We start from the raw sequence: 57,671 nt of genomic DNA on the forward strand, positions 1-57,671 counted from the left end.
CCACCCATCCCGGCACGGTCGCCACGACTACCACCGCCACTCACCCCGGCACGGACAGAACCGCTACCGCCACCCATCCCGGCACGGTCGCCACGACTACCACCGCCACTCACCCCAGCACGGACAGAACCGCTACCGCCACCCATCCCGGCACGGTCGCCACGGCTGCTACCGCCCGTCCCGGCACGGTCAGCACGACTGCCGCCACCGGCCTCGGTCCCGCCGGCACGGCCGCCACCGGCCTCGGTCCCGTCGGCACGGCCGTCACCACCCCCGCCCCTCACGACACCCTCCGCAACGACACCAGATCCGCCAGCTCCGCATCAGACAGTTCCGTCAGTGCTGCCTCGCCGCCGCCCAGGACCGCGTCCGCCAGTGCCTGTTTCGCCGACAGGAGTTCGGCGATGCGGTCCTCCACCGTGCCCTCCGCGATCAGGCGGTGGACCTGGACCGGCTGGGTCTGGCCGATGCGGTAGGCGCGGTCCGTTGCCTGTTCCTCGACCGCCGGGTTCCACCAGCGGTCGTAGTGGATGACGTGGCCCGCCCGGGTGAGGTTCAGGCCCGTGCCCGCCGCCTTCAGGGAGAGGAGGAACACCGGGGCCTCGCCCGACTGGAAGCGGTCCACCATCTCCTCCCTTCGCGGCACCGGCGTACCCCCGTGCAGGAGCTGCGTGCCGATGCCCCGCCCCGCCAGGTGGGATTCGAGCAGGCGCGCCATCTCCACGTACTGCGTGAAGATCAGGACCGCGCCGTCCTCCGCCAGGATCGTGTCCAGGAGTTCGTCGAGCAGCTCCAGTTTCCCCGAGCGGGAGCGGCCCCCGCGCGTCGTGATCTCGCCGTCCTTCAAGTACTGCGCCGGGTGGTTGCAGATCTGCTTCAGCGCCATCAGGAGCTTCATGACCAGGCCCCTGCGCGCGATGCCCTCGGAGGCCTCGATGCGGGCGAGCGTCTCGCGTACGACCGCTTCGTAGAGCGACGCCTGTTCGCGGGTGAGCGTCACCGGGTGGTCCGTCTCCGTCTTCGGAGGCAGCTCCGGGGCGATCCCGGGGTCCGACTTCTTGCGGCGCAGGAGGAAGGGGCGGACCAGGCGCGCCAGACGCGCCATCGCCTCCTCGTCCTCGCCGCCCTCCACCAGGCGGGCGTGGCGCGCGCGGAACGACTTGAGCGGGCCGAGCAGACCCGGCGTCGTCCAGTCCAGCAGGGCCCAGAGCTCGGAGAGGTTGTTCTCGACCGGGGTTCCGGTGAGGGCGACTCGCGCCTGCGAGGGGATCGTGCGCAGCGCCTTCGCCGTCGCCGCGTGCGGGTTCTTGACGTGCTGCGCCTCGTCCGCGACCACCAACCCCCAGGCGCGGGCAGCCAGTTCGGACGCGCTCGTACGCATCGTGCCGTACGTCGTCAGGACGAAGCCGCCCGCCAGGTCGCCGTCGAGACTGCGGCCCGTGCCGTGGAAGCGGCGCACCGGCACGCCGGGCGCGAAGCGCTCGATCTCCCGCTGCCAGTTGCCGAGCAGCGACGCGGGGCAGACCACCAGCGTCGGTTCCGTGCGGGCCCGGTGCAGGTGGAGGGCGATCAGGGTGACCGTCTTGCCCAGGCCCATGTCGTCGGCAAGGCAGCCGCCGAGGCCGAGCGACGTCATCCGGTCCAGCCAGGCAAGGCCCCGCAGCTGGTAGTCGCGGAGGGTGGCGGCGAGCGCGGGCGGCGGGACGACGGGGTGCAGGTCGTCGGTCAGGCGTCCCCGCAACCGGGCCAGGGCGCCGATCGGGACCACCTCGACCCGCTCGCCCTCCACCTCCGCCGCCCCCGTCAGCGCGACGGACAGCGCGTCCACCGGGTCCAGGAGGCCCAGATCCCGCTTACGTGCCTTGCGTACGAGTTCGGGGTCGACCAGGACCCATTGGTCACGGAGGCGTACGACCGGGCGGTGCGCCTCCGCCAGGATGTCCATCTCCGCCTCGGTAAGAGGCCCCCCGTCGCCGTCCCCATCACCGTCGGCGGGACACAGCGCCAACTGCCATCGGAATTCCAGCAGTTGCTCGGTCTTGAAGAAGTCGAAGTTGTCGGCCGCCGTGCCGGGCGCGGGACGCACGACCGCGGTGGCCGTCAGGCCGCGCGTCAGCTCGCGCGGCCAGTGCACGGCCACGCCCGCCGCGCCGAGCCTGGTGGCCGCCGTGCCGAGGAGTTCGTACAACTCCGCCTCGCTCAGCGGCAGTACGTCGGGACGCGGGCGTTCCAGAAGGCGGGTCAGCGGCGGCCACACGCGGGCCGCGCGCCGCACCGCGAGCAGCGTGTCGACGCGGGCGCGCGGCCCGAAGTGGTCAGCTCCCGACCAGAGTTGGGACGCGTCCGCGACGAGGGTGGGGTCGGCGAGGCTGTGCACCTGCACCACGGCCGCCGCCGGGCTCGCCATGCTCTCGCGGGGCCCGCCCGCCTGGCCGCCGGACGCGCCGCCGTCGGACACGTATCCGGATACACCTCCGGATGCGGCATCGCCGGGCGTGTCGTCCGTCGCTCCGTCGAACACCTCATCCGCCTGGAGGTCGAACACCTCATGCGCCTGGAGATCGAGCCGCAGTGACACCCGCACCCCGGCGTCCATCCCGGCCGCCACCTCCGCGGCCCACTCCCGCGCGCCCGGCAGCCGCTGCGGCTCCCGCGCGGCGAAGGGTGCGCCGACCGCGTGCGCCGCGGCGGGCGTACGCGGCAGGGTGTCGACCACCGCGTCGACGAAGGCCCTGACCAGGGCGAACGGCTCGGGGAGCAGGAGGGGCTTGCTGCCGGGCAGGGGTACGGCGTGCGCCTCCGCCGGCAGCGCGGCCGCGATCGCCCGCAGCTGCGTGACGTCGGCGGCGTCCAGTGGCCCGGCCCGCCACGCGTCCAGGTCGTCGCCCGTCAGACCGGGCAGCAGCCTGCCCCGCGCGGCCAGGTGCAGGGCGTGCCGAGCGGCGGCGGCCCAGCAGGCGACAGCGGGGTGCGCGGGCCCGGCGCGCAGCAGGAGCGCGGCGGCTTCGGCCACCGGCAGGATCAGCGCGGGGACGGTACGCGTGCGGACGCCCTTGCCGTGGGGGCGTACGACGGCGATCTCGCCCTCGGCGGCCCCGGACAGCCGGCCCTCGCCCTCGGCGGCCCCTGGCAGCCCGCCCTCGCCCCCGCCGGACGACTCGGATGGCTCGGATGGCTCGGACGGTGCGGGCGATGCGGGCGACGCGGGCGAATCGGAAGACTCGGCCACCCCAGCCAGCCTGGCCGCACCCCCGGAAAGCCCGGCAGGCAGCTTCCCCTCCGGCGCCCAGAACGCGAGCCGCCCCTCCCTCGGCACCTCGGCCGGGAGGAACACGGCGGCGCAGGAACGCATGAGCTCCCCGAGCCTCCCGGCGGCAGACGGCATCTGCCCACCGGTCACCCCCTGCCCGCCATCCGGCATCTGCCCGCCGGCCGATCCCTGCCCGCCACGACGCATCCGCCCGGCCGAAGGCATGCCGGTGGCGGCATTCGTGGCCGCGGCAACCCCCGCCATCACGTTCACCACCTCGCTCACCCTCAGTCACCCGCACATCATTCCCGCACGCCACCCTAGGCCAGCCGTCCCGAGGCGAGTGGTGGTAGGAAACTTTCCTAACAATTATCGGGCGAAGTCATTGACGCGCACATGACGCCTCGACAAGATGCCTGCGAATGGCCTACGCACCGCTCACGGCCCCCCACGCCGATCTAGGAGACGGACATGCCGCCCACCCCCCGCGCCATGAACTCCCGCACCGACAAAGCCCGTTGGAACAAGACCCGTTGGGCCGTCCCGCTGGCGGCGGGCGCCTCGCTCGCCCTCGTCGGCGGGGTCCTCCTCTGGTCCCCCGCCGGCGAGGCCGACGCCGCGCCGAGCGGCAAGGACAACGCGCGGGCCGCCTTCACCGCGGTGGCCGCCGGAGACATCGCCGAACAGTGCACCTCGGACGACAGCGGCTGCGCGCACCCGAAGACCGCCGCGCTCGTCGAGAAGCTCAACCCGTCCTTCGTCCTGACGATGGGTGACAACCAGTACGACGACGCCCGGCTTCAGGACTTCGAGGACTACTACGACACCAGCTGGGGCGCGTTCAAGGACAAGACGCGCCCGGTGCCGGGCAACCACGAGACGTACGACCCGGACGGCGCCCTGGAGGGCTACAAGTCCTACTTCGGGGACATCGCCTACCCCAAGGGCAAGAGCTACTACAGCTACGACAAGGACAACTGGCACTTCATCGCCCTGGACTCCAACAGCTTCGACGACAGGGCGCAGATCAACTGGCTCAAGGCCGACCTCGCCGCCAACTCCAAGAAGTGCGTGGCCGCCTACTGGCACCACCCGCTCTTCTCCTCGGGCGAGCACGGCAACGACCCGGTCAGCAGGCCGATCTGGAAGCTCCTGTACGCCAACAAGGCCGAGCTGGTGATGAACGGCCACGACCACCACTACGAGCGGTTCGCGCCGCAGAACCCGGACGGAAAGGCCGACGCCAACGGCATCGTCGAACTGCTCGGCGGCATGGGCGGCGCCAACCCGTACAAGATCGAGGAGGTCCAGCCCAACAGCAAGAAGCGGATCACCAAGACCTACGGCGTGGTGAAGCTCAACTTCACCGACACCGGCTTCTCCTGGAACCTCGTCGGCACGGACGGCTCGACGAAGGACAGCAGCCCGTCCTACAACTGCCGCTGAGCCGCCGAGATGTATCTGGCATCGACGGACGCGGTCGCCAAGGCCAAGACCAAGGCCGGAGCCGAGGCCGAAGCCGGAGCCGAGGCCGGAGCCGAGGCTGGAGCCGAGGCCGAGAGCACCGAGCCCAAGCCCAAGCAGCGCGCCAAGACCAGGCGCGGCCGCGTCGCCGGTCCCGTCATCGCCCTCGGCGCGGTCAGCCTGGTCACCGACATCTCCTCGGAGATGGTCACGGCGGTCCTTCCGCTCTACTTCGTGCTCCAACTCGGGCTCTCGCCACTCCAGTTCGGTTTCCTCGACGGTCTCTACAACGGCGTCACGGCCTTCGTGCGACTCCTCGGCGGGTACGCCGCCGACCGCGGCGGGCGGCACAAGCTCGTCGCGGGCAGCGGTTACGCCCTCTCCGCGCTCTCCCGGCTCGGTCTGCTCCTCGCGGGCGGCGCCACGGCCGGGATCGGCGCGGCGCTCGCCGCCGACCGCATCGGCAAGGGCGTGCGGACCGCGCCGCGCGACGCGCTGATCTCGCTCAGCAGCCCGCCGGACGCCCTGGGCAGGGCGTTCGGCGTGCACCGCGCGATGGACACGACGGGCGCGCTGCTCGGGCCGCTCGCCGCGTTCGCGCTGCTCTGGGCGACGGCGGACGCGTACGACGCCGTGTTCGTGGTCAGCTTCTGCTTCGGGCTGCTCGGCGTGCTGATGCTGGTGGCGTTCGTGCCGGGGCGGGGTGACGCGCCGCCGACCCGGGCGTCGCACACGGGGACGGCATCGCACCGTGGCAAGGTGGCCGACCTCCTCCGCCTGCCCGACTTCCGGCGCATCCTCGGCGCCGCGTCCCTCCTCGGCGCCGCCACCATCGGCGACGCCTTCCTCTACCTGCTCCTCCAGCGGCGGCTCGACTTCGCGGTCAGCTGGTTCCCGCTGCTGCCGCTGGGCGCCGCCGCGGTCTATCTGCTGCTCGCGGTGCCCGCCGGGCGTCTCGCCGACCGCACGGGCCGCCGCGTCCCGTTCCTGGCCGGACATGTCGCGCTGCTCGGCGGATACGTCCTGCTGCTCTCCCCCGCCGACGGCTGGGCCCTGCTCATCGGCGTACTCCTGCTCCTCGGCATCTTCTACGCGGCCACCGACGGCGTCCTGATGGCGCTCGCCACGCCGGTGCTTCCGCAGGGGCGCCGGGCCAGCGGCATGGCGGTCCTGCAGACGGGCCAGGCGCTGGCCCGCCTCGTCGCGGCCGCCGGGTTCGGCGCGGCCTGGACGCTGTGGGGCATCGGCCCGGCGCTGACCTGCGCGGCACTCGCACTGACGGCGGCACTGGCGGGGGCCACGGCGCTCCTCCCTCGCCGGGAAAGGCAGACACAGTCATGAAGCCCCCCACCTCCTCCGAACCGAATCCGGAACCGAATCCGGAACCGAAACCGGAACCGGAGCCCGAACCCCAACCCGACACCGACCTCAGCCCCATCCCCAGCCCCAGCCCCGACCCTGAAGCCGGCCCCGGCGCCACTCTCACCCCCAACTCCCTCCGCACCCGCATCATCGCCGTCGCCGCGGCTGCCGCCCTCCTCGCGACCGTGGCCGTCGCCTACACCCTGCGCGCGGCCGAGCGCGCCGAACCGACCGCCGCCACCTCGGAGTTCGCACTCGACTCCGGCCACCTCTACTTCCGCAGCACGGAAGCGGGCGCGGGCCGCGTGGCCCGTATCAGCACCCCGTCCGGCGCGGGCCCCCAGGAACCCCGTGGCCCGCGCGGCCCCTCCTGCGAGCGGTTCTACGCCGCCGCGGGCACGGCGCTCTGCCTCCAGCGCCGCTCCGGCATCCCGCCCAAGTCGTACGCCCTCGTCCTGGACCGGCAGTTGCGCGAGAAGCGCCGCATCGCGCTGACCGGCATCCCCAACCGGGCCCGGGTCTCGGCGTCGGGCCGGATGCTGTCCTGGACGATGTTCGCGACGGGGGACTCGTACGCGGGGTCGTCCTTCTCCACCCGTACCTCGATCCTGGACACCCGCACGGGCTACTTGATCAAGAACATGGAGGAGATCCCCCTCACCCTCGACGGCCGTCGCTACCACTCCCCCGACGTCAACTACTGGGGCGTCACCTTCGCCGAGGACGACAACCGCTTCTACGCGACCGTCTCGACGAAGGGCAAGACCTACCTGGTCCAGGGCGACATGAAGAAGTGGGCGGCCCGCACCCTGCGCACGAACGTGGAGTGCCCCTCGCTCTCCCCCGACAACACGCGCATCGCCTTCAAGAAGCGCGTACGCAAGGGCACTTCGGACCCCTGGCGCCTCTACGTCCTCGACCTCCGCACGATGCGCGAACACTCCCTCGCCGAGACCCGCAACGTCGACGACCAGGCCGCATGGCTGGACGACGACACCCTGGCGTACGCCCTGCCGGGTGCGGAAGGCAGAAAGCAGGACATCTGGACGGCACGGGCCGACGGCGAAGGCGCCCCGAACTTGCTGGTGAGGGGCGGGACTTCACCGGCGGAGGTGCGCTGACACGCGTGCGGCCGGCGCTCGCGCGGAATTCGGATGCGCACGGCGGCCCGACTCCCGCAGGATCGGACCCATGACCACCACTCGCCGCACCGTCGTGCCCACCCTCTTCCCGCCGCCCGGATACGCTCACGCCGCCGTCGTCGAGACCGGCACCAGGATCGCCTTCATGGCGGGCTCGGTGCCGCTCGACCCCGGGGGGAATCTCGTCGGGGAGGGTGACGTCGCGCGCCAGACCGAGCAGGTCGTCGCCAATCTCGACGAGGCCCTGCGCGCGATCGGCAGCGACCTGACACAGGTGGTGGCCAGCACGGTGTACGTCGTGAGCGACGAGCCCGGCCCGCTGACCGAGGCGTGGGAGGTCGTCCGCGCCTCCGACCTGCTCGCGAAGGGCCCGCACACCTCGACGCTGCTCGGCACGACGTGCCTCGGCTACCCGGGCCAGCTGGTGGAGATCACCGCCACGGCCGTGGTCCCGTAGCACCCGGGGAAGGGGCAGGAGAAGGAATTACCCCTTCCTGGGCGCCCCAGTAGACCCCCGCACCACCAGCTTCGGATCGAGCACCGCCTCCCGGGGTTCCAGGCCCTTCCCCTCGAGCCGCTCCACCACGAACCGCACCGCGTGCTCCGCCAGGAGCGCCGCGTCCTGGCGGACCGTGGTGAGGCCGACCGGCATCAGGTGCGAGAGGTGGCTGTCGTCGTAGCCGACGACGGAGACCTGGCCGGGGATGTCCACGCCGGCCCGCGTGAACGCCATCAACAGGCCGAGCGCGCAACGGTCGTTGCTCGCCAGGACCGCGGTCGGCAGGCTCTCCTCGGCGAGCAGCAGGCGGGCCGCCTCGACGCCCGCCTCCTCCGTGTGACGTCCGGCCACCACCCGGCTCTCCGCCGTCAGGCCGTGGCGCCGCATCGCCGCGCGGTACGCCTTGCGGCGGTCCGCCGAACCCGCGTCACGGCCGCCGTCGACGTGCACGATGCGCCGGTGGCCCAGCTCCACCAGGTGGTCCATGGCCTGGCGCACCCCCTTCGCCTCGGCCGTGTGGACGTTGTCGAGCCGCGCGTCGGGGACCCTGCGGCCCACCGAGACCGCGACCGTGCGCCGCCCCACCTCGTCGAGCTCCGCGGGCTCCCCGCCGGGGCCGAGCAGGATCAGCGCCTCGCAGCGGTGGCTGAGCAGGGCCTCGATCGCCTTGCGTTCGCTGCGGCCCGGTGCGTTCGCCGACAGCAGGACGTCGTAGCCGAGCTTCTCCGCCTCCGGGTAGACCGCTTCGACCAGGTCCGCGTCGAAGGGCTGGTGGACCGTCAGCAGGACGCCGAGGGTGCGGCTGTGGCCGCGGGCCAGCAGCCGGGCCGCGTTGTCGGGGCGGTAGCCCAGCTCCTCGGCGACGCGGCGCACCCGGGCGCGGGTCTCCTGGCTCGCCCCGGGCTGGTCCCGGAAGACGATCGAGACCAGCGCGCGCGACACCCCCGCCTTGGCGGCGACATCCGCCATCGTGGGGCGCCGATTGCCCGATACATCCGCCTGTGAACCCATCCGCGTCGCCGTTCCCCGTCTCACAACCTATTGACATGTCATTTGAGCAAGGATCATCCTACTGCCACTAGAGCGCACTACTAGAGCGCGCCAGTCGCCGGGGGCTGAGGCCCGGGCGCCTCACGCCTTCAGCCCTGCGCCTTGGCCCCGCGCCTTCAGCCCCGTACCTTCAGCCCCGCGCCCTGCTCGCGAGCCCGAGCGCGTACTGCGGCCACCACTGCCCCGCCCTCGGCCCGCCCCGGCAGGTTCCGTCGGACTCGCCGGGCCGCTTGATCCACAGGTAGGCGTCGAGGGCGGGGTCGCCGGTGGCGGTGGTGGGCGGGATGCCGAGGGCCCGCCCCGGCGGGTTGCACCAGGCCTCGTCGCCGCCTCCGGTGTAGGGGCCGTTGCCGTTGCGGCTGCTGTCGACGACGAAGTGCTTGGCGCCGCCCAGTGCTGCGGCGATGCGGTGCCCGTACTCCGAACTGGCCGCATTGGTCTGGTAGTTGGACACGTTGACGGCGAAGCCGTCGGCCCCGGCGATCCCGGCCTGCCGCAGCGGGGCCACCAGCCGGCTCTCGTCGGGGATCCAGCCTGAGTTGCCCGCGTCGAGGTAGACCTTGGCGTGCGGACGGGCCTTGAGCCGCTCGACGGCGTAGGCGAGAAGGCCGTACCGCTCGCGGGCGTCGGCCTTCGCGCAGCCCGCGATCTTCTGCGCGACGGCGTCCGGTTCGACGATGACGTACGCGGCGCGCTCCCCGATGCTCGCGGCGAACTCGTCGATCCACCGCCGGTACTCCGCCGCGGTCGCCGCCCCGCCTCCGGAGTAGTCACCGCAGTCGCGGTGCGGGATGAAGTAGGCGACGAGCACCGGGGTTCTCCGCGCCGCGGCCGCCGCCTCCGTGGCCGCGCGGACCGTGGACCCCGGCCCCGGGCTGTGCAGCCACACGGCCTGGGGGCGGCCCGCGATGCGCTCGATGAGCCGGGCGTCGGCGGTGCGGCCCTGGCTGCGCCACGCGATGGCCTGGCGGGCGGCGTTACTGTTCGGGTCGACCCAGAAGGCGGTCTCGGGGGCGGCCCCGGTCGCGGTGGCCGCTCGGGGGTCGGGCCCTGCCGCCCGCGCGCCGCCGGACGCCGCCGCGCTCAGGAGCAGCGCGGCGGCGAGGAACCGGGCAAGGCGGGGGCGAGCACCACGGGTACGGGTGCGGGAACGTTCAAGTGATCGGAAGGGCGGCTGCGACACCGGGCACCTCCAGCTGCTCGGCACCGGATGGCCCCGGCGCGTTCCCCGGAGTCTGCGGTCGCCCGGCCCCCGCGAAGCCCCGTACACCGCCGTACCGGTGACAGTTCACCCGAAGAATCACTCCGACGGCGGCGCCCAAGTACGCGCGTTCGGGAGGGATTTGGCATACCGGTCCGTCGCCGCCACCAGCTCGTCCGCGATCCCCCGCGCCCCCGCGTTGTGCCCGGTGTCCCCGACCAGGATCAACTCAGCGTCCGGCCAGGCCCGCTGAAGCCGCCAAGGAATCCCCACCAGATTCCCGAAGTCGAGAACCCCCTGCACCACCGTCCCCGGAATCCCGGCCAGCGCCCCCGCGTCCCGGAGAACGACCTCGTCCCCGCCCAGCCAGTGGTCATGGGCGAAGTAGTGCGTGACGGTCCGGGCGAACCCCGCCCGGAACTCCTCGTCCTCGTACCGGGGAACGGACCGGGGCGCCTGCGACGCGAACGCGGTCTCCCAGTCGGTCCACGCCCTCGCGGCCGCGGCCCGCACCCCCGCGTCGGGAGACTCCAGCAACCGGTTGTACGCGGCGGCCAGATCACCGTCCCGCTCCCCCTCGGGAACCCCGTCCCGGAACGCCTCCCACGCCTCCGGGAAGATCCGGCCGACGCCCCGGGTCAGCAGCTCCACCTCGGCGCGGCTCCCCGTGGCCAGCCCCGTGAGCACCAGCTCCGACACCCGCTCGGGATGCTTCTGCGCGTACCGGAGTCCCAGGACCGACCCCCAGGACGCGCCCCACACCAGCCACCGCTCGATCCCCAGATGCCGCCGCAACAGCTCCAGATCGGCCAGCAGGTGCCCGGTCGTGTTGACGCTCATGTCGGTACGGGGATCACTCGCGGGCGGCGTCGACCGCCCGCACCCGCGCTGGTCCAGGAGCACCACCCGGTACGCGTCGGGGTCGAAGTACCGCCGGAAGAACGGCGTGCACCCCGACCCCGGCCCCCCGTGCAGCACCACCGCCGGCTTCCCCAGCGGATTGCCGCAGACCTCCCAGTACACGCGGTTTCCGTCGCCGACTTCGAGCATGCCGTGGTCGTACGGCTCGATCTCCGGATAAAGGCCCATCGGCCGAAGATAACCCGCGCCCCGCACACCCCACCGGCGGCATCGACCGCCGACATCGACCGCCGACACCGACCGCCTATCCGGCCCGCAGCCCCCGCATCCGCCCGTACGCGTACACGCACCCGGCGAGCGCCAGGTCCGAGAGCAGCATGAAGCCGATCGAGTACGAGTCCTTGGCGCTGTAGATCGCCCCCATGACCAGCGGCGGGACGAAACCTCCCAGGCCTCCCATCGCCCCGACGATGCCCGTCACGGACCCGACCTGCGCCTGTGGCGTCACCTGCGAGACGAGCGCGAAGACGCTGCCGCTCGCCGTGCCGAGGCCCGCCGCCATCACCAGGAAGCAGATCGTGCCGCCCGGATTCAGCGACGGCTCGAAGGCCTGCGCGATGGCGAAGACCGCGACGACGCACAGCGCGACCGAGGTGACCGTCGCCGGGTGGATCCGGTCGGAGAGCCAGCCGCCGATGGGCCGGAAGATGACCGTGACCAGCGCGAACCCGGCGGCCTTGGTGCCCGCGTCGGTTGGCGAGAGGTCGTACCAGGTCTTCAGGTACGTGGGCAGATAGACGCCGAACGCGACGATGCCGCCGAACCCGATCGCGTACAGCGCGGACAGCTCCCACGTCACCCGCAGCCGCCCGGCCTCCCCGAGCCGGGTCGTCAGCGGGCTCGTCGGCACCGGGCGGTCGGGCCGGTCGGTGATGAGCAGCGCCGCGAGCACGGCGAAGGCCGCCAGGCCTACCGCCACGACCAGGAACGGCAGGTTGTCGCCGTGCTTGGCGATCCGCGGCGTGAAGTACCCGGAGAGCGCCACGCCTCCCATGCCCATCCCGAAGACGCCGAGCGCGAAGCCCCGGTGGGCGGGCGGGAACCAGGAGTTGACCAGCGGGATGCCGATCGCGAACGTCGTGCCGCCCAGGCCGAGCAGGAAGCCGACCGCGAGCATCGCGACGTAGTTGTCCTTGGCCGGGATGATCAGCAGCACCGGCACGATCGTGAGCGCCGAGACCAGCGGGAACATCAGCCTCGCGCCGTAGCGGTCGGTGAGCGCGCCGACCGGGACGCGGCCGAGCGAGCCGACGATGACCGGCACGGCGACCAGCAGGGACTGCGAGAACGACGAGAGCCCGAGCCGGTCCCCGAAGTCGCTGCCGAGCGGCGCGATCAGGTCCCACGCCCAGAAGGTGAGCGTGAACCCGACCGTGGCGACCGCGAGGTTGCGATAGGCGGCGGCCGATGGCCGAACGGTTTCGTTGGGGGTATGCGTCATGTCATCACCGCTCCGAGCGCCACGAACACGCAGATCAGTACGAACAAGATGGCGAGCAACGGCCAGACGAAGCGCAGGTACTTGTCGTAGCCGACTTTGGCGAGTGCGACGCCGCCGATGGTGACGGCCGTCGTCGGCACCCAGAGGTTCATCCAGCCGCTGGCCGCCTGCCAGGCCGTGACGACGACCGAGCGCGAGACGTCGGCGAAGTCGGCGAGCGGGGCGAGGATCGGCATGGCGAGGGTCGCGTGGCCGGAGGTGGAGGGGATCAGGAAGGCCAGCGGCAGGTTCACGACGAAGACGATGATCGCGAAGAGGCCGGAGGACGTGCCCTTCACCACGCCCTCGATGGAGTGCAGGACGGTGTCCGTGACCTTCGCGTTGTTCATGATCACCGTGACGCCGCGCGCGAGCACGATCACCAGCGCGGGCGAGATGAAGTCGGCCGCACCCTGGATGATCGTCGAGCTGAGCTTCTGCTCGCCCATCCGTGCCACGCATCCCACGAGCACGGCCGCGCAGAAGAAGAGCGCCGCCAACTGCGGGAAGGACCAGCCGAGTTCGAATCCGTACGGCTTGGCGTCCGCGTCGCCCGTGAGCGCGCTCGCCCAGGGCACCACCGAGAAGATCATGAAGGCGAAGACCAGGCCGACCAGGACGAGGACGGCCTTGTGCAGGCGCGTCAGCTCCGGCACCTCGCCCGCGTCGTCGGCGGTCTGCTCACGGTCTCCGGGCAGGAAGCCGCTGAGGGAGCGCTCCGGGTTCTTCTGTACGCGCTTCGCGTAGCGGATGACGTAGGCGATGGTGACCGCGGTCAGGACGACCCACATCACGAACCGCAGCACGATGCCGTCGCCGAGCGAGATGTCCGCGGCGGACGAGGCGACTCCGGTCGCGAACGGGTTGACCGTCGAGCAGAGCACGCCGATCCCGGCCCCCAGGATGATCGCGCCGACCGCGACCATCCGGTCGTAGCCGAGGGCGAGCATCAGGGGCACGATCAGGCCGTAGAAGCCGAGCGTCTCCTCCGCGAACCCCTCGACCGTGCCGAGGACGGAGAAGACGAGCATCACGCCCGCGATCAGCATCGCGCCGCGGTCACGCAGCCGGTGCGCGAGACGGCCGATGCCGCGGTCGAGGGCGCCGGTGGCGAAGACGACGGTGATGAACGCGCCGATGGCGAGCACGAACAGGAACACGCCCGCGCTGCCGTAGAGCTCACCGGCCAGGTCGGGCCCGACGACGCCCGACTTCTCGTCCTGGATGCCGTACAGGCCGTTGACCGGGGCGAGGAAAAGGTCGTTGAGCCGGTCGACGAAGCTCTGGTCCGAGTCGACGCGGTGGTAGCTGCCCTCGACCGGGGCGCCCTTGCCGTCACGGTCGTAGGCGCCGGAAGGAATGAGGAAGGCGAGCAGCCAGACGGCCACGGTGACGATCGCGAGGATGGTCAGAGCGCTGGGGAAGGTGAACTTCCGTTTGTGCTGCGGCTCTTCGGTGCCGGGATCGGTCGCTGTGGTGCTCATGCTCGGCTCTCCCCGGCGGCACCGGAGCCGGTTCCGGGGCCTGAGCCTGAGCCTGAGCCGTTGAAGTCGGCCGCGTACTCACGCACGAAGGCGGCCATGGCGACGACCGTGTTGCGCAGCTCGGAGAAGAGGACACGCTCGTTCGGGGCGTGCAGATTGCACATGCTGTCCTGGGCGCCGAAGAGCAGCACCTCGGCGCCGGGTGCCGCCTGCGCGAGGCCGTTGACCAGAGGGATGGAGCCGCCGGTCGCCACGTACGAGGCGTCCTCGCCCCAGGCCTCCTTGAGGGCGGCGCGCGCGGCGCGGTAGGCGGGGCCGCCGGTGGCCGCCTCGTAGCCGGGGCCGGTGTCGCCCGGCGTGACGGTGAGGTGGACGCCGAAGGGAGTGAGCGAACGCAGGTGGTCGACCAGCTTGCCCTGCGCCTCCCTCGCGTCCTGACGGGGATGGAAGCGGAGGTTCAACTTGGCGCGCGCGTACGGCACGACGGCCGACGCGGCGTGCTCGACACTGGGTGCGTCCAGACCGATCACCGTGATCGCGGGGCCGCTCCAGAGCCGCTCGCCCAGGCTGCCGCTGCCGATGAGCGGCACCCCGTCGCGCACACCGGCGAGCGAGCGGAACTCGTCCTCGGTGTAGCTGGTGCCGCTCCAGTCCTCCCGCCGCAGCCCTTCCACGGCCACGTCTCCGTGTACGTCGTGCAGGGTGGCCAGGGCCTTGAGGAGCACGAGCAGCGCGTCGGGTGCCGCACCGCCGAACTCACCGCTGTGGCGCGGCTCGTCCAGGGTGCGCACCTCTACGACCACTTCGGACGCGCCGCGCAGCGCGGTGGTGAGCGTGGGGGTGCCGGGCCGGAGGTTGCCGAGGTCGGCGACGACCATGGCGTCGCAGGCGAACCGCTCCGGGTCGGTGGGCGGATAGTCGTCGAAGGCGCTGCCGTACTCCTCCTGGCCCTCGATGACGATCTTGATCCCGACGGGCGGCCTGCCGCCGTAGGCCCGCAGCATGCCCAGGTGCGCGATGACGTTGGACTTGTCGTCCGCGATGCCCCGGGCGCGCAGCCCGCCCTCGATCGGGGTCGGCTCGAAGGGCGGCGACTTCCACAGGCCCTCGTCGCCGGGCGGCTGGACGTCGTAGTGGCCGTAGAGCAGCACCGTCGGAGCGTCGGGGGTCGGCGGCGGGATCTCTCCGTAGATCACGGGTGAGGTGTCCGGCAGGTCGAGCCGCTCGACAGTCGGCACCCCCGCTCCCCGCAACAGCTCGACCAGCAGGTCGTGCGCCTCCTGCACCGGTGCGGCCGGGAAGCCGGGGAAGGCGATCGAGGGGATCGCGGCGAGCCGTTCGAGGTCGGCGCGCAACGTGTCCATCAGGTCATCGACGGTTGCTTCGAGCTTCATAGGCGGCACCCCTGGGTCTGCATCCGGCTTTGTGGTGATTAGCCCGAATTATCAGACTCCGAGGGGAGCGGTATCCGAACGGCTCGCCGTGCGGCCGGGGATGCCGCACTGCTGCCGCACAGCGCCCGGCCATGAACCACCGGGCAGGCACTAAAGTCGGTGCATGGCTTCGGAGACTTCAGGCGGTGGCGACAGCGGCAACGGCAACGGCAGTAACGGGGCCGGTGGCGCTCCGGCAGGCGCGGGTCCGGGAGCAGGTCCGGGCGGGGGCGCGGGTGCGGCCGGGGGTTCCGTGCGGGCCGACGTCTGGATCTGGTCCGTCCGTCTGGTCAAGACCCGCTCCATGGGCGCGGCGGCCTGCAAGGGCGGCCATGTGCGGGTCAACGGCGAGCGCGTGAAGCCCGCTTACGGCGTGCACGTCGGCGACGAGGTACGCCTGCGTCACGCGGACGGCCGCGAACACGTCGTCGTCATCAAACGCCTCATCCGCAAGCGCGTGGGCGCTCCGGTGGCCGTCGAGTGCTACATCGACAAAAGCCCTCCGCCGCCGCCCCGCGAGGCCGTGGCCCCCGCGGGCGTACGCGACCGGGGAACGGGCCGCCCCACCAAGCGCGACCGCCGGGAGATGGAACGACTGCGCGGCTTCGACGGCTAGCCCCCGCCACGGGAGGGCTAGCCCCCACCACGGCCCCGTCCCCGCATCGAGGGCTCACCCGGCAGTGCGGGGTGGACCCTCGACACGGGGACGGAACTCCACCCCGGTGCGCCGTCCTTCACTCCCCGCGCCGCAGGACGAGACGGACCAGCTCCGCCGTCTGCCCGCGCCGCGCCCAGGCGATCCAGGCCAGCGGCAGGATCAGGACGAGCGGCGTGGCGGCGTTCTCCCCGCCGAGCGCGGTCACGCTCACGATGAACGCGCCGACCATCAGCCCGATGAGAGCCGTCGCCCCGACGGAACTGAGCACCGGAACCAGCAGCGCGATCCCGCCGAGCACCTCCAGCGCGCCGATCGTGTACATCCCCGGATCGCCCCACCCGAGCTCCTCGAAGGCCTCGACCGCCGTGGGGTGCGCGATCAGCTTCGGCGCCCCGCTCGCGAGCCCGAAGAACAGGGCGGGCACCACCTGAAGCGTGCGCAGCGTGATGCGGACGGACCGCCGACCGGCCTCGGCGGAGCCGCCGGTGACAGTGGCGGTGCTGACGGAGGCGCTGGGGGCGGAGGCGGCGGCGGTGGTGTCGGTGGCCGTGGTCATGGTGATCTCCTCGGTGAACAGGGGCTGTTGTGCTGTCACCGAGATAGACCGCCCCACCGCGCAGAACTCATCGCCCTGCGGCACCCAATCCCCACACCGGAGACACGGGGCCTCAGGAGCCACGGGGGTCATAGGGGTCATGGGAGTCATGGGAGTCATGGGGGTCACCAGAGCCACCAACACCGTTGACGCCACCGAGGTCACCGGAGCCACCACACCGTTGATGCCACCGGAGCCCCCGCGGCCCGCGTCAGCGCACCGGCACCGCCCGCACCCAGATCCCGTCCTCCGTCAGGTACTTGTCGACCCTCAGTCCCGCCTCCTCCAGCGCCTGCTCGAACTGCTCCTTCGTGAGCGGCCGGGCGCGGAACGTCTGGGTCCATACGGCGTCCGGGAAGACGTACTCCGCGTGCACCTCGTTCACCCCGTCCCCGACCGGCTCCGCCGACACGATCCGCACCGTGTATCCACCCGGATCGACCCGCTCCCTCGGCAGGTTCGTGTGGTAGTCCGCCCCCTCCCGCTGGATCAGCACACAGCCGTCGTCCGTCACATGGCTCCGGCAGGCCCGCAGCATCCCGCGCCGCACCGCCACGTCACCGGTGTGCACGAGGAACGACGCGAGCGTCACCACCTCGAACCGCTCCCCCAGGTCGAGCGTCTCGATCGGGCTCCGGATCGTGCGCACCCGCCCGTCGAGCGCGGCGACCTTCTCCAGCATCTCGGCGGACTCGTCCACGGCCGTGATCCGGAACCCCCGCTCGAGCAGGGGCCGCGTCACCCGCCCCGCCCCGCTGCCCAGCTCCAGAATGTGCGCCCCAGCCGGCACCGCACCGGCGATGACATCGGGCTCGTCCCCGGCGGTCATGCGCGCGTACAGCTCCACCGCGCAGCCGTCCGGCGTGATCGCTCCGGGGCCCGTCCCCTCGTATCCCTCACGCATCTCAACAGTCATGCCCCCTCAACGAAGCTCTCCGAGGCCCCGTTCCCACCTCTCCCCGTGGCCCCAGGGTCTACAGCGGGAACCAGCCACGCCCCCCGTAAGTACGTCCAGCACGGCCTTACCCCCGATCGACACATCTACGATCTTGAAGCCTCCGCCCCTTCCGGTCCACCACCCACGGGTGGATCCTGGAAGGTGGAGACGCGCAGGAAGCAGGGTGGAGAGGGAGGAGACGGCCTCTCATGATGCGCACAGGCAGTGAACCGGTGACCGCGCGCAGTCCGCTGCGCATGCGCTTCTGGCTCAGCGTGTGGGGCCTGATCTGGGCCACGTTCGGCACGATCGCCTTCGCCTTGGTGGGACGCCCCGAATGGGCCGCGGCCTGCGGCGTGCTCTGGCTGATCATCACCGCCGACATGGCGATGATCCTTCGCCACATCCATCAGGGCCCGCACTACCAGCCGGGCCGCGACATTCCGCCGTACGAGCCCCCGTACGAGACGCCGAGGACCGGTTAGCCCTCGGCACCCGCCCGGCCGGCGTCGCCGTCGTCGAAGCGCGCCGCCGCCAGATACTCCGGCTGCGGGTCGAGCGCCGCGGCCAGGCGGAAGTGGCGCCGGGCCTGGTCGGGCCGCGCCGCGCGTTCGTAGGTGCGGGCGAGCGCGAAGTGGGCGAACGCGTTGTCCGGCTCGCGCTCCAAAACGATGCTGAACTCCAGCTCGGCGGCGCGCAGTTGGGCCGCGGCGAAGAAGGCACGGGCCCGCAGCAGCCGCGCGGCCGTGTTCTCGGGGTGGGCCGCGATGACCGTGTCGAGCAGCTTCACCGCGCCTCGGGGGTCCCGCGCGGCAAGGAGCTGCTCCGCCGCACGGAAGTCGATGACATGGGTCTCCGGGGTAATTTCGGGCACGCGTGACTCCTTCCCTCGCTGCTCTGCGTCAACGCCCGTCACGCCGACGCCTATTCCGTCGATTCTCCCCGTGACGCGGCCCCTACACTCCGGCACCCGCCACTCACCATCCGGGACTCACCGTCCGGGACTCGCCCTTTAGGGGCCACCCCATCCAGGGCCCATCACCCTGGACTCACGGCGCCAGGACCGCCAGCGCGAGCCCGAGCACCACGACTGCCGCGCCCACCGCCACGAATCCGCGGTCGACGCCCCTGCGCTCGCGCCCCAGCAGGACGGCCTCCCGAGGGTCGTCACTGTCGTACGCGATGCGCACCCGCTCGCCCGCGGCGAGCGGCCGCTTCCTGCTCGGCGGCACCGGCGAGACGACCTCGACCACGCGCCCGTCCCCCGTCTCGAACTGCAGCAACGGCCGCTCGGCGCCCGGTCGCACCTCCTTGACCAGGGCCTGTGCCACCTCGCCCGCGGCCGTGACGCGCCGGGTCCGCCGCAGGCCGTACGCACCGGCAAGGAGCGCGACCAGACCGCCCAGAGCGGTGAACACCCCCAGTACGACCACGCCCCGCCTCCTCCTAGGCCGCCCGAGCCCGCCGCGCGAGGTCCGCCCATACGGCGCCGACCCGCTGCTCCAGGCCCTCGATCGGGCCGTCGTTGTCGATCACGACGTCGGCGATCTCCAGACGCTTCTCGCGGGTGGCCTGCGCGGCCATCCGCGCGCGGGCGTCCTCCTCGCTCATGCCGCGCAGCCGCACGAGACGGTCGAGCTGGGTCTCGGGGCTCGCGTCGACGACGACCACTAGGTCGTACAGCGGCGCCAGGCCGTTCTCCGCGAGCAGCGGCACGTCGTGGACCACCACCGCGTCCCGCGAGGCCGCCCCCTCCAGCTCGGCGGAGCGGGCGCCGACCAGCGGATGCACGATCGAGTTCAGCACGGCGAGCTTCTCGGGGTCGGCGAAGACGATCGAACCCAGCTTCGGCCGGTCGAGGGTGCCGTCCGGAGCCAGAATCTCCTGCCCGAAAGCCTCAACGACCTTCGCCAGACCCGGAGTTCCCGGCTCCACCACCTCGCGCGCGATTTTGTCGGCGTCGATCAGCACGGCTCCGGACGCGACCAGGAGACGCGATACTTCACTCTTGCCGGCGCCGATACCGCCGGTCAGGCCCACCTTCAGCATGACCGGCAGCTTAGGGGGTGGCGCCACGCGCCGCCCTCCCGGCCACACCCAGCCCTCCCAGCTACGCGTCGCCCTCGCGCTCGGCGAGGAAGCGCTCGAATTCCTGGCCGATCTCGTCGGCCGACGGGATGTCCACGGGCTCCGCGAGCATGTTGCCGCGCGCGTCGGCGCCTGCCGCGGCGTCGTACTGGTGCTCAAGTCCCTGCACGAGGGCGACCAGTTCCTCGTCGCCCTCCTGGATCTGCCGGTCGATCTCGGTCTGGGTGCGGTGCGCCTCGGTGCGCAGGCCGTGCGCGACGCTCGGCAGCACGAGGCCCGTCGCGCCGGTGATCGCCTCGAGGACCGTGAGGGCGGCGTCCGGGTACGCGGAGCGCGCGATGTAGTGCGGGACGTGCGCGGCGACGCCGAGCACGTCGTGACCGGCCTCCAGGAGGCGGTACTCGACGAGCGACGCGGCACTGCCCGGCACCTGCGCCTCGTCGAAGGGGCTGCGGTGTCCCGGCACCAGGTCGGTGCGGTTGCCGTGCGGGGTGAGGCCCACGGGACGGGTGTGCGGCACGCCCATGGGGATGCCGTGGAAGTTCACCGAGAGGCGTACGCCGAGCCGCTCCACGATCTGCCGGATCGCGGCGGCGAAGCGCTCCCACTCGATGTCCGGCTCGGGACCGGAGAGCAGCAGGAAGGGCGCGCCCGTGGCGTCCTGGAGGAGCCGCACGTCGAGCGTGGGCACCTCGTAGTCGGTCCAGCGGTCGCGTCGGAAGGTGAGCAGCGGGCGGCGGGCGCGGTAGTCGACGAGCCGGTCGTGGTCGAAGCGCGCCACCACCTGGCCGGGCAGGCTCTCCGTGAGGCCTTCGACGATCTGGTCGCCGGTCTCGCCCGCGTCGATGTAGCCGTCGAAGTGGTAGAGCATGACCAGTCCGGCCGATTCCTGGGCGAGCGCCATGTCGACGACGGCGAGGCCCTTCGGCTCCCATGCGTACAAACCCTGCGGATCAAGCACTGTGACCGCTCCTCGCCCTCTTCATCGTGACTCGTACAGCAGAACGCCCGCACGGGCGTGGGCATTCCCTCCCCCACCTCTTCACAGCGGCTTCTTGCGTCCCGTACGCGCAAGAAGTGCGTCGAGGTTCGTATGCGTGAACGCCCGCAAGGGGACGCCGAGTTCACGCATCCGCCCCGCGCACACCCGGCTTAGTCCAGACCTTGACGCGGACATGCCCCACCTCTACGTTCAGATGCACACCCAGTGTTCACGTACGAGAACCGGAGGGTCACCCCCATGCGCACCCGACGCACTCTGCTCATCGCGACACTCGCCACGCTCGCCGCGACGGCCGCCACCGGAGGCCTGGCCGTCGTGGCCACCGCCTCCCCCGTGCCGGCGGCAGCCGGGACCATCGAGGTCTCCACCGCGGCCCAGCTCAAGTCCGCGCTCTCCAGTGCCTCCCCGGGCGACACGATCCGCCTCGCCGACGGCACGTACACCGGCAACTTCAAGACGAGCACGGCCGCGAGCTCAGGCGCCCGCATCACCCTGACCGGCTCGTCGAAGGCGGTGCTCACGGCGGGCGGCGGTTACGGCCTGCACCTGAACGGCGCCTCCTACTGGACGGTCAAGGGCATCACCGTCACGGGCGGCCAGAAGGGCATCATGATCGACTCCGCGAAGGGCGTCGTGGTGGACACCGTCACGGTCCACGGCCTCGACATGGAGGGCGTCCACTTCCGGAAGTCGAGCACCGACGGTGTCATCAAGGGCTCGAAGATCTACGACACCGGGAACGACGACCGCGGCATGGGAGAGGGCGTCTACGTGGGCAGCGCCAACACGCTCTCCGACAAGAGCGACAACGTACAGATACTCGACAACACGATCGGCCCCGACGTGGGCGGCGAGGCCGTCGACCTCAAGGAAGGCACCACCGGCGGCAAGGTCTCCGGCAACACCTTCGACGGCAAGGGCCTGACCGGCAACAACTACGACGACTCGTGGATCGACGTGAAGGGCAACAACTACGTCATCGAGAACAACACCGGCAAGAACACCACGAACAACGGCTACGAGACCCACAGCCAGCAGTCCGGCTGGGGCTGCGGCACGGTCTTCCGCGGCAACAGGTCGAACCTGTCCGGCTCGACGGGCGACAAGCAACTGGCCATCAACGTGACCAACTTCAGCGGCAGCTGCAAGACGACGGTCCACGCGAGCAACACGGTGACGGGCGGCAAGGGCCTGACCAACATCACGGTCACTCCGTAGCCCTCAACTCCGTAGCCCTCGACAACGCACTGCGGGCCCGCACCCCCGAAGGGGTGCGGGCCCGCAGCGTTCAGCTGTTACCGCCTGGGGCGAGCCTCAGCTCTGGCCGCCCGCGAGCTTCTCGCGCAGCGCGGCAAGCGCCTCGTCCGACGCCAGGGCGCCGGAGTTGTCGTCCGACTCCGAGGAGTACGAACCGCCGCCGCCACCGGTGCCACCGGCAGCCGGAGTGCCGGTCGAGGAAGCGGGAGCCGCAGCGCCCTCAGCCTCGGCCTGGGCGTCCGCCTCACGGGACTTGATGACCTGCGCCTGGTGCTGCTCGAAGCGCGTCTGCGCCTCGGCGTACTGGGTCTCCCACACCTCACGCTGGGACTCGAAGCCCTCGAGCCAGTCGTTGGTCTCGGGGTCGAAGCCCTCGGGGTAGATGTAGTTGCCCTGGTCGTCGTACGACGCGGCCATGCCGTACAGGGTCGGGTCGAACTCGACGACCGACGGGTCGGCGCCGAAGGCCTCGTTGGCCTGCTTCAGCGAGAGGCTGATGCGGCGGCGCTCGAGGTCGATGTCGATGACCTTGACGAAGATCTCGTCGTTGACCTGGACGACCTGCTCCGGGATCTCCACGTGGCGCTCGGCCAGCTCGGAGATGTGGACCAGGCCCTCGATGCCCTCGTCGACGCGCACGAACGCACCGAACGGAACGAGCTTGGTGACCTTACCGGGAACAACCTGCCCGATCTGGTGCGTGCGGGCGAACTGCTGCCACGGGTCTTCCTGCGTCGCCTTGAGCGACAGCGAGACGCGCTCGCGGTCCATGTCGACGTCGAGGACCTCGACGGTGACTTCCTGGCCGACCTCGACAACCTCGGAGGGGTGGTCGATGTGCTTCCAGGAAAGCTCGGAGACGTGCACGAGACCGTCGACGCCACCGAGGTCCACGAACGCACCGAAGTTGACGATCGAGGAAACGACGCCGGAGCGGACCTGGCCCTTCTGCAGGGTCGTGAGGAAGGTCTGGCGGACCTCGCTCTGGGTCTGCTCGAGCCAGGCACGGCGGGACAGGACCACGTTGTTGCGGTTCTTGTCCAGCTCGATGATCTTGGCCTCGAGCTCCTTGCCCACGTAGGGCTGGAGGTCGCGGACGCGGCGCATCTCGACGAGGGAAGCCGGCAGGAAGCCACGGAGGCCGATGTCGAGGATGAGACCACCCTTGACCACCTCGATGACGGTGCCGGTGACGATGCCGTCCTCTTCCTTGATCTTCTCGATCGTGCCCCAGGCGCGCTCGTACTGTGCGCGCTTCTTGGACAGGATGAGACGGCCTTCCTTGTCCTCCTTCTGGAGAACAAGAGCCTCGATCTCATCGCCCACGGCGACGACCTCATTGGGGTCGACGTCGTGCTTGATGGAAAGCTCGCGGGACGGGATGACGCCTTCGGTCTTGTAACCGATGTCGAGCAGGACCTCGTCCCGGTCGACCTTCACGATGACGCCGTCGACGATGTCGCCGTCGTTGAAGTACTTGATCGTCTCGTCGATCGCGGCGAGGAAGGCTTCCTCGTTACCGATGTCGTTGACCGCTACCTGCGGGGTGGTGGAAGCGGTGGTCTCGGTGCTGCTCGTCATGTGGGTAAGGGCTCCGGTACGGACGGTGAGTCGTAGGTACTGCTAGCGCCGGAGCCGATTTCGCTCTGAAGAAGCCGGACAGCCTGGGAAGCGCCGATTCAGTTTCCGAAGAAACGGAAGGCGCCTCGACAACCGAGGGGACATGCAACAGATGCGAGCGCATCCTGCTATGTCTGAGGAAGGCAGGCTCGCAGCGCAACTTGTAGCATACGGGGGCAGCCGGACAGGGTCAATGCGCGAAGGCGCACACCCGGGGCGGAACGCCGCATACCCGGCACAAACTCTGTCGCATGAGGCCACACGGGCCGCACGGCGCCCTGTCGCGACGCTTTCACGCGACCCCGCTACTGTCCCGCTGCGGCGCAGAGCCACGACAAGCCAGACGGAAGAGTACGACGATGGAGCCGATCATCCAAGAGTCCGAGCTGCCCGAGACGCCCGAACCGGAAGCCACCCGCCGTGAGGCCGACGTCACGGAGAGCAGTCGCGCCAACCGCGGCTGGTGGGACAGGAACGCGGACGACTACCAGATCGAGCACGGCACCTTCCTGGGTGACGACCGTTTCGTGTGGGGTCCCGAAGGACTCGACGAGGTGGAGGCCGAGCTGCTGGGTCCACCCGAGGAGCTGAAGGGCAAGGACATCCTGGAGATCGGCGCGGGTGCGGCGCAGTGCTCGCGCTGGCTCGCCGCGCAGGGCGCGCGCCCGGTCGCCCTCGACCTCTCCCACCGGCAGCTTCAGCACGCGCTGCGGATCGGCGGCGGGGTGCCGCTGGTGGAGGCGGACGCGGGGGCGCTGCCGTTCGCCGACGGCAGCTTCGACCTCGCGTGCTCGGCGTACGGCGCGCTGCCGTTCGTCGCCGACCCGGTGCGGGTCCTCAAGGACGTGCACCGCGTGCTGCGGCCCGGCGGCCGGTTCGTTTTCTCGGCGACGCACCCGATGCGCTGGGCCTTCCCCGACGAGCCGGGCCCCGAGGGCCTGTCGGTCGCGGCCTCGTACTTCGACCGCACTCCGTATGTGGAGCAGGACGAGGAGGGGAACGCCGTCTACGTGGAGCACCACCGGACGTTCGGCGACCGGGTGCGGGACATCGTGGCCGCCGGTCTGCGCCTGGTCGACGTGGTGGAGCCGGAGTGGCCCGCGTGGAACACCCAGGAGTGGGGCGGCTGGTCCCCGTTGCGCGGGAATCTGATCCCGGGGACGGCGATCTACGTCTGCGTACGAGACTGAGTGCGTGATCCGTCTCCGTAACGAAGCCCTGGACCTGCCCGTGCGCGGTGCGCTGCCCGCGCTGCGCTCCGCCCTGGAGGGACCGGGCAGCGCCGTGCTGTGCGCGCCTCCCGGCACGGGCAAGACGACGCTGGTGCCGCTGGCCCTGGCGGGGCTTCTCGGGGACGGGCCGGAGCGTCGTGTGGTGGTCGCCGAGCCGCGGCGCATCGCCGCTCGGGCCGCCGCGCGGCGGATGGCGTGGCTGCTCGGCGAGAAGGTCGGGGAGAGCGTCGGGTACACGGTGCGCGGCGAGCGGGTGGTGGGCCGCCACGCGCGCGTGGAGGTCGTCACCACGGGTGTCCTGTTGCAGCGGCTCCAGCGGGACCAGGAGCTGACCGGTGTCGACGTGGTGATCATCGACGAGTGTCACGAGCGGCATCTCGACGCCGACACCGTGGCGGCGTTCCTGGTCGACGTGCGGGCCGCGCTCCGGCCCGAGCTGCGGCTGGTCGCGGCGTCCGCGACGACGGACGCGCAGGGGTGGGCGCGGATCCTCGGAAACGCTCCGGTGATCGAGGCGCACGGCACCTCGCACCCCGTGGAGGTCGTCTGGGCGCCGCCCGTGCGTCCGGTGCGGCCGCCGCACGGGATGCGGGTGGATCCGGCGCTGCTCACGCACGTGGCGTCGGTGGTGCGGCGGGCGCTCGCCGAGCGGGACGGGGACGTGCTGTGCTTCCTGCCCGGGGTCGGTGAGATCGCGCGGGTGGCGGGGCAGCTGGGGGACGCGCCCGCGGAGGTCCTGCAGGTGCACGGGCGGGCGCCCGCGGCGGTGCAGGACGCGGTGCTCGCGGGCTCGGCGGGAGGCACGCGGCGGGTGGTCCTCGCGACGTCGGTGGCGGAGTCGTCCCTGACGGTGCCCGGGGTGCGGGTGGTCGTCGACGCGGGGCTCGCGCGTGAGCCGCGCGTCGACCACGCGCGCGGGCTGAGCGCGCTGACGACGGTACGGGCTTCGCAGGCGTCGGGCCGGCAGCGGGCGGGCCGCGCGGGGCGCGAGGCGCCGGGGGCCGTGTACCGGTGCTGGGCGGAGGCGGAGGACGCCCGTCTGCCGCGTTTTCCGGCGCCGGAGATCAAGCTGGCGGACCTTGCCGCGTTCGCCCTGCAGACGGCCTGCTGGGGGGATCCCGACGCCTCTGGTCTCGCCCTGCTCGATCCGCCGCCGGGTGGCGCGATGGCGGCGGCGCGGGCCGTTCTGACGGCGGTCGGTGCGGTGTCCGCGGAGTCGGGCCGGGTCACGGAGCGGGGCGAGCGGATGGCGCGGGTGGGGCTGCACCCCCGCCTGGCGCGGGCGCTGCTCGACGCGGTTCCCCTCGTGGGGGCGCGCAGCGCGGCCGAGGTGGTGGCCCTCCTGAGCGAGGAGCCGCCGCGCGAGTACGGGGACGACATCGCGGCGGCGTGGCGCGCCGCCCGGCGGGGCGGGGACGGATACGCGGCGCGGTGGCGCACGGAGGTGCGGCGGCTGACCGCTGCCGCGGGGGCGTCGCCGCCGGAGGCCGGTGCGCCGCCGGCGCGGGAGTCGCGGGCCGGCGGAAGCGACGAGCACGTCGCCGGACTCGTCGCCGCGCTCGCCTTCCCCGAGCGGGTGGCCCGGGGGCGCGGGGACGGGACGTATCTCATGGTGAACGGGACGCGGGCCGAGGTGCGGGCGGGGTCCGCGCTCACCGGGGCCGAGTGGATCACCGTGGCCGTGGCGGACCGGCCCGTGGGCGCCGGGCACGCGCGCGTGCTGCTCGGCGGGCACATCGACGGGGACGTCGCCCGGAGCGCGGCCGCGCCCCTGTACAGCGAGGGGGACGAGGTCGCCTGGTCCGACGGGGATCTCGTCGCGCGCCACGTCGAGCGGCTCGGTGCCGTGGAGCTGACGGTGCGGCCCCTCAAGAAGCCCGCCCCCGGACTCGTACGAGAAGGGCTGTTGGCGGGGCTCAAGGAGGAAGGGACCGCGCTCTTGAACTGGTCCCAGGGTGCGCGGGAGCTGCGGCAGCGGCTGGCCTTTCTGCACCGGCATCTCGGGGCGCCCTGGCCCGACGTCTCCGAAAGCGCCCTGCACGCGCGCGTGGACGAGTGGTTGGAGCCCGAGCTGTCGAAGGCGCGGCGCAGGGCCGACCTGCGGCGCATCGACGCGGGGCAGGCCCTGGGCCGGCTCCTGCCGTGGGCGACCGGCGAAGCCACCCGCCTGGACGCGCTCGCCCCGGAGCGGGTGGCCGTACCCAGTGGGTCCAGAATCCGGATCGACTACTCCGACCCCGAACAGCCTGTGCTCGCGGTGAAGTTGCAGGAGATGTTCGGGCTCGCCGAGACCCCGCGCATCGCGGACGGCGGCGTGCCCCTTCTCGTGCATCTGCTCTCCCCCGCCGGACGCCCCGCCGCCGTCACCGCCGATCTCGCCTCGTTCTGGCGGGACGGCTACCGGGCCGTGCGGGCCGAGCTGCGCGGGCGGTATCCGAAGCATCCGTGGCCGGAGGATCCGGCGGCGGTCCAGGCGACGCGGTTCACCAACGCGCGGCTCAGGCGTTGACCGGTTCCGGCTCGGGCGCCGCCGTGGCCTGCGGGTCGCCGGGCCTGCGGCTGCGGGCCTCCAGCCACAGGGAGAGGGCGAGCAGGAGCAGGCCGAGGCCCAGGAAGCCCCAGGGGAGATAGGACGTCAGGAGGAGGACCAGGACGCGCTGGGACTTCACCAGGTCGACCGTGCTCTCGATGTAGTCCTCGCGCATCTTCACGTGGCCCGCGAAGACCGTCACCTTGTCGCGTCCGCCGAGGAGCGTGCCGCCGCGCAGCTCGTTCCGCTGGATCTCCTCGCCGTAGACGGGCGCCCCGGTCGTCGGGTCGACCCAGAACTTGCGGACCGTGGTGTACCAGCGCGTCGTGCCCGTCTTGGCGAGGGACTCCGGGGTGATGCCCTTGACCGGCATGGTCTTGGGGAAGGGCACCTTGGTCCAGGGGATGGTCTGCTCGAAGTAGTAGACCTCCACGCCGCGGAACGTCTGCGTGCCCTTGTAGTGGATGGGCTTGGTGACGCGGGCCTGGGCGTCGAAGTACTCGTAGTCCCGCTTCTCGGTCAGGAAGGGCCACTTGAACTCGATGCCCTCGCGCTTGACCGCGTCGCCGTCGACCATCTCGCCCTTGGCGTGCACCGGCTCCTGGCTGTGCGCGTCGAAGATGTAGCGCTCGGGGACCTTGGAGACCATCTTGCCGTCGGCGTCCTGGACGTACGACAGGGCGTCCCAGACGACGACGTCGCGGTCCGCCGTCTTCTCGATCTTCTCGGACGCCTCCACGTTGCCCTTGAGTGTCTGCACGATGGTGACCTTGTCGACCTTCTTGGCCTTCATCGAGCCGTAGTCGATGAGCGTCGGGTTCTTCGCCTCGAGGACCGCCTCCTGGTACTGGCTCGGCGGGATCTTGGCGAGGCGCGGGAAGGCGTACCAGCGCATGAGCGGGGACATCGCCGTGAAGAACACGGCGAAGGCGAGCAGGATCAGGCTGGCCTTGCGGCGCATCGCGGCGGCCCTCCCTACGGAGACGGGCGGTTGACGGTCACGGGTGCTCGGGGACGGTGGTGAGCAGCGGCTCGGGCGACGTCTCGCCGGGCGGGGCCCCCATCGCCGTGATCGTCAGGACCAGGGCGACGGCGACGGCAAGACCGGTCGCGGCGGCGATGAGAGCACGCATGCGGATCCTCCCGAGGCGGGAAAGCTGATGACACGGCCGTGAACTGACAGGGCGTCAGGGGTTCAGGGCTGGGGCACCGTAGCAACGCGGCGGCCAGATGAGAACACGTTGCACACAGACGAACGCGCGCACACGAACGCCCCCGCGCCGGGCGGGCGCAGGGGCGTTGCGTTCAGGACGTGCGTACGTGCGGGACGTGCGGCTAGGCCGCGGGCGCCGCCACCTTCAGTTCGACTGTGAGCGTCGCGCCTCCCGCGGTGGTGACGCGCAGCAGGTACGTGCCCGCCGCGTCGTCCGCGTACATCTTGGGGAGCTTGAGCACGCCGTTCGCGTCCGTCTTGAGGGCCTTGAGCGTGCGGACCGGCTTGCCGTCCGCGTCCTTGAAGTACGGACCCTTGTCGTTGGCCGTGGCGTCGGTGGCCGACGTGACCATGGTGGCCGTGGCCGCGACGCGGTCGGCGGCCTCTCCCTTGTACGTCGCCTTGACCTCGACCTGGTCGGCGAATTCGCCGCCCGGCGCGCAGGTCAGCGCCTTGTCGCTGGTCCTGGCCAGGGTGTCGGCCTGCCGCGCGGCGACCGTCGCGGTGTAGTCGAGGCCGGGCAGCGAACGGCCGACGACCGTGGCCCTGACCTTGAACGTGCCCGTCTTCTCGCCCGCCTTGAGCACCGGCGCGGTGGCCTTGCCCGTGGCGCTCGTGGTGACGGTCGCGCTGGTGGCGCCGCCCGGGAAGCGCGCGTCGGTGTCGCCGACGATCGCGAACCGCACCTTGGCCTTGGCCACGGCCGAGCCCGACGCGGACTCCGTGCGCACCTCGACGCGCTCGGCGAAGGCGTCGCCCGCCGTCGCGGAGAGCTTGCCGGTACCGGCGTCCTCCAGGCTCGCGACCCGGTCGGTGGGCGAGGGGCCCGGGTCCGGGGTCTCGGAGCCGCCGCCGTTCGACGGCGGCGTGCTCGGACTGCCGCCTCCGTTGCCGGGCTTGGAGGGCTTGGACGGCTTGGAGGGCTTCGACGGCTTGGACGGGTCGGACGGCTTCGGCGAGGGCGAACCGGACGCCGGGGGCGTGGGGCTCGGACTCGGGCTCGCGCCCGGGGCGTTGTCGTCGCTGCGGTCGCCCGGCAGGTCACCCGTGCCGTCGGGAATCTCGTCGACACCCTTGCGGTAGTGCTCCAGCCACGTCAGGACCGTGTTCAGGTAGTCCGTCGAGCGGTTGTAGCTGAGGATCGCCTTGTGCAGATCGGCCTCGACGGACAGGTCGCGGTCGTTCGCGCAGAGGTAGCTTCCCGCGGCGAGCGCGGCGTCGTAGATGTTGTTCGGGTCCGTCTTGCCGTCGTCGTTGCCGTCCTGCGCCCAGGTGGCCCACGTCGAGGGGATGAACTGCATGGGGCCGACCGCGCGGTCGTGCGTCTTGTCGCCGTCGTACGCGCCGTCGTCGGTGTCAGTGATCTTCGCGAAGCCGTTGCCGTCGAGAACCGGGCCGAGGATCGGTGCGATCGTCGTGCCGTTCGCGTCCACGCGACCGCCACGCGCCTGGCCCGACTCGACCTTGCCTATCGCGGCGAGCAGTTCCCAGGGGAGGTTGCAGCCCGGCTTGGAGCTGGCCAGGGACGCCTCGGCCTTCTTGTACGCGTCGAGGACGGTGGCCGGGACTTCCGAGTCATCGGTTGCGGCGTCGCCGCCGTCGGGCGCCCCGGTCGGCGGGACCGGGGTCTTCAGGGGCGGCAGGTCGGTGTAGTAGGGGGAGTTGCCGGTCGCGGAGTTCTCCGGAGGCGGCGTGGCGTCGGATGCCCCGGCCCGCTCGTCGCGAGAGACGTCCGCCACGCCCGGGGCCTGGGACGCCGCGAGCGCGGCCACCGCCGCCGCGGCCACCGCGGTGGTCACCGCTCCCCTGCGCAACCGCCTGCCGAATACCGCCGCCATGACCGTGAATCCCTCCCCTTGACGACTGTGCCTGTCGCCGCCCCGCTCTGCTGTGCTCCCCGTTGTGCTCCCCAGCGGGCCGACTCAGGCGACACTACGACAACTTCCGGCGCCCAGACACCCGTTCGTGCCCGATTTTCACCGGTTGGCCGCGTCCTGTTCGGGCGGGGACTCGGGCCCGGTGTCGGGTCCGGTGTCAGACCCGGTGTCGGGCCGGGCGTCGGCCGGTACCGATCCGTCGGGCACTTCGCTGATCTCGTTCTCCGGGGTGAGCTCCTGCCCTGCGGAGCGGCCCTTGTTGAGCGCGCGGTGCACGGCTTGGGCAACGCGTTCGATGGTACGGACTCCGTACTTCATCGTGGGGTTGTCGTGCGAGAGGACGACGATGCGGTACGTGCGGCTGCGGTCCTTCCCCGCTCCGGCCCCCGTGCCCGTGCCCGCTTCCTTGGTCTTGCCCTTGCCCTTACCCTTGTCGGCTCCGGTGAACGCGCCGATGCTGTGCACCCGCCAGCCGTGCGTGGACCGGGGCAGCCAGCCGTTCTTGAGGTACGCCTTCGTGCCGCGCGGCATGCCCGCGGGCACGCCCCAGCGCTGGTCGCGCCGCACCTCGTTCAGCTGCTTGAGGCCGTACGCGCGTGAGGTCGGGCTCAGCAGGGCGCGGGCCCTGGCTCCGGTGAGGACGCCGAGGAGGCGGAGCTGGTCGGCCGCCGAGGTGCGGGTCAGGCCCCAGAGTCCGTACGGGTTGAGGGTGGTGGCGGCGGTGCCGGCGCGGCCCAGGAAGCGGGCGATGTAGGACTGGCCCAGGTCGTCGAAGAGGCGCCGGGCCGCGGTGTTGTCCGAGCGGATGATCATGGGGCGGATCTTGCGGCGCTCCCAGGTGGTCAGGCCGCGGCCCCAGTCCTGCGCGCGGCGGAGGGCGGCCTCCATGATCATGACCTTGGCGATGCTCGCGGTGTCGTAGCGGTGGCTGCTGCCGAGGGAGCAGCTGAGACCGGTGGCGGGGTCGTGGAGGGCCACGGAGACGGTGCTCCGCCGGGCGACCAGGACGGCACGGATCTCGCGGGCCAGCTGGGCGGCGAGGGCGGGGTCGCTGCGAGCCGTGCAGGAGCCAGCGCGTTGCGCCGCGCTTGCCCCGGCGGCGGTGGCGGGGAGGGGGGTGAGGAGGGTGGTGACCAGTGCCGTGGCCATCGCTATTCGGCACTTTCGCAGGTGAAGAGCCATGCGGTCATCGTGGCGGGGGTGTCTTTGCGGGGCTCGGGGGCGAGGGCCACCCGGGTGAGGGCGGGTTTCCCCCTGGCCCGCCCCTCCCCGGCACCGGGCGGCTCCACCCCTGGGCCCCCGACAAAGATGTGCTCGAACTCGAAAAGGATGTCCTCGAACGCCGGACGGGCTGACATCTTCCTGTCCCCCTGGCCACAGGCCGTTCCCGCCCCACAAGCCGTTCCCGCCCCGCAAGCCGCCCCGGGCCGCAAGATGTCAGCCCGGGGCTGCGAAGCAGGGACCAAGCAACGCCTAGTGCGCCGCGGACTCCCAGTCCGGGCCCACTCCCACCGACACGTCCAGCGGCGCCCGCAGCGACACCGCGCCCGCCATCTCGCGGCGGACGAGCTCCTCGACCTTGGCGCGCTCGCCCGGGGCGATCTCCAGGACGATTTCGTCGTGGACCTGGAGCAGCATGCGGGAGTCGAGCTTCGCCTCCGTCAGCGCGCGGTGCACGTTCAGCATGGCGATCTTGACGATGTCCGCGGCCGTGCCCTGGATGGGCGCGTTCAGGGCCATCCGCTCGGCCATCTCGCGGCGCTGGCGGTTGTCGCTGTTGAGGTCGGGGAGATACCGGCGGCGGCCCAGCATCGTCTCCGTGTACCCCGTCGCGCGGGCCTCGTCGACGGCTCGGCGCAGATAGTCGCGTACGCCGCCGAACCGCTCGAAGTAGGTGTCCATCAGGGCACGGGCCTCGCCCGCCTCGATGTTCAGCTGCTGGGAGAGGCCGAACGCGGAGAGGCCGTACGCCAAGCCGTACGACATGGCCTTGATCTTGCGGCGCATCTCGGCGTCGACGGCGGAGCCATCGACGGAGAAGACCTGGGAGGCGACCGTCGTGTGCAGGTCCTCGCCCGAGCCGAACGCCTCCAGGAGGCCCTCGTCCTCGGAGAGGTGGGCCATCACGCGCAGTTCGATCTGGCTGTAGTCCGCGGTCATCAGGGACTCGAAGCCCTCGCCGACCACGAAGCCGCGGCGGATGGCCCGGCCCTCGTCCGTGCGGACCGGGATGTTCTGGAGGTTCGGGTCGGTGGAGGACAGGCGGCCCGTCGCCGCGACCGTCTGGTTGAACGTCGTGTGGATGCGGGTGTCCGTCGCGATCGCCTTGATCAGGCCCTCGACCGTGACGCGCAGCTTCGCCTGCTCGCGGTGGCGCAGCATGATGACCGGCAGTTCGTTCTCGGTCTGGGCCGCGAGCCAGGCCAGGGCGTCCGCGTCCGTGGTGTACCCGGTCTTCGTCTTCTTCGTCTTGGGGAGGTTCAGCTCACCGAAGAGGACTTCCTGGAGCTGCTTGGGCGAGCCGAGGTTGAACTCGTGGCCGGCCGCCTCGTGCGCCTCCTTCACGGCCTGCTGCACCGCGCCCGCGAACTGCTGCTCCATCGCCTCCAGATGGGCGCGGTCCGCCGCGATGCCGTGCCGCTCCAGGCGGGCCAGGAGGATGGACGTCGGCAGTTCGATGTCCGTCAGGAGATCACCGGCGCCGACCTCCTTCAGCTTCTCGCCGAAGGCCGTGCCCAGGTCGAGGATCGTGCGGGCCTGCGCCATCAGCGAATCGGCCTCGGCCTGGTCGTCCTCCTCCGTGCCGAAGGCGAGCTGCCCCTCGGCCGCCCCGGCGGGGGCCAGCTCACGGCCCAGGTACTCCAGGGACAGGGCGTCCAGGGCGAAGGAGCGGCGGCCCGGCTTGACCAGGTACGCGGCGAGCGCCGTGTCCATGGCGACGCCGTCCACGCTCCAGCCGTGCTCCGGGAAGACCCGCATCGTGGCCTTGGCGTTGTGCAGGACCTTGGGCTTGTCCGGGTCGGCGATCCAGGCCGCGAACGCGTTCTCGTCGGCCTCGTCCAGGCGGGACGGGTCGAACCAGGCCGCCGCTCCGCCGGCCGCCGCGAGGGCGACCTCGGTCACCGAGCCCGTGCCGAGCTGCCAGGTGTCGACCGTGGCCACACCGAGGACCGCGTTGCCGTGCTCGGCGAGCCAGGGTGCGACCTCGCCCGCGCCGAGCACCGAGCCGTCCAGCTCCACGCCGGGCTCGGCCGGGGTCTCCTCGGCCTCCTCCGCGCCGGGGTCGACGGCCAGGAGGCGCTCGCGCAGCGAGGGGTTGCGGATCTCCAGGGTGTCGAGGACCAGGGCGAGGGCCGTGCGGTCGTACGGAAGGCGCTCCAGGTCGGTGACCGTCTTGGGGAGCTCCACGTCGCGCACCATCTCCGTGAGGCGGCGGTTCAGCTTCACCGCGTCCAGGTGGTCGCGGAAGTTCTGCCCGGCCTTGCCCTTGACCTCTTCGGCGCGCTCGACGAGGTCCGCGAAGGAACCGAACTGGTTGATCCACTTCGCGGCGGTCTTCTCGCCGACTCCGGGGATGCCGGGGAGGTTGTCCGAGGGGTCGCCGCGCAGGGCGGCGAAGTCGGGATACTGGCTGGGCGTGAGGCCGTACTTCTCCTCGACCTTCTCCGGCGTGAAGCGCGTGAGCTCGGAGACGCCCTTCGTGGGGTACAGCACGGTCACGTGGTCGGTGATCAGCTGGAAGGAGTCGCGGTCACCGGTGACGATCAGGACGTCGAAGCCGGCCGCCTCGGCCTGGGTGGCGAGCGTGGCGATGACGTCGTCCGCCTCGAAGCCGTCCACCGCGAACCGCACCGCGTGCATCGCGTCGAGCACCTCGCCGATCAGCTCGACCTGGCCCTTGAACTCGTCCGGGGTCTTGGAGCGGTTCGCCTTGTACTCCGGGAACTCCGAGGAGCGCCACGTCTTGCGCGAGACGTCGAAGGCCACCGCGAAGTGCGTGGGCGCCTCGTCGCGCAGGGTGTTCGCCAGCATCGACGCGAAGCCGTAGATCGCGTTCGTCGGCTGGCCCGTCGCGGTCGTGAAGTTCTCCGCGGGCAGCGCGAAGAACGCCCGGTAGGCCAGGGAGTGCCCGTCCATGAGGAGCAGGCGCGGACGCTGCTCGCCACTCGGCTTCGGCGCGGTCTCGGACTTCTTCTTCGCTGCTTTTTCTGCCACGTCCCCGATCCTGCCACGCCCCACTGACACTCAGGCCCAACCCTCACCCGCGACCGCGCTGTCGGCGTCGCGTGGGAGGATCGGAGACATAGCTCACGCACGTGCTCGAAGGGGAGCCGACCATGGCAAGGAAGTCGCCCAAGGGTGATCCGGTCCAGGACGCGCCGCAGGTCGCGGAGGTCCAGCACGCCGCGGCGGGCCTTCCCGCCATCGGGCACACGCTGCGCATGGCGCAGCAGCAGATGGGGGTGCGCCGCACGGCACTGACGCTGCTGCGGGTCAATCAGAAGGACGGCTTCGACTGCCCGGGCTGCGCCTGGCCCGAGCCGGAGCACCGGCACAAGGCGGAGTTCTGCGAGAACGGCGCGAAGGCGGTCGCCGAGGAGGCCACGCTGCGCCGGGTCACCCCGGACTTCTTCGCCGCGCACCCGGTGGCCGACCTCGCCACCCGCAGTGGGTACTGGCTGGGGCAGCAGGGCCGCCTCACCCACCCGATGTATCTGGCGGAGGGCGCCGAGCGCTATGAACCCGTTCCCTGGGAGCGGGCCTTCGACATCATCGGCGAGGAACTGGCCGCCCTTGACAGCCCGGACGAGTCGGTCTATTACACCTCGGGCCGCACGAGCAACGAAGCGGCGTTCCTGTACCAGCTGTTCGCCCGCGAGCTGGGCACGAACAACCTGCCCGACTGTTCGAACATGTGCCACGAGTCGTCCGGCTCGGCCCTCACGGAGACCATCGGGATCGGCAAGGGCAGCGTCCTCCTGGAGGACCTGTACAAGTCGGACCTGATCATCGTCGCCGGGCAGAACCCTGGCACGAACCACCCGCGCATGCTCTCCGCCCTGGAGAAGGCGAAGAACAACGGCGCGAAGATCATCACGGTCAATCCGCTGCCCGAGGCCGGCCTGGAGCGGTTCAAGAATCCGCAGACCCCGCAGGGCATGCTCAAGGGCACCGCCCTGACCGACCTCTTCCTGCAGATCAGGCTCGGCGGCGACCAGGCCCTGTTCCGCCTCCTGAACAAGCTCATCCTGGAGACCGAGGGTGCCGTGGACGAGGACTTCGTCCGCGAACACACCCATGGGTACGAGGAGTTCACCGCCGCCGCGCGGGACGCCGACTGGGACGAGACCCTTGAGGCCACGGGTCTGGAGCGCGAACGCATCGAGGAAGCGCTGGCCATGGTGCTCGCCTCGAAGCGCACCGTCGTGTGCTGGGCGATGGGCCTGACCCAGCACAAGCACGCCGTGCCGACCATCCGCGAGGTGGTCAACTTCCTTCTGCTGCGCGGCAACATCGGCCGTCCCGGCGCGGGCGTGTGCCCGGTGCGCGGGCACTCGAACGTGCAGGGCGACCGCACGATGGGCATCTTCGAGCGGCCCGCCCCGGCCTTCCTCGACGCCCTGGAGAAGGAGTTCGGCTTCGCGCCGCCGCGCGAGCACGGCCTGGACGTCGTCCGCGCGATCAAGGCGCTGCGGGACGGCGAGGCGAAGGTGTTCTTCGCGATGGGCGGCAATTTCGTGGCGGCGTCGCCCGACACGGAGGTGACGGAGGCGGCGATGCGCAAGGCCCGCCTGACCGTCCACGTGTCGACGAAGCTGAACCGCTCGCACGCCGTCACGGGCGCGCGTGCGCTGATCCTGCCGACGCTCGGCCGCACCGAGCGGGACCTCCAGGGCAGCGGCGAGCAGTTCGTGACCGTCGAGGACTCCATGGGCATGGTGCACGCCTCGCGCGGCCGACTGGAGCCCGCGAGCCCGCATCTGCTCTCCGAGCCGGCCATCGTGTGCCGCCTGGCCCGCCGCGTCCTTGGCCCCCAATCGGCCACGCCCTGGGAGGAGTTCGAGAAGGACTACGCCACGGTGCGCGACCGCATCGCGCGCGTGATCCCCGGCTTCGAGGACTTCAACGCCAAGGTGGCCGACCCCGCGGGCTTCGCCCTGCCGCACGCCCCGCGCGACGAGCGCCGCTTCCCCACGGCCACCGGCAAGGCCAACTTCACCGCGGCGCCCGTGGAGTTCCCCGCCCTGCCCAAGGGACGGCTGCTGCTCCAGACGCTGCGCTCGCACGACCAGTACAACACCACGATCTACGGCCTCGACGACCGCTACCGCGGCATCAAGAACGGCCGCAGGGTCGTCCTGGTCAACCCCGACGACGCCCGCGAGCTGAACCTCGCCGAAGGGTCGTACGCGGATCTGGTGAGCGAGTGGAAGGACGGCGTCGAGCGGCGCGCGCCGGGCTTCCGGATCGTGCACTACCCGACGGCCCGTGGCTGCGCGGCCGCGTACTACCCGGAGACGAACGTCCTGGTCCCGCTGGACGCGACGGCCGACACGAGCAACACCCCCGCCAGCAAGTCCGTCGTCGTCCGCCTGGAACAATCGGGCACCGACTGAGCGTTCGCTCAGCGACAAGTGAGGACGACGAACGGAGCCGGGCCCCATGGGCGAGCAGCACAGCGTGAAGTTCCCGCAAGAGGTCATCGACGAGTACGCCGCGCTCGGCGTCGACCTGCCCGCCCTCTTCTCCGCGGGCGACCTGGGCAACCGGATGGGCGTCGAGATCGTCGAGGCGTCCGCCGGTCGCGTCGTCGGCACCATGCCGGTCGAGGGCAACACCCAGCCGTACGGCCTGCTGCACGGCGGCGCGTCCGCCGTCCTGGCCGAGACCCTCGGCTCGGTCGGCTCGATGCTGCACGGCGGGAGCAAGAAGCTCGCCGTCGGCGTCGACCTGAACTGCACGCACCACCGCGGCGCGCGTTCGGGCCTGGTCACCGGCGTGGCGACGCCCGTGCACCGGGGCCGCTCCACGGCGACGTACGAGATCGTCATCACCGACGAGCAGGACAAGCGGGTGTGCACCGCGCGGCTGACCTGCCTGTTGCGTGACGTGGAGCCCAACGGCTCCGCCGGATAAGGCGGTTGAGGGCGGGCGCGCGCCCGCCGACCCGGCCCGCCCCACGCATTGTCGGAGCGTGGGGCGCCGGTCTAGCGTCCTTGCATGAGGCACCGGAAACCGCTCTGTGCGCTCGCCTTCGCCACCCTCCTCTCCACCACCCTCCTCGCCGTCACCGGATGCGGGAGCTCCCCTTCCGCCGATGACGCCCCCAGCAGGAGCACCGCGCCCTCCCCCGCCACCACCTCCCCCGAGGACCTCTGCACGGCCCTGATCACCAAGTGGGGCCGGCAGATCTACGACTCGGGCAAGGAGACCTACGGCGACTACCAGTCGATGGGCCTCTCCAACGGGCAGTACATGATCCTGCGGGACACCCTCGACCTGGCCCGCGCCGAGCGCGAGCGCCACGGAGCCGACGCGGGACGGAAGTTGCTCGCCCGGGAGGCCCGCGAGCGGTGCGAGAAGCGCTACCGCCACGGGCAGCCGAGCGGCGGGCCGTGGGTGTGAACGCCATCGGCCCCATCGAGCCGGGCGACGACACCTACGAGACCCGGGCCACCGGCACCGCCTCCGCCGGCCAGGCCTGGACGCAACCCCTGCGCTCCCGCCCGCTCCTCACCCGGCACCGCCGCACCGCCCTGGCCCTCGCCACGGCCGCGGTCGTCGGGGCCGCCGGGCTCAGCCTCTACCTGACCCGTCCGCGGCCCCCGGAGCCGCCGCCACCGCTCTACCCGTCGCAGACCGTGGCCGTGACGTACAAGGGCGAGATGACGCGTCCCCGGGCCGGTGACCGCTCGTTCAGCTTCACCGTCAGCCTCAGCCAGGACTCGGGACCGCCGGTGTCCGTCCGACGGATCACCCAGCCGACGACGGCGCTGTCGGTCACCGCCGCTCCCCATACCCCATTCACGGTGAAAAGCGGAACCCCTCGTACGGCACGCATCACGATGCACATTCGCGAATGTGGAAATGTGCAGCGGAATGCCGGACTCCCTTTCCTGGTCGTAACACTGCGTAATGTGCGCGCAATGCAGATACAGAGCTTCATCCTCGGCTCGGCGTACGCAAAAGATCTTTCCGCGGCCCTGACAGCTGCATGCCCCCCGAACACTGATGTCATGAGTAAAACACCCTGACAGTCCTGCAAGTTCTCAGCATGCGGGATGCACCGAAGGTGGCGTATTCCGCCACAACCGCCCCCTGAGTTCCAGCGCGGAATACTCCGTGGCATAACAAGAGCGTCACACCTTTGGCCTGACCACTCCACCAGGAACAAAGCGCCCCTTAGAGTCACGGCCAGTCACCGCGCCCACCGGATTCCTGTCAGTTCGGTTCTGCGCTCGACTCGGCCACCCAACAGGGGACGGCCGTGCCAGGGGAAAGGACTGATCGTGCGTCAACGTTCGCTCATAGCCATCACCGCTGCACTCACCGCGGGGGCACTCACCCTCACCGCCTGTGGCTCACGCGACGACAAGGACAAGGACGAGGCCGGGGGCGGCGGCACCACCGTGGTCATCGGCGTCGACGCGCCGCTGACCGGCGACTTGTCCGCGCTGGGCCTCGGCATCCGAAACTCCGTGGATCTCGCCGCCAAGCAGGCCAACGAGAAGAAGTACGTCGACGGCATCACCTTCAAGGTGCAGCCCGCCGACGACCAGGGCCAGCCCGCGTCGGGCCAGACCAACGCGACCAAGTTCGTCGCCAACAAGGAAATCCTCGGCGCCGTCGGCCCCCTGAACTCCTCCGTCGGCGAGTCGATGCAGAAGGTCTTCGACGACGCGAAGCTCGTCCAGGTCTCCCCCGCCAACACCAACCCGGCCATGACCCAGGGCCAGGACTGGAACGGCGGCAAGAAGGTGCGCCCGTACAAGGCCTACTTCCGTACGGCCACCACGGACGCCATCCAGGGCCCGTTCGCCGCGCAGTACCTGTTCAACGATGCGAAGAAGAAGAAGGTCTTCGTCATCGACGACAAGAAGACCTACGGTGCCGGCCTGGCCGCCACCTTCAAGGACGAGTTCACCAAGCTCGGCGGCAAGGTCGCCGGCACCGAGCACGTGAACCCGGACACCAAGGACTTCGGTGCCGTCGCCACCAAGATCAAGAACTCGGACGCGGACGTCGTCTACTACGGCGGCGAGTACCCCGCGGCCGGCCCGCTGAGCAAGCAGATGAAGAAGGCCGGTGCCAAGATCCCGCTCGTCGGCGGCGACGGCATCTACAGCGCCGACTTCGTCAAGCTCGCCGGCAAGGAAGGCAAGGGCGACTACGCCACCTCCGTCGGCCAGCCCGTCGAGGAACTGCCGTCCGCCAAGGAGTTCATCGCGAACTACAAGAAGGCCGGCTACAAGGAGGCCTACGAGGCCTACGGCGGCTACTCGTACGACTCGGCCTGGGCGATCATCGAAGCGGTCAAGAAGGTCGTCGAGGACAACGACGGCAAGCTGCCCGACGACGCTCGCGCCAAGATCGTCGAGGCCATGCAGAACGTCTCCTTCGACGGCGTGACCGGCAAGGTCTCCTTCGACGAGTACGGCGACGCGACCAACAAGCAGCTCACCGTGTACCAGGTGAAGTCCACCGAGGACCCGACCAAGGGCTGGAAGCCGGTCAAGTCCGGCACCTTCACCGGCTGATCCACCCCGCAGCACGACACCACCGCGCGGGGCGCTGCCTCTGCAGCGCCCCGCGCGGCGTCGCATCCGTCACCTAAGCCGTCCGGCCGGCGAGGCCCACAGCCACCGCAAACAGGCCGCACGACACCGAAAGACTCGGAGGACCTGCGGTGCACGAACTGCCGCAACAGCTGGTCAACGGCCTGCTACTGGGATCCATGTACGGCCTGATCGCCATCGGCTACACAATGGTCTACGGCATTGTCCAGCTCATCAACTTCGCCCATGGCGAGATCTTCATGGTCGGCGGCTTCGGCGCTCTCACCGTCTGGCTGTGGCTTCCGGGCGGCACCAGCATGTGGCTCGCCCTGCCGCTCATGCTCATAGGCGCCGTCATCGTCTCCACCCTGATAGCGGTCGGAGCCGAACGCTTCGCCTACCGCCCGTTGCGCGGCGCACCCCGCCTCGCACCCCTCATCACGGCCATCGGCCTCTCGCTCGCGCTGCAGCAGGCCGTCTGGGCCTGGTACCCCAACGCGAAGTCGTCCCGCACCTTCCCCGAGATGCCCGGTGACTCCATCCACCTGGGCTCCGTCACCATCCAGCCCGGCGACATCTTCCTGCTGATCACAGCCCCGATCTGCATGTTCGCCCTCGGCTACTTCGTGATGAAGACCCGCGTCGGACGCGGCATGCAGGCCACCGCGCAGGACCCCGACACCGCCAAGCTCATGGGTGTCAACACCGACCGCGTCATCGTCGTGGCCTTCGCGATCGGCGCCGCCTTCGCCGGCATCGCCGCCGTCGCCTACGGCTTCCGCTACGGAGAAGTCCAGTTCCGCATGGGCTTCCTCTGGGGCCTCAAGGCCTTCACGGCCGCCGTGCTCGGAGGCATCGGCAACATCTACGGCGCGATGCTCGGAGGCCTGGTCCTCGGAGTCGCCGAAGCCATGGCCACCGCCTACATGAACGACATCCCCGGCATGAGCCAGCTCGGCGGGCAGTCCTGGGCCGACGTCTGGGCCTTCGTACTCCTCATCGTCGTACTCCTCGTCAGGCCACAAGGTCTCCTTGGCGAGCGCGTCGCGGACAGGGCGTGACAACCATGACCACACAGACCACCGCGGCCGACGCGCCCACCCCCAAGCAGGACGACACCCCCACCGGTCTCATCGCCATCCCCGTGGGCCCCGCCCGCGCACTGGCCACCGGCGGCGGCATCCTGACCGTCATCTCCACGTTCCTCGCCTGGACCTGGACCTCCTCGTTCCCCGGCGACCTCACCGTCTACGGCTACCCCGGCGGCCTCCAGGTCCTCGTCCTGATCGCCGGCCTCCTGACGACGCTCTTCGGCCTCGCCTCGTACGGCGTCAAGGGCGTACGAGCCCTCGCTCCCGGCGGAGCCGACGCCGCGCTGAAGTACGCGGCTCTCGCCGCCTTCGCGACCACCTGGTACACGATCATCTCGATCAGCTACCAGCTGGGCGGCCTCGCCAACCTGGAGCCCGGCGGCTGGGTCGCCGCGCTCGCCACCCTCGCCGCCTTCGTCGGCACCCTGGCCCTGCCCTTCACCCGGCCGCACACCTACGCGGTCGACCCCGAGGACACCGGCAGCGAGCAGTTCAAGCACCGCATGCGCAACGGGCTCATCATCTTCAAGGGCGCCTTCGCCGCCGAGGCGCCGCCCACGCCGCGCAAGCTCCCCAGCTATGTCGAGATCCTGATCATCGTCGCCGCGCTCGCCGTGGGCCTCCTGGTCTTCACGTACGGCATCGGCACCGAGTACGACGAGCTCTTCATCGGCTTCCTGATCACCGTGGCGTTCAGCTTCGCCGCGCTGTCCAAGGCGGGGCTCGTCGCCCAGGTCTCCACCTACACCGCGCGGCACCGCAACATCACACTCGGCGGTGCCTTCGCCGCAGCCGCGGCCTTCCCGTTCACGCAGAGCGACGACCAGTACGCCACCATCGGCGTCTACATCCTCATCTTCGCCACCGTCGCGCTCGGCCTGAACATCGTCGTCGGCCTCGCCGGACTCCTCGACCTCGGATACGTCGCCTTCCTCGGCGTCGGCGCCTACGCGGCGTCCATGGTCTCCGGGTCGCCGTCCTCGCCCTTCGACGTCCATCTGCCGTTCTGGGGTGCGATCCTGGTCGGCGCGAGCGCATCTCTCATCTTCGGTGTGCTCATCGGCGCCCCGACGCTGAGGCTGCGCGGCGACTACCTCGCCATCGTCACCCTCGGCTTCGGAGAGATCTTCCGGATCGTCGCGATGAACGCCGACGGCACCTCGGGTCCGGACATCACGAACGGCTCGAACGGCATCTCCTCGATCCCGAACCTCAAGATCCTCGGCTTCGACTTCGGCATCGAGCACTCCATCCTCGGCGTCACCATCGGCCGATTCGCGAACTACTTCTTCCTGATGCTGCTCATCACCCTCGTCGTCGTCCTGGTCTTCCGGCGCAGCGGCGACTCCCGCATCGGGCGCGCCTGGGTCGCCATCCGCGAGGACGAGACCGCGGCGCTCGCCATGGGCATCAACGGCTTCCGCGTGAAGCTCATCGCCTTCGCGCTCGGCGCCACGCTCGCCGGACTCGCGGGCACGGTGCAGGCGCACGTCACCTACACCGTGACGCCCGAGCAGTACCAGTTCGCCAACACGGTCCCGCCGAACTCGGCGTTCCTGCTCGCCGCCGTCGTCCTCGGCGGCATGGGCACCATCAGCGGACCGCTCGTCGGCGCCGCGCTGCTCTACCTGATCCCGAGCAAGCTCTCGTTCCTGGGCGACTACCAGCTCTTCGCCTTCGGCCTCGCGCTCGTGCTCCTGATGCGCTTCCGCCCCGAGGGCCTGATCCCCAACCGCCGCCGCCAGCTCGAGTTCCACGAGGCCGACCTGGCTCCCGGCGACACGCCGCCACCCACAGTCCTCAGCAAGACAGGGGCCTGAGCCATGACCACCGACACCACCACCAGCAAGGACAGCGCCGCCGCTTCGCCGGCCGGAGAGGCTGTTCTCGATGCCCGGGGCGTCACGATGCGCTTCGGCGGCCTCACCGCCGTACGCTCCGTCGACCTCACCGTGAACAGCGGCGAGATCGTCGGCCTCATCGGCCCCAACGGCGCGGGCAAGACGACCTTCTTCAACTGCCTCACCGGCCTGTACATCCCCACCGAGGGCGAAGTCCGGTACAAGGGCAAGGTCCTGCCCAGCAAGTCCTTCAAGGTCACCGCGGCCGGCGTGGCCCGCACCTTCCAGAACATCCGTCTCTTCGCGAACATGACGGTCCTGGAGAACGTCCTCGTCGGACGCCACACGCGTACGCAGGAAGGCCTCTGGTCGGCCCTCCTGCGCGGCCCCGGCTTCCACAAGGCGGAGGCCAAGTCCAAGGCCCGCGCCCTGGAACTGCTCGAGTTCGTCGGGCTCGCCGAGAAAGCGGAGCACCTCTCCCGCAACCTGCCCTACGGCGAGCAGCGCAAGCTGGAGATCGCCCGCGCGCTCGCGAGCGAGCCGGGTCTGCTCCTCCTGGATGAGCCGACCGCGGGCATGAACCCGCAGGAGACCCGCGCCACCGAGGAACTCGTCCTGGCCATCCGGGACATGGGCATCGCCGTACTCGTCATCGAGCACGACATGCGCTTCATCTTCAACCTGTGCGACCGCGTGGCCGTACTCGTCCAAGGCGAGAAACTCGTCGAGGGCGACAGTGAGACCGTCCAGCAGGACGACCGCGTCATCGCCGCCTACCTGGGCGAGCCCTTCGAAGGTGCCCCCGGCAGCACAGAGGCCGACGCGACGGGCAACGAGGAGACCAGCTGATGACCGCACTGCTCGAAGTCGAGGACCTCAAGGTCGCCTACGGCAAGATCGAGGCCGTCAAGGGCATCTCTTTCAAGGTCGAGGCCGGCGAGGTCGTCACCCTGATCGGCACGAACGGCGCGGGAAAGACCACCACGCTGCGCACGCTCTCCGGACTGCTCAAGCCGGTCGGCGGCTCCATCAAATTCAACGGAAAAACGCTGCGGAAATACCGCGCCGACCAGATCGTCGCGCTCGGCCTCGCCCACTCCCCCGAGGGCCGGCACATCTTCCCGCGCATGACGATCGAGAACAATCTGCGCCTCGGCGCATATCTGCGCAGCGACAAATCAGCCATCGAAAAGGACATCGCGCGCGCCTACGAGCTCTTCCCCATTCTCGGGGAGCGCAGAAAGCAGGCGGCGGGCACGCTCTCCGGCGGTGAGCAGCAAATGCTCGCCATGGGACGCGCGCTCATGTCCCAGCCCAAACTGCTCATGCTCGACGAGCCCTCCATGGGACTTTCGCCGATCATGATGCAGAAGATCATGGCGACGATTTCCGAGCTCAAGTCCCAGGGCACGACCATTCTGCTCGTCGAACAGAACGCCCAGGCGGCGCTCTCGCTCGCCGACCACGGTCATGTCATGGAGGTCGGCAAGATCGTCCTGTCCGGGACGGGGAACAACCTGCTGCACGACGAGTCCGTGCGCAAGGCGTACCTCGGCGAGGACTAGGGACTCCGTCCCGGCATACGAGAAGGCCCGCACCCCGAAGCCGGAGTGCGGGCCTTCCTCGTACGGTCCTGGGGCTACTGCCCCTTCGCCGCCTTCTTCTCGTCGGCGTCCTCGATGACCGCCTCCGCGACCTGCTGCATCGAAAGGCGCCGGTCCATCGACGTCTTCTGGATCCAGCGGAACGCGGCGGGCTCGGTGAGGCCGTACTCCGTCTGCAGGATGGACTTCGCGCGGTCCACCAGCTTCCGCGTCTCCAGACGCAGGGTGAGGTCGGCGACCTCCTTCTCCAGCGTCTTCAGCTCCGTGAAGCGCGAGACGGCCATCTCGATGGCGGGCACCACGTCGGTCTTGCTGAACGGCTTGACGAGGTACGCCATCGCGCCGGCGTCCCTGGCCCGCTCGACGAGGTCACGCTGCGAGAACGCGGTCAGCATGAGCACCGGGGCGATGCTCTCCTCGGCGATCTTCTCGGCCGCCGAGATGCCGTCCATGACGGGCATCTTCACGTCCAGGATGACCAGGTCCGGCTTGTGCTCGCGGGCCAGCTCGACGGCTTTCGCACCGTCACCGGCCTCGCCGACGACGGTGTAACCCTCTTCCTCAAGCATCTCCTTGAGGTCGAGCCGGATAAGAGCCTCGTCCTCGGCGATGACGACACGGGTCGTCAGCGGAGGCACGTGCGACTTGTCGTCGTCATCGGCTACGGGCTGGGGCGACTCGGGGGAAGTCACGGGGGCTCCTAGGTACGGGGCAGGTTACTGCTTGCCCTGACCCTACCTAGCTCATGTATGTTTGAGACACGGCGGGTCTCCGCTAACCTTCATTCTGAAGGATGCCCCGGTAGCCCAGTGGCAGAGGCAGTGGTCTCAAACACCATCCAGCGTGGGTTCGAATCCCACCCGGGGCACTTTACCTTCAATTCGAAGGTCAGGCGCTAAGTTGGCGATCTTCACTCCTCGCGGTGAACGCGGCGTTGTATCGCCTCGATGCCCGCCAAGATCCAGCCAAGCTCAGCCACATGTACGACATGGGCGCTCGTGAACGAGCACTGGCACTGGTCTCTGCAGGACGCAGCCTGAACTCCGTCAGCAAGGGCACCGGCATTTCGCGCGCCGCGATCCGCTCCTGGCAAACCCGTATCGAACCGGTCGGTCGGGTGACTCCGTGCCCGAGGTGCCGCGATATCCCCGGCAAGCCCGAAGACCCGGTCGCGTACTCCTACTTGCTGGGCCTCTACCTCGGAGACGGCTGCATCAGCGCAGGCCGAAGAGGCGTCTACTTCATCCGCATCGTGTGCGCTGACGCCTGGCCCGGCTTGATCGACGCGTGCGAGAACGCCATCCGCGCCGCGCGCCCGGACAATCGCGTCTGCCGCGTCAAGAAGCAGGGCTGCGTCGCAGTCACTTGCTCCAGCAAGCACTGGCCCTGTCTCTTTCCCCAGCACGCTCCAGGGAAGAAACACAACCGCACCATCGCCCTCGAATCCTGGCAACAGGAGATCGTCGACGACCACCCCTGGGAGTTCATCCGCGGCCTCATCCACTCCGACGGCTGCCGCGTCACCAACTGGACGACCCGCCTCGTCGGCGGGGAGCTCAAGCGTTACGAGTACCCCCGGTACTTCTTCACCAACCTGTCGGGCGACATCACCCAGCTCTTCACGGACGCCCTCGACAAGGTGGGCGTCCACTGGAAGGCCGCCAACCGCCGCAACATCTCCGTCGCCCGCAAAGCCTCAGTAGCCCTCATGGACGCCCACATAGGCCCCAAGTACTGAACGACGTACCGACCCCACCCCCGCCCGCGCAATATGACGCGTCACTCCCCTCCCCCGCCCTCCCTGGGAGCTGCCCCAAATCCGCGGCGAACCCTTGCCCCGCCCCGTACCCCGCTGCGATCTTCGGCCCCATGACTCCCCTGAACAGGCGCAGCTTCGTTGCCGCCGCCGCGGGTGCTGCCGCGGCAGCCGTGGCCATGAATCCGCAGACTGCCTCCGCCATCGACCGCGAGGGCACGAGCACGGGCGGGAACGACTTCGCCGACGCCGACAAGGGGTTCATCGCCGCCCTCACCCCGGGGGTCGTGAAGAACGCCAAGGGCCAGGTCGTCTGGGACAGCGACGCGTACGACTTCCTTGAGAAGGACGCCCCCAAGACCGCGCACAAGAGCCTGTGGCGCCAGTCGCAGCTCGTGTCCAAGCAAGGGCTCTACAAGGTCACCGATCGCATCTATCAGGTGCGTGGCCTGGATCTGTCGAACATGACGATCATCGAGGGCGACACCGGTGTCATCGTCATCGATCCGCTGATCTCGGCGGAGACCGCGGCCGCCGCGCTCAAGCTGTTCCGCGCGCACCGCGGCGACAAGAAGGTCACCGGGCTCATTTACACGCATCCGCACGTCGACCACTTCGGCGGCTGCCGTGGTGTGCTGCCGGACGGCGCAGTGAAGGACGTGCCGATCCTCGCGCCCGAGCACTTCATGGAGCATGCCGTCTCCGAGAACGTGTACGCCGGGACCGCGATGCAGCGGCGTTCCGGCTATATGTACGGGGCGCTGCTCCCCAAGTCGCCCACCGGGCAGATCGGTTGCGGCCTCGGGCAGACCGTGTCGGTGGGGTCGATCGGGCTGATACCGCCGACCAAGGACATCACCGAGACCGGTCAGGTCGAGACGGTCGACGGCGTGACGTTCGAGTTCCAGATGACGCCGGGGACCGAGGCGGCGGCGGAGATGAACTTCGTGCTCCGCGAGCTGCGCGCCGTCTGCATGGCGGAGAACGCGACGCACACGATGCACAACATCATCACGCTGCGTGGCGCCCAGGTGCGGGACGCACGGCAGTGGGCGCACTACCTGAACGAGTCGGTGGTCCTGTTCGACGGGCGGGTGGACGTCGCCTTCGCCTCGCACCACTGGCCGACGTGGGGCGGGGAGACGATCGTGGAGCTCCTGGAGCAGCAGCGGGATCTGTACGCGTACATGCACGACCAGACGTTGCGGATGATCAACAAGGGGTTGACCGGGCGGGAGATCGCTGAGGAGATCGAGCTGCCGCCCGCGCTGGCCGGCGTATGGGCGAATCGCGGGTACTACGGATCGCTGAGCCACAACGTGAAGGGCATCTACCAGCGGTACATGGGCTGGTTCGACGGCAATCCCGCCCACCTGTGGGAGCACCCGCCGGTTGAGGAGGCCAAGCGGTACGTCAAGGCCATGGGCGGCCGGACGGCGACGGTCGCCAAGGCCAAGGCGTTCGCGCGCGGCGGCGATCCGCGGTTCGCGGTGACGCTGCTCAATCACGTGGTGTTCGCGGACCCCGGCCACAAGGCCGCCAGGGCAGAACTCGCCGCGCTCTACGTGAAGTTGGGGCAGGCCTCCGAGAACGCCGTCTGGCGGAACTTCTACCTGATGGGTGCTCAGGAGCTGCGCGAGGGGGTGAAGGAGTCCCCCACCTCCGTGGCGAGCGCGGACATGCTGATGGCGCTCTCGGTGGACCAGCTGATCGATTCGGTGGCGATCCGCGTGAACGGCCCGAAGGCCTGGGACCTGAAGCTGCGCATGGACTGGAGCCTTCCGGCCCTGGGCAAGATCTGGCATCTGACGTTGCGAAACGGGGTGTTGACGTACCGCAGCGACACGAAGAAGGACCCGCAAGCGGGCGTCACGCTGACGATGACCAAGCCTCAGCTGCTCGCGATGCTGGGCGGCAAGGGCCTTGGTGACATCAAGGTGGAGGGCGACGCGTCGCTCCTCGCGAAGCTGCTCGGCGTGGTGGAGAAGCCGGACCCGAATTTCGCGATCGTCACGCCGTAAGGGGCCGTACATGGCCGAGGGGCCGCTCCCCCCGAAGCGGCCCTTCGTCACTCGTACACGATCCGCCTACTTGGGGCTGTCGTCCTCGCCGATGTGGTGGATGCGTACGAGGTTGGTGGAGCCCGCGACTCCGGGCGGGGAGCCCGCGGTGATGACCACCACGTCGCCCTTCTCGCAGCGGCCGAACTTCAGGAGCAGTTCGTCGACCTGCTTGACCATGGCGTCGGTGGAGTCGACGTGCGGGCCGAGGAAGGTCTCCACGCCCCACGTGAGGTTCAGCTGCGAGCGCGTCGCCCGGTCCGGGGTGAAGGCGAGCAGCGGGATGGGCGAGCGGTAGCGCGAGAGGCGGCGGACCGTGTCGCCGGACTGCGTGAAGGCGACCAGGAACTTCGCGCCCAGGAAGTCGCCCATCTCGGCGGCGGCGCGGGCCACGGCACCGCCCTGGGTGCGGGGCTTGTTCCGCTCGGTCAGCGGCGGCAGGCCCTTGGCGAGGATGTCCTCCTCGGCGGCCTCGACGATGCGGCCCATCGTGCGGACCGTCTCGATGGGGTACTTGCCGACGCTGGTCTCGCCGGAGAGCATCACCGCGTCCGTGCCGTCGATGACGGCGTTCGCCACGTCCGAGGCCTCCGCGCGCGTGGGGCGGGAGTTGTCGATCATCGAGTCGAGCATCTGGGTCGCCACGATGACCGGCTTCGCGTTCCGCTTGGCGAGCTTGATGGCGCGCTTCTGGACGATCGGCACCTGTTCAAGAGGCATCTCGACGCCCAGGTCGCCGCGGGCGACCATGATCGCGTCGAAGGCGGCGACGATGTCGTCGATGTTCTCGACGGCCTGCGGCTTCTCCACCTTGGCGATGACGGGGAGGCGGCGGCCCTCCTCGTCCATGATGCGGTGCACGTCCTCGATGTCGCGTCCGCTGCGGACGAAGGACAGCGCGATGACGTCGAACCCTGAACGCAGGGCCCAGCGCAGGTCCGCCTCGTCCTTCTCGGAGAGCGCGGGGACGGAGACGGCGACGCCGGGGAGGTTGAGCCCTTTGTGGTCGGAGACCATGCCGCCCTCGACCACGGTGGTGGTGACGCGGGGACCATCGACCGCGGTGACCTCCAGGGTCACTTTGCCGTCGTCGACGAGGATGCGCTCACCCGGGGTGACGTCCTCGGCGAGGCCGTCGTAGGTCGTGCCGCAGGTCTGGCGGTCGCCCTCGACGCCCTCCTCGACGGTGATGGTGAACTCGTCACCGCGTTCAAGGAGTACGGGGCCTTCGCTGAAGCGGCCGAGGCGGATCTTCGGGCCTTGAAGGTCGGCGAGGACGCCGACGCTGCGGCCGGTCTCGTCCGATGCCTTGCGTACGCGCTGGTAGCGCTCCTCGTGCTCGGCGTACGTGCCGTGGCTGAGGTTGAAGCGGGCCACGTCCATTCCGGCTTCGACCAGTGCCTTGATCTGGTCGTACGAGTCGGTGGCGGGGCCCAGGGTGCAGACGATTTTTGCTCGGCGCATGCTTCGAGCCTAGGCCTTACCGGCCGGTAGAGAATTGGCTGGGCGTGACTACTCAACAACCTTTGCGTGAAAGGTTATTGACAAGTGTTGAATTGTGCGGGGCGCTGCTCTGATGAGCGATTTACCGCGCGCTTCGCCCTGTCGAAGCCCTGCGTGACTAAAGCCGCGGCGGTGTCATCGTGAAGCGCGCGTTGACCTGTGCGTAGACGTGCTGCCGCTGGGGTTCGAGGTCCAGGGGGGCGGCTTCCTGGACCATGTCGGCCGCGCCGCCGTACGCGACGGTGCGCATGGCGGGCGACGGGCCGCCGTAGCCGTACGGCTGGGCGTTCTCGGCGCCGATGTCGGCGAGCTCGACGAGCGCGGCGAGACCGGTCCCCAGCGCCTCCGCGTACTCCCGGCCCCGCTGCACCGCTTCCCTGACCGCCTGCTGGCGGGCGTCGCGGTGGGTGGGCGAGTCGGGGCGCAGCGCCCAGTAGGGGCCGTCGACACGGGTCAGTTCGAGGTCCGCCAGGCGTGTGGTGAGCTCGCCGAGCGCGGTGAAGTCGGTGAGCTCGGCGGTGATGTGGACCCGGCCGTGGTAGGCGCGGACGCGTTCGCCGCGGCCGTGCTTGGTCAGTTCGGGGCTGATGGAGAAGGCGCCGGTCTCCAGCGTCTCGACGGATTCGCCGTACGTCTTCACCAGGTCGATGACGGTGGCGTTGCGGCGCGTCAGGTCGTTCAGGGCGTCGCGCCGGTCGGTGCCGCGCGCGCTGACCGTGATGCCGATGCGGGCGATCTCGGGGTCGACCTCCAGGTGCGCCTCGCCCTTCACGGCCAGGCGCGGGGCGTCGGGGGTGCCGTAGGGGGCCGGGGTGCGGGTGGTCTCGGGGGTGGTGTCGTCCATGCGGCCACTCTCGCACTGGGGGGCGGCACCGGACAGTCATCGGGACACGGCACCGGACAGTCATCGGATCGAAACCTGCGGGGTCTGTTGCCGGTGGGGCGGTCGGGGTCAGAATCTACGCGCGTTACATCGATCGACCAAGATCCAAGGGGAGTACGAAATGCCGCTGAACCGCCGCAAGTTCCTGGGCAAGTCCGCCGCCGCCACGGGCGTGGCGCTCGCGGGCGGCGTGGCCGCCGCGCCCGCTGCCTCCGCGCAGGCGCCCGGGAAGCCCGCCAAGCGGAAGAAGCGGTACTCGTTCACCGTCATGGGCACGACGGACCTGCACGGCAACGTCTTCAACTGGGACTACTTCACGGACAAGGAGTTCGACGACAAGGACCACAACGACGTGGGCCTGGCGAAGATCTCCACCCTCGTGAACGAGATCCGCGAGGAGAGAGGCCGCCGCAACACGCTCCTCATCGACGCGGGCGACACCATTCAGGGCACCCAGCTCTCGTACTACTACGCCAAGATCGACCCGATCACCGCCGCGCACGGCCCGGTCCATCCGATGGCGCAGGCGATGAACAGCATCGGCTACGACGCGGCGGCGCTCGGCAACCACGAATTCAATTACGGCATTCCCGTCCTGCGGAAGTTCGAGGAGCAGTGCGACTTCCCGCTGCTCGGCGCCAACGCGCTCGACGCGAAGACGCAGAAGCCCGCTTTCCCGCCGTACTTCATGAAGCGGCTGCGCACCCCGCACGGCCGTGACGTGAAGGTGGCGGTCCTGGGTCTGACGAACCCCGGCATCGCGATCTGGGACAAGGCCAACGTCCAGGGCAAGATGACGTTCCCGGGCCTGGAGGAGCAGGCGGCGAAGTGGGTGCCCAAGCTCCGCTCCATGGGCGCCGACGTCGTGATCGTCTCGGCGCACTCCGGCTCCAGCGGCACCTCCTCGTACGGCGACCAGCTCCCGCACATCGAGAACGCGGCGGGCCTGGTGGCCGAGCAGGTGCCCGGCATCGACGCGATCCTGGTCGGGCACGCGCACACGGAGATCCCCGAGTACTTCGTTCAGAACAAGGAGACCGGCAAGAAGGTCGTCCTGTCCGAGCCGCTGAAGTGGGGTCAGCGCCTGACGCTCTTCGACTTCGACCTGGTGTGGGCCAAGGGCCGCTGGACGGTGGAGAAGGTCGGCGCGCAGGTCCTCAACTCCAACACGGCGGCGGAGGACAAGAAGGTCACCCGCCTCCTGGCCGACGAGCACAAGAAGGTCGTCGCGTACGTCAACCAGGTCATCGGCACCTCGACGCAGGCGATGAGCACGGCCGAAGGCCCGTACAAGGATGTCGCGATCATCGACCTGATCAGCCACGTCCAGGCGGAGACGGTCAAGGAGGCGCTCAAGGGCGGCCAGTACGCGGCGCTGCCGGTGCTCTCGCAGGCCTCGTGCTTCTCGCGCACGGCGGGCATCCCGGCGGGCGAGGTGACGATCAAGGACGCGGCGGGGCTCTACCCGTTCGAGAACACCCTTGAGGCGCGGCTCATCACGGGCGCGCAGCTCAAGGAGTACCTGGAGTTCTCGGCGCGCTACTACGTGCGGACGGCGGCCGGCGTCCCGGTGGACCCGGCGAAGCTGACGAACGCGGACAACACCCCGGACTACAACTACGACGCGCTGTACGGCGTGACGTACGAGATCGACATCGCCAAGCCCGTGGGTTCGCGGATCGTGAAGCTCAGCTTCGACGGCAAGGACATCGACCCGAAGGCCGAGTTCGTGCTCGCGGTCAACAACTACCGCGCCAGCGGCGGCGGCAACTTCCCGCACGTGGCCGCCGCCAAGCAGCTGTGGGCGAACTCGGACGAGATCCGCAACACGATCATCCAGTGGGTCCAGGCGAAGGGAACGGTCGACCCGGGCCAGTTCGCGTCGGTGGACTGGAAGCTGACCCGGGACGGCACGCCGGTGTTCTGAGGCGGGTGTTCTTGAGGCCGCGTCAGTTCTTCAGGGGCACGAGGTTGCCGCGCTGTTCGCCGATGAGGCCGGCGGCGGTGCGGGCCCGGGACTCCTGGAGGCCGAAGCTGGTGAACGCGGTGCGCTGCGGGAGGGGGTAGGGGGCCCTGCCCGTCAGGGAGTTGAGGATGGTGGCGCTGCGCCAGGCGGCGAGGCCCAGGTCGGGGGCGCCGACGCCGTGGGTGTGGCGCTCGGCGTTCTGCACGTAGACGTTGCCACCCCCGCCGGTGACGGAGGGGTCCAGGACGAGGCGGTACTGCTCGTCGATGCGGGGGCGCTCCGAGGAGTCCCTGCGGATGTAGGGGTCGAGGCCCGCGAGGAGCTGGTCCAGGGGGCGCTCGCGGTAGCCCGTGGCGAGGACGACCGCGTCCGTGGTGAGGCGGGAGCGGGTGCCCTGCTGGAGGTGTTCCAGGTGGAGCTCCACGCGGGTGGTGGCGACGCGGCCCGCGGTGCGCACGCAGACGCCCGGCGTGAGGACGGCGTCGGGCCAGCCTCCGTGCAGGGTGCGCTGGTAGAGCTCGTCGTGGATGGCCGCGATGGTGTCGGCGTCGATGCCCTTGTGGAGCTGCCACTGGTGGGGGACGAGACCGTCGCGCACGGCTTCCGGCAGCGAGTGGAAGAAGCGGGTGTAGTCCGGGGTGAAGTGCTCCAGGCCGAGCTTGGAGTACTCCATGGGCGCGAAGGCTTCGGTACGGGCCAGCCAGTGGATCTTCTCGGCGCCGAGCGGCCGGTGCTTGAGCAGGTCGAGGAAGACCTCGGCGCCCGACTGGCCCGAGCCGATGACGGTGATGTGGTCGGCGGCGAGCAGCCGGTCGCGGTGCAGGAGATAGTCCGCGGAGTGGATCACGGGGACGGCGGGGGCCTCCGCGAGGGGCTTCAGGGGTTCGGGGACGTAGGGCGCGGTGCCGATGCCCACGGCGATGTTCTTCGTGTACGTCCGGCCGAGCGCCTCGGCCTCGCCCTCGGCGTCGAGCTGTGTGAAGTCGACTTCGAAGAGGTCCTTTTCGGGGTTCCAGCGCACCGCGTCGACCTGGTGCCCGAAGTGCAGCGCGGGCAGGTTCTCGCTGACCCAGCGGCAGTAAGCGTCGTACTCGGCGCGCTGGATGTGGAACCGCTCGGCGAAGTAGAAGGGGAAGAGCCGCTCACGGGTCTTGAGGTAGTTGAGGAAGGACCAGGGGTTCGCCGGGTCGGCGAGGGTCACCAGGTCGGCGAGGAAGGGAACTTGGAGGCTCGCGCCGTCGATGAGGAGCCCCGGGTGCCAGTGGAAGCCGGGCCGCTGTTCGTAGAAGGCGGCGTCGAGTCCGGCCAGCGGCTGGGCGAGGGCGGCGAGGGAGAGGTTGAAGGGGCCGATGCCGATGCCGACCAGGTCCCGGGGGTCCTCGGGTGTGGTGAGCGGCGGGGCGGGCTTGTCGTTCTGGCCGGTCATCGGGGGGTGGTTCCTTCCACGAGCTTCAAGAGCTCGGCGAGGTCGCCGGGCCGGGTGTGCGGGTTGAGCAGAGTGGCCTTGAGCCAGCGGCGTCCGTCGATCCTGGCCCGCCCGAGCACGGCACGACCCTGGGCGAGCAGCTCACGCCGTACGTACGCGATGTGCTCGTCGTCGGCGTCCACGGGCCGGAACAGGACCGTGCTGATGACGGGCGCGTCGTACAGCTCGAAACCGGGGTGCGCGGCGATGAGCCCGGCGAACTCCCGCGCCTGCTCGCAGACTTGGTCGACGAGTGCGCCGATCCCCGCACGGCCCAGGGCCTTGAGGGTGACGGCGATCTTCAGCACGTCGGGCCTGCGCGTGGTGCGCAGGGAGCGGCCGAGGAGGTCGGGCAGGCCCGCTTCGGTGTCGTCGCCCGCGTTGAGGTAGTCGGCGCGGTGGTCGAGCGCCGTGAGGTCGTGCGGCTCGCGGACCAGGAGCAGACCGGCGGCGACGGGCTGCCAGCCGAGCTTGTGCAGGTCGAACGTGACGCTGTCGGCGCGCTCCATGCCGCGCAGCAGCCCTCTTCGTACGTCGCTGAAGAGGAGCGGACCGCCGTACGCGGCGTCGACGTGCAGGCGGGCGCCGTGCTCCGCGCAGAGGCCGGCGATCTGGTCGAGGGGGTCGACGAGCCCGGCGTCGGTGGTGCCCGCGGTGGCGGCGACGAGGAACGTGCCGGGTGGACCGGTGAGTTGGGACAGCGCCTCGTCGAGTGCGGCCGGGTCGAGGACGCCGGCGGGCGCGGGGACGGTGACCGGCTCCGGCATGCCGAGGAGCCAGGCGGCGCGGCCCAGGGAGTGGTGGGCGTTCTCACCGACGATGAGCTGGACGGGGCCGTGCGCGGCGGTGCGCTCGCGGGCCAGGAGGAGGGCCAGCTGATTGGCCTCCGTGCCGCCGGTGGTGACGAGGGCGTCTCCCCTGCCGGGGCCGTAGGCCTCCGCGGCGAGGGCGCGCGTGACCAGGGTCTCGATCTCCGAGGCGGCGGGCGCCTGGTCCCAGGAGTCCATGGAGGGGTTGAGCGCGGACGCGGCCAGGTCGGCGGCGACGGCGAGCGCGAGCGGCGGGCAGTGCAGGTGGGCCGCGCACAGGGGGTCCGCGGGGTCGGCGGCGCCTTCGGCGAGCGCGTGGACCAGCGTGCGCAGGGCCGCTTCGGCGCCGTCCCCCCGGTCGGGCAGGACCTCGCCCGCGGCCTCGCGCACCCGGGCGGCGACGGCGGTGGGGCCGCCCGCCGGGAGCGGTCCGCCACGCGCGGTCGCCCCGGTGCGCAGGGCGTCCAGGGTGGCGGTGAGCAACGGCCGCAGCGCCTCGGGTCCTCGGGCGCCTCCGGCGAGGGGCGGCGGAGTGCTCATGGGCGACGTCCTTCGGGTGCGCGTGGGCGGGGACATCCAGCCTGTCCGCCGAGCGGACGGCACGCCCGGAGAGCTCAACGATCCGAACCCGAAAGTGGTACTGCCGTGCGGAGAAACGGTGTTGGCGGGACCTTGAGTGCTAGAAGCCCCGCCGGAGGTGCGAAGGATCTTGTGCGGGACCTTCGACCCAGGGCGGGTCGGTCGGCCGGCCGCGGGATCGTCCGCTGGGCCCAGGCCCAGGTGGTTCTCTCCCCGGACCTGGCCCCCGCACCCGCCGGGACTAGGACCCCGTCGCCTCCCGCACCTTCAACGCCCTTGCCAGGTCGTCCAGTTGGTCGGCCAGCTTGCGGCGCAGGGCGGGGATGGGGTCGGCGTCGCGCAGGCACTCCCGGCCCAGGCGGAGCGTCTGGGCGTCCACCGAGGACGCGGGGAAGGCCCACCGTCCCGCGACGTCGGCGATGGCGGGGCCGCGCCGGGCCGCCACGGCGACCGCGTCCTCGAAGTAGCGGGGGACGTACTCCCGTACGAGATCGGCCTGTTCGGGCTGCCAGAAGCCCTGGGCGGTGGCGGTGAGGAGGTAGTTCGAGAGGTCGTCGGACGCGAACATCGCCTCCCACGCGCGGCGCTTGGCCTCCGGCTCCGGCAGCGCGGCACGGCAGCGGGCCGCGCCCTCCTGCCCGGTGGCGCTGGGGTCGCGCTCCAGCTCGGCGGCGATCGCGGACTCGTCGGCGGCGCCGAGGACGGCGAGGCGGGTCAGGACGCGCCAGCGCAGCTCGGGGTCGAGCTCGGGACCGCCGGGGACGGTGCCCTCGGCGAGCCACTCCTGGAGCGGGTCGGGGCGCGTCGCCACGTCGATGAAGCCGCGCACGGCGGTGAGCCGCAGACCCGCGTGCGAGCCGTCCTCCGTGCGCCGGATCAGGTCGCGGCACAGCTCGGTGAGCGTGGTGAGGGCGAAGGGCCGCTCGGCCGGTGACAGGAAGCGGCCCGCGACGTGGGTGGTGGCGAAGGCGAGGACGCCCTGGACGAGGGCGAGGTCGGTCTCCTCGGGCAGATGCGCGCGGGCCGCCTCCAGGTAGGTCCTGCCCGCGAGTTCGCCGTCGCGGACCATGTCGCGCAGGCTGTTCCACAGGACGGCGCGGGTCAGGGCGTCGGGGACGCGGGAGAGGCTGCGCAGGGCGGTCTCCATGGAGACCTCGTCGAGGCGGACCTTGGCGTACGTGAGGTCCTGGTCGTTCGGGACGATCAGGGCGGGGCGCCCGCCGTCGCGCGGCGGGGCGGCAGCTCCGGAGCGGGGCACGTCCGTCTCGTACCGCTCGCGCAGGACCAGGCCCTGGGGGTCGGTGAGGTCGCGGTCGAAGACCCCGACCGCGACGCGGTGGGGGCGGCTGCCCGCGCGGTCGACGGCGAGGGTCCACTCCCGTGCGTCGTGCGTGACCGTCGAGGTGAGCGTGTCGACGCCGGTGGTGCGCAGCCAGGCGTCGGCCCATCCGTGCACGTCGCGGTCGGTGTTGTGCGCGAGGGATTCGATGAAGTCGGCGAGGGTGGCGTTGGCGAACTTGTGCCGGGCGATGTGGGTGTTGATGCCGGCGAGGAAGTCCTTCTCGCCCAGCCAGGCGACGAGTTGGCGCAGGGCGGACGCGCCCTTGGCGTACGAGATGCCGTCGAAGTTGAGCATCGCGGACGCGGTGTCGGGCACGGCGTCCGGGTCGGGCGCGACGGGGTGCGTGGAGGGGCGCTGGTCGGCGTCGTACCCCCACGACTTGCGGGCGACGCCGAAGTCGGTCCAGGTGTCCCGGAAGCGGGTGGCCTCGGCGGTGGTCTGGAAGCCCATGTACTCGGCGAAGGACTCGTTCAGCCAGATGTCGTCCCACCAGCGCAGCGTGACGAGGTCGCCGAACCACATGTGGGCCATCTCGTGGGCGATGACCATGGCGCGGGTCTGCCGCTCGGTCTCGGTGACCGCCGAGCGGTAGATGAACTCGTCGCGGAAGGTGACGAGTCCGGGGTTCTCCATCGCGCCCGCGTTGAACTCCGGGACGAACGCCTGGTCGTAGGAGTCGAAGGGGTAGGGCTCCTCGAAC

46 protein-coding genes and 1 tRNA gene (1 of these 47 running past the window's edge) are annotated in these 57,671 nt (G+C 70.6%); 22 read left to right on the top strand and 25 right to left on the bottom strand.

The genetic code is table 11. The features are described from left to right. Positions 1-280: 280 nt before the first annotated feature. The gene (locus ACZ6ZP_RS01170; RefSeq protein ID WP_469405768.1) at positions 281-3,457 is read right to left on the bottom strand and encodes a DEAD/DEAH box helicase; all 3,177 of its coding nucleotides are present in this window, start codon (positions 3,455-3,457) and stop codon (positions 281-283) included. 264 nt (positions 3,458-3,721) lie between these two features. Between ACZ6ZP_RS01170 and ACZ6ZP_RS01175 the strand changes: the two genes are divergently transcribed. From ACZ6ZP_RS01175 to ACZ6ZP_RS01190, 4 genes are all read left to right on the top strand, one after another. Continuing rightward, a complete protein-coding gene (locus tag ACZ6ZP_RS01175) occupies positions 3,722-4,696 on the top strand; it encodes a metallophosphoesterase family protein (RefSeq protein WP_351162160.1) in 975 nt (324 codons plus the stop codon). Positions 4,697-4,705: 9 nt separating this feature from the next. Continuing rightward, positions 4,706-6,055 (top strand): MFS transporter, encoded by a 1,350-nt coding sequence (locus ACZ6ZP_RS01180; RefSeq protein WP_469405138.1) that lies wholly within the window; start codon positions 4,706-4,708, stop codon positions 6,053-6,055. Beyond that, entirely contained in the window at positions 6,052-7,197 is a 1,146-nt protein-coding gene (locus ACZ6ZP_RS01185; RefSeq protein WP_469405140.1) for a TolB family protein, read from the top strand. Before ACZ6ZP_RS01180 ends, ACZ6ZP_RS01185 begins: the two co-directional genes overlap by 4 nt. Positions 7,198-7,267: 70 nt before the next feature. After that, positions 7,268-7,675 (top strand): RidA family protein, encoded by a 408-nt coding sequence (locus ACZ6ZP_RS01190; RefSeq protein ID WP_351162166.1) that lies wholly within the window; start codon positions 7,268-7,270, stop codon positions 7,673-7,675. Positions 7,676-7,702: 27 nt separating this feature from the next. Here ACZ6ZP_RS01190 and ACZ6ZP_RS01195 read toward each other — a convergent pair whose 3' ends face one another. The 6 genes from ACZ6ZP_RS01195 to ACZ6ZP_RS01220 form a co-directional block, all read right to left on the bottom strand. Beyond that, entirely contained in the window at positions 7,703-8,686 is a 984-nt protein-coding gene (locus tag ACZ6ZP_RS01195; protein WP_469405142.1) for a LacI family DNA-binding transcriptional regulator, read from the bottom strand. A 211-nt stretch (positions 8,687-8,897) separates the two neighbouring features. Then, on the bottom strand, positions 8,898-9,950 hold the full coding sequence (locus ACZ6ZP_RS01200) for a glycoside hydrolase family 6 protein (protein ID WP_469405143.1): 1,053 nt from the start codon (positions 9,948-9,950) through the stop codon (positions 8,898-8,900). A 117-nt stretch (positions 9,951-10,067) separates the two neighbouring features. Further along, complete coding sequence (gene pip, locus ACZ6ZP_RS01205) at positions 10,068-11,057, bottom strand: prolyl aminopeptidase (RefSeq protein WP_469405144.1); 990 nt, start codon at positions 11,055-11,057, stop codon at positions 10,068-10,070. 76 nt (positions 11,058-11,133) lie between these two features. Further along, positions 11,134-12,330 carry an MFS transporter gene (locus ACZ6ZP_RS01210; protein WP_351162172.1) on the bottom strand — a complete coding sequence of 399 codons (1,197 nt, stop codon included), beginning with the start codon at positions 12,328-12,330 and terminating at the stop codon, positions 11,134-11,136. Beyond that, positions 12,327-13,853 (bottom strand): YfcC family protein, encoded by a 1,527-nt coding sequence (locus ACZ6ZP_RS01215; protein ID WP_469405147.1) that lies wholly within the window; start codon positions 13,851-13,853, stop codon positions 12,327-12,329. The genes ACZ6ZP_RS01210 and ACZ6ZP_RS01215 overlap by 4 nt, the downstream gene beginning before the upstream one ends. Next, entirely contained in the window at positions 13,850-15,247 is a 1,398-nt protein-coding gene (locus ACZ6ZP_RS01220; RefSeq protein WP_469405149.1) for a M20/M25/M40 family metallo-hydrolase, read from the bottom strand. The genes ACZ6ZP_RS01215 and ACZ6ZP_RS01220 overlap by 4 nt, the downstream gene beginning before the upstream one ends. 163 nt (positions 15,248-15,410) lie before the next feature. On the opposite strand from ACZ6ZP_RS01220, the gene ACZ6ZP_RS01225 reads away from it, so the two are divergent. Next, positions 15,411-15,902, top strand: coding sequence for an RNA-binding S4 domain-containing protein (locus ACZ6ZP_RS01225; RefSeq protein WP_383819603.1), 492 nt, complete (start codon positions 15,411-15,413; stop codon positions 15,900-15,902). A 118-nt stretch (positions 15,903-16,020) separates the two neighbouring features. Here the strand turns inward: ACZ6ZP_RS01225 and ACZ6ZP_RS01230 are convergent, their stop codons facing one another. Beyond that, entirely contained in the window at positions 16,021-16,500 is a 480-nt protein-coding gene (locus tag ACZ6ZP_RS01230; RefSeq protein WP_469405150.1) for a DoxX family protein, read from the bottom strand. 250 nt (positions 16,501-16,750) lie between these two features. Further along, complete coding sequence (locus ACZ6ZP_RS01235; protein WP_361463812.1) at positions 16,751-17,443, bottom strand: class I SAM-dependent methyltransferase; 693 nt, start codon at positions 17,441-17,443, stop codon at positions 16,751-16,753. Positions 17,444-17,688: 245 nt separating this feature from the next. Here ACZ6ZP_RS01235 and ACZ6ZP_RS01240 point away from each other — a divergent pair, with 245 nt between their 5' ends. Further along, positions 17,689-17,961, top strand: a complete 273-nt coding sequence (locus tag ACZ6ZP_RS01240) for a DUF6343 family protein (protein ID WP_399978201.1) — start codon at positions 17,689-17,691, stop codon at positions 17,959-17,961. Here ACZ6ZP_RS01240 and ACZ6ZP_RS01245 read toward each other — a convergent pair. The 4 genes from ACZ6ZP_RS01245 to ACZ6ZP_RS01260 all read right to left on the bottom strand — a co-directional run bounded on the left by ACZ6ZP_RS01245 (position 17,958) and on the right by ACZ6ZP_RS01260 (position 20,525). Beyond that, on the bottom strand, positions 17,958-18,350 hold the full coding sequence (locus ACZ6ZP_RS01245; protein WP_361463649.1) for a tetratricopeptide repeat protein: 393 nt from the start codon (positions 18,348-18,350) through the stop codon (positions 17,958-17,960). The two genes, ACZ6ZP_RS01240 and ACZ6ZP_RS01245, sit on opposite strands and share 4 nt — an antisense overlap. 175 nt (positions 18,351-18,525) lie before the next feature. Further along, positions 18,526-18,909, bottom strand: coding sequence for a DUF3592 domain-containing protein (locus ACZ6ZP_RS01250; protein ID WP_399977828.1), 384 nt, complete (start codon positions 18,907-18,909; stop codon positions 18,526-18,528). Positions 18,910-18,922: 13 nt separating this feature from the next. Beyond that, positions 18,923-19,525, bottom strand: coding sequence for a dephospho-CoA kinase (gene coaE / locus ACZ6ZP_RS01255; RefSeq protein WP_351162525.1), 603 nt, complete (start codon positions 19,523-19,525; stop codon positions 18,923-18,925). Between the two features lie 61 nt (positions 19,526-19,586). Further along, positions 19,587-20,525 (bottom strand): PAC2 family protein, encoded by a 939-nt coding sequence (locus tag ACZ6ZP_RS01260; RefSeq protein WP_351162186.1) that lies wholly within the window; start codon positions 20,523-20,525, stop codon positions 19,587-19,589. Between the two features lie 279 nt (positions 20,526-20,804). On the opposite strand from ACZ6ZP_RS01260, the gene ACZ6ZP_RS01265 reads away from it, so the two are divergent. Further along, entirely contained in the window at positions 20,805-21,785 is a 981-nt protein-coding gene (locus ACZ6ZP_RS01265; RefSeq protein WP_351162188.1) for a right-handed parallel beta-helix repeat-containing protein, read from the top strand. 96 nt (positions 21,786-21,881) lie between these two features. On the opposite strand, the gene rpsA is transcribed toward ACZ6ZP_RS01265, so the two are convergent. Then, positions 21,882-23,405 carry a 30S ribosomal protein S1 gene (gene rpsA, locus ACZ6ZP_RS01270; RefSeq protein WP_351162190.1) on the bottom strand — a complete coding sequence of 508 codons (1,524 nt, stop codon included), beginning with the start codon at positions 23,403-23,405 and terminating at the stop codon, positions 21,882-21,884. Between the two features lie 398 nt (positions 23,406-23,803). Between rpsA and ACZ6ZP_RS01275 the strand changes: the two genes are divergently transcribed. Together ACZ6ZP_RS01275 and hrpB are read left to right on the top strand one after the other, a co-directional pair. After that, positions 23,804-24,634, top strand: a complete 831-nt coding sequence (locus tag ACZ6ZP_RS01275; protein ID WP_351162192.1) for a class I SAM-dependent methyltransferase — start codon at positions 23,804-23,806, stop codon at positions 24,632-24,634. 4 nt (positions 24,635-24,638) lie between these two features. After that, complete coding sequence (gene hrpB / locus ACZ6ZP_RS01280) at positions 24,639-27,185, top strand: ATP-dependent helicase HrpB (protein ID WP_469405152.1); 2,547 nt, start codon at positions 24,639-24,641, stop codon at positions 27,183-27,185. Here the strand turns inward: hrpB and pgfA are convergent. From pgfA to polA, 5 genes are all read right to left on the bottom strand, one after another. Then, a complete protein-coding gene (pgfA, locus tag ACZ6ZP_RS01285) occupies positions 27,175-28,167 on the bottom strand; it encodes a cell envelope lipid trafficking protein PgfA (protein ID WP_351162196.1) in 993 nt (330 codons plus the stop codon). The two genes, hrpB and pgfA, sit on opposite strands and share 11 nt — an antisense overlap. Before the next feature lie 37 nt (positions 28,168-28,204). After that, a complete protein-coding gene (locus ACZ6ZP_RS01290; RefSeq protein ID WP_351162198.1) occupies positions 28,205-28,339 on the bottom strand; it encodes an SPW_0924 family protein in 135 nt (44 codons plus the stop codon). Positions 28,340-28,541: 202 nt separating this feature from the next. Beyond that, positions 28,542-30,257: a lytic transglycosylase domain-containing protein gene (locus ACZ6ZP_RS01295; protein ID WP_469405153.1), complete on the bottom strand. Its 1,716-nt coding sequence runs from the start codon at positions 30,255-30,257 to the stop codon at positions 28,542-28,544. A 138-nt stretch (positions 30,258-30,395) separates the two neighbouring features. Beyond that, on the bottom strand, positions 30,396-31,445 hold the full coding sequence (locus ACZ6ZP_RS01300; protein WP_469405155.1) for a serine hydrolase: 1,050 nt from the start codon (positions 31,443-31,445) through the stop codon (positions 30,396-30,398). 324 nt (positions 31,446-31,769) lie between these two features. After that, complete coding sequence (polA, locus tag ACZ6ZP_RS01305) at positions 31,770-34,511, bottom strand: DNA polymerase I (RefSeq protein ID WP_366462170.1); 2,742 nt, start codon at positions 34,509-34,511, stop codon at positions 31,770-31,772. 122 nt (positions 34,512-34,633) lie between these two features. On the opposite strand from polA, the gene ACZ6ZP_RS01310 reads away from it, so the two are divergent. From ACZ6ZP_RS01310 to ACZ6ZP_RS01350, 9 genes are all read left to right on the top strand, one after another. Then, positions 34,634-36,913, top strand: a complete 2,280-nt coding sequence (locus ACZ6ZP_RS01310) for an FdhF/YdeP family oxidoreductase (protein ID WP_383819581.1) — start codon at positions 34,634-34,636, stop codon at positions 36,911-36,913. A 46-nt stretch (positions 36,914-36,959) separates the two neighbouring features. Continuing rightward, positions 36,960-37,433: a PaaI family thioesterase gene (locus tag ACZ6ZP_RS01315; RefSeq protein WP_469405157.1), complete on the top strand. Its 474-nt coding sequence runs from the start codon at positions 36,960-36,962 to the stop codon at positions 37,431-37,433. A gap of 84 nt (positions 37,434-37,517) precedes the next feature. Further along, entirely contained in the window at positions 37,518-37,922 is a 405-nt protein-coding gene (locus ACZ6ZP_RS01320) for a hypothetical protein (RefSeq protein ID WP_351162212.1), read from the top strand. Then, the gene (locus tag ACZ6ZP_RS01325; protein ID WP_469405158.1) at positions 37,919-38,551 is read left to right on the top strand and encodes a Tat pathway signal sequence domain protein; all 633 of its coding nucleotides are present in this window, start codon (positions 37,919-37,921) and stop codon (positions 38,549-38,551) included. Before ACZ6ZP_RS01320 ends, ACZ6ZP_RS01325 begins: the two co-directional genes overlap by 4 nt. A gap of 255 nt (positions 38,552-38,806) precedes the next feature. Continuing rightward, positions 38,807-40,054, top strand: a complete 1,248-nt coding sequence (locus ACZ6ZP_RS01330) for a branched-chain amino acid ABC transporter substrate-binding protein (protein ID WP_361463666.1) — start codon at positions 38,807-38,809, stop codon at positions 40,052-40,054. A gap of 149 nt (positions 40,055-40,203) precedes the next feature. Then, entirely contained in the window at positions 40,204-41,133 is a 930-nt protein-coding gene (locus ACZ6ZP_RS01335) for a branched-chain amino acid ABC transporter permease (protein ID WP_351162218.1), read from the top strand. Positions 41,134-41,138: 5 nt separating this feature from the next. Then, the gene (locus tag ACZ6ZP_RS01340) at positions 41,139-42,983 is read left to right on the top strand and encodes a branched-chain amino acid ABC transporter permease (RefSeq protein ID WP_361463669.1); all 1,845 of its coding nucleotides are present in this window, start codon (positions 41,139-41,141) and stop codon (positions 42,981-42,983) included. Between the two features lie 3 nt (positions 42,984-42,986). Then, positions 42,987-43,853 (top strand): ABC transporter ATP-binding protein, encoded by an 867-nt coding sequence (locus ACZ6ZP_RS01345; protein ID WP_469405159.1) that lies wholly within the window; start codon positions 42,987-42,989, stop codon positions 43,851-43,853. Next, positions 43,853-44,569 (top strand): ABC transporter ATP-binding protein, encoded by a 717-nt coding sequence (locus ACZ6ZP_RS01350; protein WP_351162224.1) that lies wholly within the window; start codon positions 43,853-43,855, stop codon positions 44,567-44,569. The genes ACZ6ZP_RS01345 and ACZ6ZP_RS01350 overlap by 1 nt, the downstream gene beginning before the upstream one ends. Positions 44,570-44,643: 74 nt before the next feature. Here ACZ6ZP_RS01350 and ACZ6ZP_RS01355 read toward each other — a convergent pair whose 3' ends face one another. Continuing rightward, complete coding sequence (locus ACZ6ZP_RS01355; RefSeq protein ID WP_351162226.1) at positions 44,644-45,300, bottom strand: ANTAR domain-containing response regulator; 657 nt, start codon at positions 45,298-45,300, stop codon at positions 44,644-44,646. 103 nt (positions 45,301-45,403) lie between these two features. Here ACZ6ZP_RS01355 and ACZ6ZP_RS01360 point away from each other — a divergent pair. From ACZ6ZP_RS01360 to ACZ6ZP_RS01370, 3 genes are all read left to right on the top strand, one after another. Beyond that, positions 45,404-45,476 (top strand) — tRNA-Leu (locus ACZ6ZP_RS01360). Between the two features lie 111 nt (positions 45,477-45,587). Beyond that, complete coding sequence (locus ACZ6ZP_RS01365) at positions 45,588-46,346, top strand: transcriptional regulator (RefSeq protein ID WP_351162527.1); 759 nt, start codon at positions 45,588-45,590, stop codon at positions 46,344-46,346. A 131-nt stretch (positions 46,347-46,477) separates the two neighbouring features. Next, complete coding sequence (locus tag ACZ6ZP_RS01370; protein WP_469405161.1) at positions 46,478-48,385, top strand: alkyl/aryl-sulfatase; 1,908 nt, start codon at positions 46,478-46,480, stop codon at positions 48,383-48,385. Positions 48,386-48,451: 66 nt separating this feature from the next. Here ACZ6ZP_RS01370 and pyk read toward each other — a convergent pair whose 3' ends face one another. Next, positions 48,452-49,888: a pyruvate kinase gene (pyk, locus tag ACZ6ZP_RS01375; RefSeq protein WP_351162230.1), complete on the bottom strand. Its 1,437-nt coding sequence runs from the start codon at positions 49,886-49,888 to the stop codon at positions 48,452-48,454. A gap of 157 nt (positions 49,889-50,045) precedes the next feature. Then, positions 50,046-50,771, bottom strand: coding sequence for an SIMPL domain-containing protein (locus ACZ6ZP_RS01380; RefSeq protein WP_361463675.1), 726 nt, complete (start codon positions 50,769-50,771; stop codon positions 50,046-50,048). A gap of 160 nt (positions 50,772-50,931) precedes the next feature. Here ACZ6ZP_RS01380 and ACZ6ZP_RS01385 point away from each other — a divergent pair, with 160 nt between their 5' ends. After that, entirely contained in the window at positions 50,932-52,737 is a 1,806-nt protein-coding gene (locus ACZ6ZP_RS01385; protein WP_469405163.1) for a bifunctional metallophosphatase/5'-nucleotidase, read from the top strand. A 22-nt stretch (positions 52,738-52,759) separates the two neighbouring features. Here ACZ6ZP_RS01385 and ACZ6ZP_RS01390 read toward each other — a convergent pair whose 3' ends face one another. From ACZ6ZP_RS01390 to pepN, 3 genes are all read right to left on the bottom strand, one after another. Next, complete coding sequence (locus tag ACZ6ZP_RS01390) at positions 52,760-54,202, bottom strand: lysine N(6)-hydroxylase/L-ornithine N(5)-oxygenase family protein (RefSeq protein WP_366464538.1); 1,443 nt, start codon at positions 54,200-54,202, stop codon at positions 52,760-52,762. After that, positions 54,199-55,590, bottom strand: coding sequence for a pyridoxal phosphate-dependent decarboxylase family protein (locus tag ACZ6ZP_RS01395; protein ID WP_351162238.1), 1,392 nt, complete (start codon positions 55,588-55,590; stop codon positions 54,199-54,201). Before ACZ6ZP_RS01395 ends, ACZ6ZP_RS01390 begins: the two co-directional genes overlap by 4 nt. A 280-nt stretch (positions 55,591-55,870) precedes the next feature. Next, positions 55,871-57,671, bottom strand: the 3' portion of a protein-coding gene (pepN, locus tag ACZ6ZP_RS01400) for an aminopeptidase N (RefSeq protein ID WP_469405164.1). 716 nt of this gene lie beyond the right edge of the window; only the last 1,801 of its 2,517 coding nucleotides appear in the window; its start codon lies off the right edge, out of view — the gene reads right to left on this strand; it ends in the stop codon at positions 55,871-55,873.

The sequence above is a fragment of the Streptomyces sp. NPDC054047 genome (assembly GCF_055585065.1).

What these genes read in the sequence shown, in the direction of transcription:
- ACZ6ZP_RS01170 (WP_469405768.1), bottom strand. Translation starts at nt 3,457, where the DNA reads ATGCGTCGTGGCGGGCAGGGATCGGCCGGCGGGCAGATGCCGGATGGC.
- ACZ6ZP_RS01175 (WP_351162160.1), top strand. Translation starts at nt 3,722, where the DNA reads ATGCCGCCCACCCCCCGCGCCATGAACTCCCGCACCGACAAAGCCCGT.
- ACZ6ZP_RS01180 (WP_469405138.1), top strand. Translation starts at nt 4,706, where the DNA reads ATGTATCTGGCATCGACGGACGCGGTCGCCAAGGCCAAGACCAAGGCC.
- ACZ6ZP_RS01185 (WP_469405140.1), top strand. Translation starts at nt 6,052, where the DNA reads ATGAAGCCCCCCACCTCCTCCGAACCGAATCCGGAACCGAATCCGGAA.
- ACZ6ZP_RS01190 (WP_351162166.1), top strand. Translation starts at nt 7,268, where the DNA reads ATGACCACCACTCGCCGCACCGTCGTGCCCACCCTCTTCCCGCCGCCC.
- ACZ6ZP_RS01195 (WP_469405142.1), bottom strand. Translation starts at nt 8,686, where the DNA reads ATGGCGGATGTCGCCGCCAAGGCGGGGGTGTCGCGCGCGCTGGTCTCG.
- pip (WP_469405144.1), bottom strand. Translation starts at nt 11,057, where the DNA reads ATGGGCCTTTATCCGGAGATCGAGCCGTACGACCACGGCATGCTCGAA.
- ACZ6ZP_RS01210 (WP_351162172.1), bottom strand. Translation starts at nt 12,330, where the DNA reads ATGACGCATACCCCCAACGAAACCGTTCGGCCATCGGCCGCCGCCTAT.
- ACZ6ZP_RS01215 (WP_469405147.1), bottom strand. Translation starts at nt 13,853, where the DNA reads ATGAGCACCACAGCGACCGATCCCGGCACCGAAGAGCCGCAGCACAAA.
- ACZ6ZP_RS01220 (WP_469405149.1), bottom strand. Translation starts at nt 15,247, where the DNA reads ATGAAGCTCGAAGCAACCGTCGATGACCTGATGGACACGTTGCGCGCC.
- ACZ6ZP_RS01225 (WP_383819603.1), top strand. Translation starts at nt 15,411, where the DNA reads ATGGCTTCGGAGACTTCAGGCGGTGGCGACAGCGGCAACGGCAACGGC.
- ACZ6ZP_RS01230 (WP_469405150.1), bottom strand. Translation starts at nt 16,500, where the DNA reads ATGACCACGGCCACCGACACCACCGCCGCCGCCTCCGCCCCCAGCGCC.
- ACZ6ZP_RS01235 (WP_361463812.1), bottom strand. Translation starts at nt 17,443, where the DNA reads ATGCGTGAGGGATACGAGGGGACGGGCCCCGGAGCGATCACGCCGGAC.
- ACZ6ZP_RS01240 (WP_399978201.1), top strand. Translation starts at nt 17,689, where the DNA reads ATGCGCACAGGCAGTGAACCGGTGACCGCGCGCAGTCCGCTGCGCATG.
- coaE (WP_351162525.1), bottom strand. Translation starts at nt 19,525, where the DNA reads ATGCTGAAGGTGGGCCTGACCGGCGGTATCGGCGCCGGCAAGAGTGAA.
- ACZ6ZP_RS01265 (WP_351162188.1), top strand. Translation starts at nt 20,805, where the DNA reads ATGCGCACCCGACGCACTCTGCTCATCGCGACACTCGCCACGCTCGCC.
- rpsA (WP_351162190.1), bottom strand. Translation starts at nt 23,405, where the DNA reads ATGACGAGCAGCACCGAGACCACCGCTTCCACCACCCCGCAGGTAGCG.
- ACZ6ZP_RS01275 (WP_351162192.1), top strand. Translation starts at nt 23,804, where the DNA reads ATGGAGCCGATCATCCAAGAGTCCGAGCTGCCCGAGACGCCCGAACCG.
- pgfA (WP_351162196.1), bottom strand. Translation starts at nt 28,167, where the DNA reads ATGCGCCGCAAGGCCAGCCTGATCCTGCTCGCCTTCGCCGTGTTCTTC.
- ACZ6ZP_RS01290 (WP_351162198.1), bottom strand. Translation starts at nt 28,339, where the DNA reads ATGCGTGCTCTCATCGCCGCCGCGACCGGTCTTGCCGTCGCCGTCGCC.
- ACZ6ZP_RS01295 (WP_469405153.1), bottom strand. Translation starts at nt 30,257, where the DNA reads ATGGCGGCGGTATTCGGCAGGCGGTTGCGCAGGGGAGCGGTGACCACC.
- ACZ6ZP_RS01300 (WP_469405155.1), bottom strand. Translation starts at nt 31,445, where the DNA reads ATGGCCACGGCACTGGTCACCACCCTCCTCACCCCCCTCCCCGCCACC.
- ACZ6ZP_RS01310 (WP_383819581.1), top strand. Translation starts at nt 34,634, where the DNA reads ATGGCAAGGAAGTCGCCCAAGGGTGATCCGGTCCAGGACGCGCCGCAG.
- ACZ6ZP_RS01315 (WP_469405157.1), top strand. Translation starts at nt 36,960, where the DNA reads ATGGGCGAGCAGCACAGCGTGAAGTTCCCGCAAGAGGTCATCGACGAG.
- ACZ6ZP_RS01320 (WP_351162212.1), top strand. Translation starts at nt 37,518, where the DNA reads ATGAGGCACCGGAAACCGCTCTGTGCGCTCGCCTTCGCCACCCTCCTC.
- ACZ6ZP_RS01340 (WP_361463669.1), top strand. Translation starts at nt 41,139, where the DNA reads ATGACCACACAGACCACCGCGGCCGACGCGCCCACCCCCAAGCAGGAC.
- ACZ6ZP_RS01345 (WP_469405159.1), top strand. Translation starts at nt 42,987, where the DNA reads ATGACCACCGACACCACCACCAGCAAGGACAGCGCCGCCGCTTCGCCG.
- ACZ6ZP_RS01350 (WP_351162224.1), top strand. Translation starts at nt 43,853, where the DNA reads ATGACCGCACTGCTCGAAGTCGAGGACCTCAAGGTCGCCTACGGCAAG.
- ACZ6ZP_RS01365 (WP_351162527.1), top strand. Translation starts at nt 45,588, where the DNA reads ATGTACGACATGGGCGCTCGTGAACGAGCACTGGCACTGGTCTCTGCA.
- ACZ6ZP_RS01370 (WP_469405161.1), top strand. Translation starts at nt 46,478, where the DNA reads ATGACTCCCCTGAACAGGCGCAGCTTCGTTGCCGCCGCCGCGGGTGCT.
- pyk (WP_351162230.1), bottom strand. Translation starts at nt 49,888, where the DNA reads ATGCGCCGAGCAAAAATCGTCTGCACCCTGGGCCCCGCCACCGACTCG.
- ACZ6ZP_RS01380 (WP_361463675.1), bottom strand. Translation starts at nt 50,771, where the DNA reads ATGGACGACACCACCCCCGAGACCACCCGCACCCCGGCCCCCTACGGC.
- ACZ6ZP_RS01385 (WP_469405163.1), top strand. Translation starts at nt 50,932, where the DNA reads ATGCCGCTGAACCGCCGCAAGTTCCTGGGCAAGTCCGCCGCCGCCACG.
- ACZ6ZP_RS01390 (WP_366464538.1), bottom strand. Translation starts at nt 54,202, where the DNA reads ATGACCGGCCAGAACGACAAGCCCGCCCCGCCGCTCACCACACCCGAG.
- ACZ6ZP_RS01395 (WP_351162238.1), bottom strand. Translation starts at nt 55,590, where the DNA reads ATGAGCACTCCGCCGCCCCTCGCCGGAGGCGCCCGAGGACCCGAGGCG.